This window comes from Enorma burkinafasonensis (assembly GCF_902150035.1).
In the GTDB taxonomy this organism is placed as follows: Bacteria; Actinomycetota; Coriobacteriia; order Coriobacteriales; family Coriobacteriaceae; genus Enorma; species Enorma burkinafasonensis.
On the sequence record NZ_LR597508.1, the window covers coordinates 1 to 57,671 of the forward strand.

The 57,671-nt window shown below is 64.5% G+C and carries 53 protein-coding genes and 1 other RNA gene (1 of these 54 running past the window's edge); 39 read left to right on the forward strand and 15 right to left on the reverse strand.

The annotated features are described in order from the left end of the window. Positions 1-11 precede the first annotated feature (11 nt). The 4 genes from FS885_RS05880 to FS885_RS05895 all read left to right on the forward strand — a co-directional run bounded on the left by FS885_RS05880 (position 12) and on the right by FS885_RS05895 (position 1,938). Complete coding sequence (locus FS885_RS05880) at positions 12-179, forward strand: ATP-binding protein (RefSeq protein WP_275080502.1); 168 nt, start codon at positions 12-14, stop codon at positions 177-179. A 79-nt stretch (positions 180-258) separates the two neighbouring features. Continuing rightward, complete coding sequence (locus FS885_RS05885) at positions 259-816, forward strand: site-specific integrase (protein ID WP_246060821.1); 558 nt, start codon at positions 259-261, stop codon at positions 814-816. Further along, the gene (locus tag FS885_RS05890; RefSeq protein WP_144744154.1) at positions 788-1,120 is read left to right on the forward strand and encodes a plasmid mobilization protein; all 333 of its coding nucleotides are present in this window, start codon (positions 788-790) and stop codon (positions 1,118-1,120) included. The genes FS885_RS05885 and FS885_RS05890 overlap by 29 nt, the downstream gene beginning before the upstream one ends. A 506-nt stretch (positions 1,121-1,626) precedes the next feature. Further along, positions 1,627-1,938: a hypothetical protein gene (locus tag FS885_RS05895; RefSeq protein WP_222419885.1), complete on the forward strand. Its 312-nt coding sequence runs from the start codon at positions 1,627-1,629 to the stop codon at positions 1,936-1,938. Between the two features lie 60 nt (positions 1,939-1,998). Here FS885_RS05895 and FS885_RS09915 read toward each other — a convergent pair whose 3' ends face one another. The 6 genes from FS885_RS09915 to FS885_RS05920 form a co-directional block, all read right to left on the reverse strand. After that, positions 1,999-2,145 (reverse strand): hypothetical protein, encoded by a 147-nt coding sequence (locus FS885_RS09915; protein WP_186365797.1) that lies wholly within the window; start codon positions 2,143-2,145, stop codon positions 1,999-2,001. Next, entirely contained in the window at positions 2,142-2,861 is a 720-nt protein-coding gene (locus FS885_RS05900; RefSeq protein ID WP_144744155.1) for a hypothetical protein, read from the reverse strand. The genes FS885_RS09915 and FS885_RS05900 overlap by 4 nt, the downstream gene beginning before the upstream one ends. Positions 2,862-2,984: 123 nt before the next feature. Continuing rightward, complete coding sequence (locus FS885_RS05905; protein ID WP_144744156.1) at positions 2,985-3,809, reverse strand: hypothetical protein; 825 nt, start codon at positions 3,807-3,809, stop codon at positions 2,985-2,987. Then, positions 3,802-5,289 (reverse strand): AbiH family protein, encoded by a 1,488-nt coding sequence (locus FS885_RS05910; RefSeq protein WP_144744157.1) that lies wholly within the window; start codon positions 5,287-5,289, stop codon positions 3,802-3,804. The genes FS885_RS05905 and FS885_RS05910 overlap by 8 nt, the downstream gene beginning before the upstream one ends. Before the next feature lies 1 nt (position 5,290). Next, positions 5,291-7,720 (reverse strand): hypothetical protein, encoded by a 2,430-nt coding sequence (locus FS885_RS05915; RefSeq protein ID WP_144744158.1) that lies wholly within the window; start codon positions 7,718-7,720, stop codon positions 5,291-5,293. A gap of 15 nt (positions 7,721-7,735) precedes the next feature. Next, positions 7,736-9,613 carry a DUF262 domain-containing protein gene (locus FS885_RS05920; RefSeq protein ID WP_186365798.1) on the reverse strand — a complete coding sequence of 626 codons (1,878 nt, stop codon included), beginning with the start codon at positions 9,611-9,613 and terminating at the stop codon, positions 7,736-7,738. Between the two features lie 84 nt (positions 9,614-9,697). Between FS885_RS05920 and FS885_RS09920 the strand changes: the two genes are divergently transcribed. The 4 genes from FS885_RS09920 to FS885_RS05935 all read left to right on the forward strand — a co-directional run bounded on the left by FS885_RS09920 (position 9,698) and on the right by FS885_RS05935 (position 14,073). Continuing rightward, on the forward strand, positions 9,698-9,877 hold the full coding sequence (locus tag FS885_RS09920) for a hypothetical protein (protein ID WP_186365799.1): 180 nt from the start codon (positions 9,698-9,700) through the stop codon (positions 9,875-9,877). Between the two features lie 337 nt (positions 9,878-10,214). Continuing rightward, positions 10,215-11,525, forward strand: coding sequence for a putative DNA binding domain-containing protein (locus FS885_RS05925; RefSeq protein ID WP_246060822.1), 1,311 nt, complete (start codon positions 10,215-10,217; stop codon positions 11,523-11,525). Between the two features lie 608 nt (positions 11,526-12,133). After that, positions 12,134-12,661: a MarR family winged helix-turn-helix transcriptional regulator gene (locus FS885_RS05930; protein WP_022349112.1), complete on the forward strand. Its 528-nt coding sequence runs from the start codon at positions 12,134-12,136 to the stop codon at positions 12,659-12,661. 2 nt (positions 12,662-12,663) lie between these two features. Then, entirely contained in the window at positions 12,664-14,073 is a 1,410-nt protein-coding gene (locus FS885_RS05935) for a DHA2 family efflux MFS transporter permease subunit (RefSeq protein ID WP_019129018.1), read from the forward strand. 97 nt (positions 14,074-14,170) lie between these two features. Here FS885_RS05935 and FS885_RS05940 read toward each other — a convergent pair whose 3' ends face one another. Beyond that, the gene (locus FS885_RS05940) at positions 14,171-14,557 is read right to left on the reverse strand and encodes a helix-turn-helix domain-containing protein (RefSeq protein ID WP_022349110.1); all 387 of its coding nucleotides are present in this window, start codon (positions 14,555-14,557) and stop codon (positions 14,171-14,173) included. A gap of 102 nt (positions 14,558-14,659) precedes the next feature. Continuing rightward, entirely contained in the window at positions 14,660-14,791 is a 132-nt protein-coding gene (locus FS885_RS10125) for a hypothetical protein (RefSeq protein ID WP_022349111.1), read from the reverse strand. A gap of 474 nt (positions 14,792-15,265) precedes the next feature. On the opposite strand from FS885_RS10125, the gene FS885_RS10090 reads away from it, so the two are divergent. The 7 genes from FS885_RS10090 (at position 15,266) to FS885_RS05970 (ending at position 21,652) form a co-directional block, all read left to right on the forward strand. Further along, on the forward strand, positions 15,266-15,553 hold the full coding sequence (locus FS885_RS10090; RefSeq protein ID WP_075575914.1) for a transposase: 288 nt from the start codon (positions 15,266-15,268) through the stop codon (positions 15,551-15,553). Positions 15,554-15,555: 2 nt separating this feature from the next. Next, positions 15,556-16,407, forward strand: coding sequence for an IS3 family transposase (locus FS885_RS05945; protein ID WP_246060823.1), 852 nt, complete (start codon positions 15,556-15,558; stop codon positions 16,405-16,407). A gap of 209 nt (positions 16,408-16,616) precedes the next feature. Next, positions 16,617-18,689: a hypothetical protein gene (locus FS885_RS05950; RefSeq protein ID WP_144744160.1), complete on the forward strand. Its 2,073-nt coding sequence runs from the start codon at positions 16,617-16,619 to the stop codon at positions 18,687-18,689. Further along, positions 18,676-18,972 (forward strand): hypothetical protein, encoded by a 297-nt coding sequence (locus FS885_RS05955; RefSeq protein ID WP_144744161.1) that lies wholly within the window; start codon positions 18,676-18,678, stop codon positions 18,970-18,972. The genes FS885_RS05950 and FS885_RS05955 overlap by 14 nt, the downstream gene beginning before the upstream one ends. Before the next feature lie 625 nt (positions 18,973-19,597). Continuing rightward, positions 19,598-19,816: a hypothetical protein gene (locus tag FS885_RS05960; protein WP_144744162.1), complete on the forward strand. Its 219-nt coding sequence runs from the start codon at positions 19,598-19,600 to the stop codon at positions 19,814-19,816. 136 nt (positions 19,817-19,952) lie between these two features. Continuing rightward, positions 19,953-20,702, forward strand: a complete 750-nt coding sequence (locus FS885_RS05965) for a DUF4241 domain-containing protein (RefSeq protein WP_222419886.1) — start codon at positions 19,953-19,955, stop codon at positions 20,700-20,702. Then, positions 20,699-21,652 carry a tRNA dihydrouridine synthase gene (locus FS885_RS05970; protein WP_144744163.1) on the forward strand — a complete coding sequence of 318 codons (954 nt, stop codon included), beginning with the start codon at positions 20,699-20,701 and terminating at the stop codon, positions 21,650-21,652. The genes FS885_RS05965 and FS885_RS05970 overlap by 4 nt, the downstream gene beginning before the upstream one ends. Positions 21,653-21,766: 114 nt before the next feature. Here FS885_RS05970 and FS885_RS05975 read toward each other — a convergent pair whose 3' ends face one another. Beyond that, positions 21,767-22,285: a ferritin gene (locus FS885_RS05975; protein WP_144744164.1), complete on the reverse strand. Its 519-nt coding sequence runs from the start codon at positions 22,283-22,285 to the stop codon at positions 21,767-21,769. Between the two features lie 156 nt (positions 22,286-22,441). Beyond that, entirely contained in the window at positions 22,442-23,077 is a 636-nt protein-coding gene (locus tag FS885_RS05980) for a GNAT family N-acetyltransferase (RefSeq protein ID WP_144744165.1), read from the reverse strand. 237 nt (positions 23,078-23,314) lie between these two features. Here FS885_RS05980 and purH point away from each other — a divergent pair, with 237 nt between their 5' ends. The 24 genes from purH to FS885_RS06100 all read left to right on the forward strand — a co-directional run bounded on the left by purH (position 23,315) and on the right by FS885_RS06100 (position 52,221). After that, positions 23,315-24,949, forward strand: a complete 1,635-nt coding sequence (gene purH / locus FS885_RS05985) for a bifunctional phosphoribosylaminoimidazolecarboxamide formyltransferase/IMP cyclohydrolase (protein ID WP_144744166.1) — start codon at positions 23,315-23,317, stop codon at positions 24,947-24,949. A 725-nt stretch (positions 24,950-25,674) separates the two neighbouring features. Continuing rightward, entirely contained in the window at positions 25,675-26,325 is a 651-nt protein-coding gene (locus FS885_RS05990; protein WP_144744167.1) for a hypothetical protein, read from the forward strand. A gap of 25 nt (positions 26,326-26,350) precedes the next feature. Continuing rightward, positions 26,351-27,016, forward strand: a complete 666-nt coding sequence (locus FS885_RS05995) for a response regulator transcription factor (RefSeq protein ID WP_144744168.1) — start codon at positions 26,351-26,353, stop codon at positions 27,014-27,016. Between the two features lie 8 nt (positions 27,017-27,024). Next, the gene (locus tag FS885_RS06000; RefSeq protein WP_144744169.1) at positions 27,025-28,077 is read left to right on the forward strand and encodes a sensor histidine kinase; all 1,053 of its coding nucleotides are present in this window, start codon (positions 27,025-27,027) and stop codon (positions 28,075-28,077) included. Between the two features lie 276 nt (positions 28,078-28,353). Further along, positions 28,354-30,108 (forward strand): aspartate--tRNA ligase, encoded by a 1,755-nt coding sequence (aspS, locus tag FS885_RS06005; RefSeq protein ID WP_144744240.1) that lies wholly within the window; start codon positions 28,354-28,356, stop codon positions 30,106-30,108. Positions 30,109-30,444: 336 nt separating this feature from the next. Beyond that, complete coding sequence (locus FS885_RS06010) at positions 30,445-30,684, forward strand: FeoA family protein (protein WP_144744170.1); 240 nt, start codon at positions 30,445-30,447, stop codon at positions 30,682-30,684. Positions 30,685-30,727: 43 nt separating this feature from the next. Then, the gene (locus FS885_RS06015; RefSeq protein ID WP_144744171.1) at positions 30,728-30,949 is read left to right on the forward strand and encodes a FeoA family protein; all 222 of its coding nucleotides are present in this window, start codon (positions 30,728-30,730) and stop codon (positions 30,947-30,949) included. 211 nt (positions 30,950-31,160) lie between these two features. Then, positions 31,161-33,395 (forward strand): ferrous iron transport protein B, encoded by a 2,235-nt coding sequence (gene feoB, locus FS885_RS06020; RefSeq protein ID WP_144744172.1) that lies wholly within the window; start codon positions 31,161-31,163, stop codon positions 33,393-33,395. Positions 33,396-33,523: 128 nt separating this feature from the next. Next, positions 33,524-33,730: a hypothetical protein gene (locus tag FS885_RS06025; protein WP_144744173.1), complete on the forward strand. Its 207-nt coding sequence runs from the start codon at positions 33,524-33,526 to the stop codon at positions 33,728-33,730. A gap of 132 nt (positions 33,731-33,862) precedes the next feature. Further along, positions 33,863-35,203, forward strand: coding sequence for a glutamine synthetase family protein (locus FS885_RS06030; protein WP_144744174.1), 1,341 nt, complete (start codon positions 33,863-33,865; stop codon positions 35,201-35,203). Positions 35,204-35,347: 144 nt separating this feature from the next. Beyond that, positions 35,348-36,010 carry a response regulator transcription factor gene (locus tag FS885_RS06035; protein WP_144744175.1) on the forward strand — a complete coding sequence of 221 codons (663 nt, stop codon included), beginning with the start codon at positions 35,348-35,350 and terminating at the stop codon, positions 36,008-36,010. A 195-nt stretch (positions 36,011-36,205) separates the two neighbouring features. Then, a complete protein-coding gene (locus tag FS885_RS06040; RefSeq protein ID WP_144744176.1) occupies positions 36,206-37,705 on the forward strand; it encodes a S1C family serine protease in 1,500 nt (499 codons plus the stop codon). A gap of 125 nt (positions 37,706-37,830) precedes the next feature. Continuing rightward, entirely contained in the window at positions 37,831-40,047 is a 2,217-nt protein-coding gene (ligA, locus tag FS885_RS06045) for an NAD-dependent DNA ligase LigA (RefSeq protein WP_246060824.1), read from the forward strand. 129 nt (positions 40,048-40,176) lie between these two features. Continuing rightward, positions 40,177-40,587 (forward strand): type II toxin-antitoxin system Phd/YefM family antitoxin, encoded by a 411-nt coding sequence (locus tag FS885_RS06050; protein ID WP_144744178.1) that lies wholly within the window; start codon positions 40,177-40,179, stop codon positions 40,585-40,587. Next, complete coding sequence (locus FS885_RS06055; RefSeq protein ID WP_246060825.1) at positions 40,580-41,008, forward strand: type II toxin-antitoxin system VapC family toxin; 429 nt, start codon at positions 40,580-40,582, stop codon at positions 41,006-41,008. The genes FS885_RS06050 and FS885_RS06055 overlap by 8 nt, the downstream gene beginning before the upstream one ends. A 169-nt stretch (positions 41,009-41,177) precedes the next feature. Further along, positions 41,178-41,657 (forward strand): MarR family winged helix-turn-helix transcriptional regulator, encoded by a 480-nt coding sequence (locus FS885_RS06060; RefSeq protein WP_144744179.1) that lies wholly within the window; start codon positions 41,178-41,180, stop codon positions 41,655-41,657. Then, positions 41,650-43,392, forward strand: a complete 1,743-nt coding sequence (locus tag FS885_RS06065; protein WP_144744180.1) for an ABC transporter ATP-binding protein — start codon at positions 41,650-41,652, stop codon at positions 43,390-43,392. The genes FS885_RS06060 and FS885_RS06065 overlap by 8 nt, the downstream gene beginning before the upstream one ends. Continuing rightward, positions 43,392-45,335, forward strand: coding sequence for an ABC transporter ATP-binding protein (locus tag FS885_RS06070; protein WP_144744181.1), 1,944 nt, complete (start codon positions 43,392-43,394; stop codon positions 45,333-45,335). The genes FS885_RS06065 and FS885_RS06070 overlap by 1 nt, the downstream gene beginning before the upstream one ends. Positions 45,336-45,405: 70 nt before the next feature. Next, positions 45,406-46,095: a Bax inhibitor-1 family protein gene (locus FS885_RS06075; RefSeq protein ID WP_144744182.1), complete on the forward strand. Its 690-nt coding sequence runs from the start codon at positions 45,406-45,408 to the stop codon at positions 46,093-46,095. A gap of 233 nt (positions 46,096-46,328) precedes the next feature. Continuing rightward, positions 46,329-47,942, forward strand: coding sequence for an ABC transporter substrate-binding protein (locus FS885_RS06080; protein ID WP_144744183.1), 1,614 nt, complete (start codon positions 46,329-46,331; stop codon positions 47,940-47,942). A 141-nt stretch (positions 47,943-48,083) separates the two neighbouring features. Next, complete coding sequence (locus FS885_RS06085; RefSeq protein ID WP_144744184.1) at positions 48,084-49,100, forward strand: ABC transporter permease; 1,017 nt, start codon at positions 48,084-48,086, stop codon at positions 49,098-49,100. A 5-nt stretch (positions 49,101-49,105) separates the two neighbouring features. Continuing rightward, the gene (gene nikC, locus FS885_RS06090) at positions 49,106-50,062 is read left to right on the forward strand and encodes a nickel transporter permease (protein WP_144744185.1); all 957 of its coding nucleotides are present in this window, start codon (positions 49,106-49,108) and stop codon (positions 50,060-50,062) included. A 5-nt stretch (positions 50,063-50,067) separates the two neighbouring features. Beyond that, the gene (locus FS885_RS06095) at positions 50,068-51,117 is read left to right on the forward strand and encodes an ABC transporter ATP-binding protein (protein WP_144744186.1); all 1,050 of its coding nucleotides are present in this window, start codon (positions 50,068-50,070) and stop codon (positions 51,115-51,117) included. Beyond that, positions 51,118-52,221: an ABC transporter ATP-binding protein gene (locus tag FS885_RS06100; RefSeq protein ID WP_144744187.1), complete on the forward strand. Its 1,104-nt coding sequence runs from the start codon at positions 51,118-51,120 to the stop codon at positions 52,219-52,221. A 737-nt stretch (positions 52,222-52,958) separates the two neighbouring features. Here FS885_RS06100 and ssrA read toward each other — a convergent pair. The 5 genes from ssrA to argC form a co-directional block, all read right to left on the reverse strand. Beyond that, positions 52,959-53,326, reverse strand: a transfer-messenger RNA (tmRNA) gene (gene ssrA, locus FS885_RS06105). Positions 53,327-53,445: 119 nt separating this feature from the next. Next, the gene (locus FS885_RS06110) at positions 53,446-54,738 is read right to left on the reverse strand and encodes an aminotransferase class III-fold pyridoxal phosphate-dependent enzyme (protein ID WP_144744188.1); all 1,293 of its coding nucleotides are present in this window, start codon (positions 54,736-54,738) and stop codon (positions 53,446-53,448) included. 99 nt (positions 54,739-54,837) lie between these two features. Beyond that, positions 54,838-55,818 (reverse strand): acetylglutamate kinase, encoded by a 981-nt coding sequence (argB, locus tag FS885_RS06115; protein WP_144744189.1) that lies wholly within the window; start codon positions 55,816-55,818, stop codon positions 54,838-54,840. 121 nt (positions 55,819-55,939) lie between these two features. After that, entirely contained in the window at positions 55,940-57,205 is a 1,266-nt protein-coding gene (gene argJ, locus FS885_RS06120; RefSeq protein ID WP_144744190.1) for a bifunctional glutamate N-acetyltransferase/amino-acid acetyltransferase ArgJ, read from the reverse strand. A 118-nt stretch (positions 57,206-57,323) separates the two neighbouring features. Further along, positions 57,324-57,671, reverse strand: partial view of an N-acetyl-gamma-glutamyl-phosphate reductase gene (gene argC / locus FS885_RS06125; protein WP_144744191.1) — the 3' end only. The gene runs 720 nt beyond the window's last position; the window shows 348 of its 1,068 coding nt (coding positions 721-1,068); the start codon falls outside the window, past its right edge; it ends in the stop codon at positions 57,324-57,326.

Genomic DNA, 57,671 nt, shown 5'->3' on the forward strand with positions numbered 1-57,671 from the left:
GGAGGAGCATCGTGTTCACCACGAACGTGGAGTTCAGCCGGTGGGGCACGGTCTTCGCGGACGACAAGCTCGCCGCCGCGATCGTGGACCGGGTGGTCCACCACGGCAGGCTCGTGGAGTTCGGCGGGCCCAGCCACCGTCTCGAGGAGTCGCTCATGCTGGGCAAGTCAGGAAGCTAGCGGCGCGCCCGCGCCGGAAGCCGAAAAACTTGCGTGACGAAACCCGAAAGAAAGGCTCGCTCTTTTCCGAAAGCAAGACTTGACTAAACACACCCGCGCCTACTACGCCTTCGAGATGCTGTACTGGTGCGGGCCGCGGGTCGGCGAGCTGCTGGCCCTCCAGCCGTCGGACATCGACCTCCAGTCCGCCGAGCTCTCGATAACCAAGTCTCTCCAGCGCCTGAAGGGCGAGGACGTCATCACGGACCCCAAGACGGCCAAGGGGGTCAGGGCGGTGTCCATGCCCGCCCGGCTCGTTGAGGAGATGGAGCAGTACATGGCGCTCTTCTACGAGATCGGGCCCCATGACCGGCTCTTCCCGGTGTCGAAGAGCTACCTGGGCGCCCGCCTGAAGCGCTACGCGGCCCGCGCCGGGTTGGAGCCGATCCGTGTGCACGACCTCAGGCACAGCCACGTGTCGCTGCTCATCGACCAGGGCTTCACAGCGGTCGCGATCGCCGACCGAGTCGGCCGCGAGAGCGCCGAGATCACCTATACGTACGCCCACCTGTTCCCAAACGCGCAGGCGGACATGGCCGAGCGCCTCGACGTCCTGATGGGAGGCGGGCATGGCGAAGGAGAGAGGCTCGTCGCATAGGCTGAGAAGGCACACCGTCGCCTTCAGGATGTCGGACGCGGAAAAGGGGGAGCTCGATCGCCGCATCGCCCTCTCCGGACTGCAGCGGCAGGAGTACCTCATCAAATGCTCGCTCGAACGTCCGGTCGTCGTCGTGGGGAACAGGTCCCTCTTCCGGAAGATGGACGCCGAGCTTGCCGGAATCCGCGGGGAGCTCGAGAGGATCTCGGGTTCCGAGGGGGCCAGCGAGGAGGCCCTGTCGAGGGTTCGCCTCGTCGCGGAGATGCTCTCGTCGTTCTCGGAGGCCTTCGCGCCCGCGCCGTGAGGCGGGCGCCGGCCGCCCCCTCCCGTCCATTGACGGGAGGGGCGGCGCCATGTGCAACGGTAAGGCCGGCCTATTCTGACCGGGGATTGGCGCTTCCAGCATCACCCTCGCTTGCCGGGAGCCTCGCCCTGCGCCATGGCGCGCAGCGTCCAGGCGGGGCGATGCTCCTTGCGGCCGGTGATGCCAAAACGATGACAAAAACTGCGGAGAATGTAGAGAACGGGCGCAGCGGGGACGTTGTGAGGACTGATGTCAACTCATCTACCTGCGTAAATACGAGGTGGATTTTTATGGGCATCGAGTGGGAATAAAACGAAGGGCAAATCACTCTTTCGCACTCCACCCCAAAACACAACAAATCCGCAGGTCAGAAGTGGTGTGTTCGAGAAATCGACGCACCACTTCACTTCACTAGAAAACGCTCCTTTCGGGATTATTTGTAGCGGAATTTGTAGCAGCCCAGAGACACCATTCCCGTCGCCGGGCAACGAGGGGAGATTAAAACCATGATGAACGAAGCGAAGATGACCGAACTCACCCAGGCCGAGGATATGGCGTACTTTCGAGCAGACCTCTGTTGTTACTCGCCCGAGAGCTACACGCTCGAGGAAAAGAAAGAGATCTGCAACGACATGATGAGCACGAGCAAGGCCGTGCTCGACGCCACGCGCGAGGACTTCGAGCAGCTGCCCCCAGATGCGAGGGCCAAGCTCCTGGACATGCTCTGCGCTTCCGGAGTCGAGTCGCCCCAGTGGTGGTGGGATGTGCTCGTGGGTGATGGAGACCCGCTCTACCGCGAACTCGAGCCCCTGAGCTAGACCGAGTCCGCATAGGCACACGGAGAGCCGCTCGTCACAGTGACGGGCGCTCTCCGCTTCTCATTCGTCCGCATAGCGGTCGCGGATGCCCTCGAACATCTTGAACACGGGGACCAGCGGCAGGAAGAGAATCAGCAGCAGGAAACACGCGACATCCCCCAAGAGCCAGCCCACCTGGTCCGCTATGAAGGCGAGCCTGCGCCTCATGACAGCATCTCGTTCACGCGTGCCTGCACGATCGAGTAGTAGGAGCCGAGGCGCCGCCTGCGCTCCTCGCCGCTGCCGTAGTCGCCGCGGATCACGGCACGAGCCATTGCATCGACGTCCATGGAGGTCGAGCTCGAGCCCGTACCGAGAAGGATCTCGTTCACGCGCCGTTGCACCGCGTCGTAGTTCGAGCCCAGGCGCCGCCTGCGCTCGTCGCCGTTGCCGAACTCGCCCGCGATCTCGCGCCAGTGCTTGAGCGTCTTGCCCTCGTCGCTGGCCGCGCCCGCGTTGGGGAGCCCGGTCGTGCCGGAGCCGCCGTTGCCGCCCTTGGCGTGCTTGCCTGTGGCCTCGAAGAGCCAGGGCTCGGCCTCCTTGAGCTTGTCCACATCGTTTCCGTGGTCCGCGAGAAGGGCACGCGCCGCCTTCACGTTGCGGACGCCCGCGAGCTGCAGCTTGAAGTCGATGCGGTCGCTCTCGCCCTGGGCCTTGAGCTCCGCGATCTCGCTGTGCAGCTGCTCTGCGGTCTCGGCGTTCTTCGCCGCCTCGGCAACCTGGGCCTCCAGGGATGCGATCTTCTCGTCGCGCTCGGCGATCTGCTTCTCGTAGTCGGAAGCCTCGCCGCCTACCTGCGATTGGCCCTGCTGCGTTTTCCTGCTGCTCTTGGACCTGCTGTTGCGCCTGGTTATCCGCACCCTGCGTGGCTTCCTGGCCGCCATTGGTCTCACCGTCCATGTTCCTGCCTGCCTTTCGTAATCAGGCGGGCAGAGACGAACAATGCCCGCACCTTTACCGGTACGGGCATTGTCTTGGGGTGTCACAAGGTCAAACGGGAAGGGCAATCATGGCCTAAAGACATCAACAAAGGCGCCGGCAAATGTTTCCCAGAACGGCACAGGCTCCTTTGCTCGTCGTGAGAGCTTCTTGATTAACGCATCTATCCGAGTTTTTAACGATGTTCGTTGCCTGTTGAGTTCGTCATACAGACCGCTCTCTCTAGATAACGATTCGATTTGCTGCGCAAAGGTGGGAAGGTCATCGTAGGACCCAGGATTTATGGTCAGCTCGTGCTCGTAGGGGTTTCGATCGTCATGGAATGTCAGGTAGCCTCCTGACCCCAATGCGTCCTCGATACGTTTACCAATTCCAGGCTGTAGGAAATAGAAAAGTCTTGAGCTTATACCGGTCGTGTAGTTTTGTCCGTCATTTGCTTTAAGCCTGCGGTACTTGCGTCCACGCCCGTCATTGCTGGTATCGATTGGTGCCTTGAACAGGCTTTCGTTAGATGCTATCGCATCAAATAGACTGTCGTAATAACGCTCGACGTCATATCCAAACTTCAAGACGTCTCGCTCAAGCTCCAGCGCTTCATTGAAGAGCCTAGCCTTTATATACACCGAGTTGCCTTCGTGCTCCATCTTCTTAACTGGAGGCAGGTAGTGTGTCTCCCAGCCAATATGATGCTCTTCGTATTGCTCCCACCGCCTTGGGTAGATATCCAGCCGCTCTTTCAAATCCTGAAAATGTACGAGCAATGACCTGTACATTTCCTGGAGTCTCTGTCTGTCGGTCTGGTTCTTGCCCGACTTTACGCCAAGGACAAAAGTCACGAGAGCCGCGATCAGGCTTGCCACAAGCCCAGCGAGGAATGTTGGCCAATCAATCAACCTGAACTCCCCTCAGAATCAGCCGCCCCTCGAGCAATAGCTTGTGCATGAGATTCTGGCCGTGGTCCTTGTTGTCCATAGTTGCACCATAGTCAACCAAGAGGTCGTTTATCGAGTTGGCGAGACCATTTCGCCAACTCTCATTATTTTCCTCGTCGGAGCCGTCGTATGGGTAGTAGAACACGAGCACGGTCTTGCTCTCATAGAGGTCGACACCGTCAAAGATAGACTGGAAGTATGAGTAGTCAGCCTTGCCAAGCGAATGACCGTAGAACTTGATGACGTCAGTGGCTCCTTGCAGGTTGGCACTGTTCGCAGTTCCGATCAGTTTGTCTGTACGAGATCCGCCGCGCCGCATGAGTCGGAACGTCTTAGTGAACGACACAGCATTTGGATTGTCCATGCAGTCCTTGCCATCGATGCCGATAATAATCTCTCCGCCTAGCTTTCCGTGTATGTTTACGAACGCGCCGTCCTCGCCACCGTCAAAGAAATGCCCGATGAGGTCAGTGTAGTTGAAGCTCAGGACAGAGGTTGAAGAGTAGTAGTCGTCGCCCGCTTTCTTACCGTCGCGCTCAATCGCCTGGTATAGCGTCTTGCTTTTTTCGGCGTATTCCTCGTTGGTCTCAACCTCTTTTGCAAGGTATTCGCTAAAAGCTTGCTCAAGCTTGAAGAGCTCCTGGCGTAGGAAGGCCATAAACTTCGCGTGGTTGTAGCCCTCGCTTGCAATTTCGGGGTGCAGTGTCCAAGCATACCGGGCCATGTTGCCATACATGTGGTCTTCGTCGTCTTGCTCACATTCCCTACGCCCATTGACAAGAACGAATGCGCCGTCAGTGAAAGGGCAGCTCTTGAAGACTTCGACCGCCTTGTTAAAGGGTGACGGGGTCTTGGAGCCGGGTTTGCCGGCGGATAGCACCCATCGCTCGATGGTTCCTTCGATGTCGCACCAGAGGGAATCGATATTCGCCTCAAGAACGAAGTCCCAGAGCGTGAGTCCGGTATCCTCAACGAGCGTTTGCCATGTTTCGCGCTTGCAGTCCGGGATATTGGCGATAATGTCAAAGCGAGGCTTGAAGAAGTCGCCGAATTTCGATTTGAGCCCGCATTGCAGGTCGAAGCCATTGCCGATGATGATGAGCTGCCGCCAGTCGGTGCGGTAACCTTCCGCGTATGAACTCAAGTCGGGAATGGTGTAGTTTGGTACTGCGTAGTCCAGGGCATCTAGACGCGGAGCTTCTGGCTTATCGAAGGTAAACGTCTCGGATGCGGCGTCGGTTAGAGATTTGAACGCTCCAGCACTCTCAAGCGCCTTTGACACCCTTGCTCCGACGTCACTCAGCTGCGAGTTGCTGGCGGCCTTGCGCACCGCCTCGCTTAAAGAGCCGCCGACTGCCCTTTGGGCCTCCTTGAATGCGTCAGAGTTGATTGCGGCACTTAGGCCGGAGATGTTTGGCACCTGCGCGTCATTAGTGCTCATGTCATCGCCTTCCCGCCTCAGGCAACGCCATTTTCTTCTTGCTTGCGGCCTTCAACGATTTCGTGAGCTCGTCGCTGCTACGCCGCATGAACTTTAGGCTCCGATTCAGGATCTTGATCATCTTCTTCGGGCTGATCTCTTCCTTTTCGTCGGTCCCGTCGTCATCGTCCTCGGGAACCTCGTCGTCTGGCACCCCGCGCTTTATCGCCTCAATCTCCACTTCGAGTTCGACTATCCGCTGGTTCAGCGCGGCATGGATCTCCGCAACGGATGCGCGGTCTCCAAATCGCCCGATGAGCACCTCCTCGCAGAAGGCAACGAGCTTGGCGCACTCGTCCAATACATAGCTTCCGTTCGTGGCGAGCGCCATCGACGTCGCCGCCGAGACTCCGGACCCGCCGACAGCGCCGATTAGCGCGCCTCCGCCGGCTATGAGCATTGTCCCTCCTGCCATGCCTGCGCCACCGGCTGCGATCGCCCCGCCGCCGAGGAACGCGAGGCTGGCACTTGTAAGCGCGGCGCCGTGTAGCGCAGCCGCTTCGAGCCCGAGCGCGGTCGCCAAAGTGGGGGCGATGGCTGGGGCGAAGTAGAAAGCGAGTCCGCCCGTCGCCACCACGACGATAACCGTGCCGGCAGCCCCCACGACGCGCTTGGTCACGGCGCCATCAAGCCTTCCGCGCGCACCGTTCACCGCCTTGTCGAGCTTCGCGAGCTCCTTCTCGCTCACAACACTCTGGCGATCGCAGTACACCTCTTCCAGATAGCCACTGCCAAGCTTGAGGCCCTTGTAGAGCTTGTCGTTGTCACCGTGCAACGGCACGTAGGGCCTAAATCGCTTCGCCTCCATCGCGACCAACCACAGCCATGAGTCGTTTGCGCTGTTTTCAAGCCGCGCCATGATGGAATCATAGATGGCGTCATCACCCAGGAAGTATCCTGCGTCTGCGACCCATACGAGGCCCACCGCCTCGACGACCCTCTCGCCCCACTCCTTGAGCCAGGCACGCTTCTTTTCGGCTCGCTTCGGATGTTTCTCGGCTGCAATGTCGTATGCAACCAGGGCGTACTCGATCGAGTGCAGGATGCGCGCCTGCATGAAGTCGAGCTTGAGGCAGCCCAGCTCAGAGATGCCACGTTCGTACGCCTCTTCTGGGCTTTCACCTTCATCGAGTTTCTTGTCATCCAGAGCCGCCCGGACATCAACAACGCAGGCGATAACAAAGGTGGCCACACCAACGTAGTTCACGCGCAGGAAGAAGGTGATCGGGTCCTTGCTTTTGATGGCGCGTACTGCTGCGTCTGCGATGTCCACGCCGGTGAAGACGCCGCTCGAGACGGTAACCATGCGGCGCATGGCGGGCGTACCCCAGGGGAGTACGTCTTCTGGCGCGATGCGCTCGAGTTCTGCAATGCCCGTGATCTTGAGGTCTCGGATCTCGCGAGCCAGCCTGCGGCAGAAGTAGAAGCCGCGCACGACGCACTGGTTGATGAGCACGGGTATCGTCTGCCGGCCTATCTCGCCAAGGATGCCGATCTCCGTGCGCAGGTCGAACTTCTTGACGCTGTCCTTGATGATCCTGCCGCTCTCGTCATGATCGGCGAGCAGGGTGCCATTGAAGAGTTTGGTCACCCACAGGCGGAAACCCATGTCTCCGTCGCCGGCATCCTTGAAGAACGGAAGCGCCGAGAGCTCTTTCATGAACGATACGAGAGGGCCTGGGATGCCGGTGCCGCCCATGAGGGATCCGCTCGACCCCGCCATGTCGCTCACCATGTGGAAGAACCAGCCGATAGCTCCAAAGGCGATCTTTTCCTGGAAGTTCTTGCCGATGCATGCCCTATGCGACTCGGGCACTGGCACGACATGCAACGCTCCCGCCTTGTCGGTCCCCACAACCAAGCCAGTGAACTGCGTGAATATCGAGAAGAACAGTCCGCCGATACTGAAATGGTGAGAGAAGTCGCGCAGGTGGTGCTGCAGCCCTCCGCCGAAGTCGTTCGTGTTACCGTCGGCAGCGAGTGGATGGTTCTTCTCCAGAGTCTTGATGGCGTCGTTGAGGTCGTCCCCGGTGTATCCCTCCACGCGGGCTACTTTCATCACGACCTTTTCTATCTTGTCTTTGCCCCACTCGCTTGCACGATCGAGGGAGAACTCGCCCACGTAGAAGACGTCGATGAGGCCTGCGAGTACGCCGCTGCTGACGGCGACGATGCAGTCGAGCTTGTCGGCTTCGTCTATATGTGGCTCCCACTTGATGTCGTCCTCAAGCGTTTCGGTCGGGCCAGCGAAGATTTTGCTGGCATACGAAGAGCCTCCAAAGGCACCGGCCCCGGCTACGAGGAGCTTCGGCTTCTTTTGGAAGGCAATCTCGTATTGGATGAGCGGGCTGTCGTCATCCGGGTAGAAAGCTGTTGCGACTGTGTTGTCCATACCAGCTGTGCCTCGCTAAAAATCAATGTCATCGAAAGTGAATGCCTGTAACGCGAGTTCAACAAGCTTCTCGGTTCTCGCTACAATCTGTTCCTTAGTCCAGCTGTCCGCGCCAACAAGGTCGTCGTTGAGGTTTAGCCCGTTGCGGTAGCCAACGTTCGCGCCGTTCGAGTCTTTGCGGTCGCGTTTCTCGATGAAGGGCATGTTGCTCAGCTTCGAGTTGTAGCCGGTGATGGTCAGGTTGCCGAGGGTGTGGACGTGCGCGGCCTGAATCTCCTGCGCCTTTGTCTTGTCTCCGCCGCCAATCATGTCCACCCAGCTGGCAGGTATGTTCTCACCCTGCGGGAACACGTGCTCGATGGTCCACACGTAGTTGCCCGACGGATAGCGCTCCCAGAGACCCTTCATCTCCTTGGTAACGCTCGGATCTGCGAGCACGGTGAGAATGTAGCGCGTCATGTCCGGGTTCACGTCGTATATCGGACCTTCAAGGCGCTCCTTGAAGGTCGCGTCGCTCGCCGACACATCGACAAGCCTCTGCTTGATGTACCGGGCAACTTCCACGCCCCTTATGCTCTCATCCTCGATGCCCTCGCATATGCTGATGAACAGTCGCTCCAGGTCGCGGGTGGGCGGCGTGTCGGTCACGTTGCGTCTCACGAAGAATCTCACGAGAAGCGCCACGATACCAGATATCAGGACGTCGTCCAAGCCAAGCTCCGGCTTCCTCTTCATGAGGTAGAGGAGCATCAGGTAGGAAGGGACGCCCTGTGCGCGCGCGATCTCCACGAGCTGCCGCTCGAGCCCGCTGTCCATGCCCTCGCGGTCTACCCCGATGATCTGCGAGTAGATAGCCGAGTTGCAGATGAGTTCGTCAAGCACGCCGAGCGCGCCAGGATCCTGCCCAATCCTCTTCTCGTAGATCTTGAGCAGGTTCGAGCGGGTGGCCACCGAGCCGAGCGGCAGCTGCGCGCCTCCCTCCTGTACGAACGGCCTGTTAACATCGCGTCTGAAAGCGTCGTAGTTCTGTCGGAAGAAGCGCTCCTGCGTGGCGTAGTCGTCGCCGAGGTTGCGCAGCACCTCCTGCCATTGCTCGAAGTAGTAGTCGAGCTCATCCCCGTCTGCGTCCGCCACCTTGGCGAGAAGCGTGTTCTTGATCAGATCCACGGCGGAAAGGGGGACGCCACGGTTGTTCAGCGACGCGAACAGCGTGTACGCGTCAGCATGGCTGTCGACGTTGATCTGCACGAGCACGGCGGAGCAGAGCAACCTGCTTTTGTCTAGCAAGGTGTGCACAGCATCGTCGTCGCCCATCCCAGCGATCTCACCGCCGAGCCTGTCATAGAAGTATTCGAATGCCTTTGACATCTTGCGCACGCCATGGTACTTAGGTCGTTGCATCACGACGGCGAGTCCGGCGCGCTCCTTGAGGATCCAGCGGTAGTCGTCCTGGTTGTGGTTCTGAACCTGAGGCACCACGCGCGTCATGCCCTTGTTCGACTTGAGGACGAGCCTGTTGCGCAGCGGTCTGATGTCGTCGAGCTGCATGTCCTCGTCTATGGCGTCTGGGTGCTCGTTGATGCGGGCGTACAGCGCTGCGAGTAGCAGGCTGATGGTAGTAAGCCTCTGCTGGCCGTCGATGACTTCGAACTCCACTATGTTGGTTTTCGGGTCGATCTCGCCCTGGATGACGATGATGGATCCGAGGAAGTAGTCTGGGTCATTGTCGAAGACGTCGTCGTAGAGGTTCGCCCAGTCTCGCTGGCCCCATGTGTACTCACGCTGGTAACGGGGTATGTTGTAGACCTTCAGCGCATCGGTTGATAGGATGCTTGCTACGGAGGGATCACTTACGTTTTTGATCATCTCATCCCGGCTCTCGTTATACGGCATATGGTTTCGGTTGGTTTGATATGGAGACGGGCTTTCCTTACCCTTCGAGTTGGATTCGGATTCGACGAGAAGGGGAGACCCAAGATGAATCTTATCGCACCGGGCACCGTCGCTGCGTTCCGATTCGCCTTCCTGGAGCTTCTGAGGGAGGAGCCATCCAACATCGCCGCGCTTGAAGGGGCGGCCGTGGTCCTGGTTCCTGGGTGCGGTCATCATGCCGAAATTGCTCGCATTTTGATACACGCGGTGCTCAAAAGCCGGTGAGGACTGCAGATAATAGTCGGACGCCTGAGGCGTCCGGACGGAAGGTTTGCATGTTCGACAGGGACGATGTGGAGCTGGCACTGGCGGAGGGATGCTAATCGGACACTATTCTGGACAACAATGAAACGATATCCAGAATAGTGTCCAGAATAGGGTGGGGGGTACCGATGAGCGATGCGCTTGATAGATACATCCAAGCTGGCGAGGGCATGAGTGTCGAGTTTAAGCGTTGTGGGACACAGGCGGGTCAAGACACGTTCGAGACTATCTGCTCATTCGCAAGCGGATAGGGTGGCAGCATCCTCCTCGGTGGCGAGACGACGGTACGGTCGAGGGCGTGCCCGAGCTTTCCGCGCTTTCCATCGAGCACAACATCTCCAACGTCACGAGTAACCCGAGCCTGTTCAACGTATCGCCGCTGGTCGAGTTCGAGCGGCTGCGCGACTCTGAGGGCAGGCTCGTCATACGGGTCTGGGTTCCCATGGGGCCGTCCCTCTACACGTTCAAGGGGGCGGTGTGCGACCGCGTGGCGGACGCCGACGTGCGCGTGAAAAGCGATGCCCAGATCGCCTCGATGATAGCGCGTAAGCAGAGTTATTACTCGAAGCGGACCGTGTACTCTTGGGTGACCGAGGACGATCTGGAGATGGGACTCCTCGACGCAGTACGAGATGCGCTGCGCGCGAACGATGCCGACCACCCGTGGCTCTCCCTCTCTGACGGTGAGCTCCTCCGTGCCGCCCGTCTATACGGACGCGACCAGCTGACGGGGGAGCGGGGCTTCAACCTCGCCGCCGTCGCGCTGCTGGGGAAGGAGGATACGATCCTCGACGTCATGCCGCTCTATCGGACTGATGCGGTCCTTAGACGTGTCGAGACCGACCGCTACGACGATCGGCCCGTCTGCAGGAGCAATCTTGTCAGGGCATACGACGAGCTCGTCGGCTTCTGCGAGAAGTGGCTGCCGGATTCCTTCGTGCTCGACGGGGGACAGCGCAAGAGCGCACGCGACGTCATCGTACGCGAGCTCGTGTGCAACTGCCTCATCCATCGCGAGTTCGTCAGTCCGTACATCGCCCGCATCACTATCGACGGGGAGGGCATCCGCACGAGAAACGCGAGCCGCGCGCTCTATGCCGGCCCCGTGACGCTCGAGAGCCTCGACCCTACTCCCAAGAACCCCGTCATCGCCAACTTTTTCACCCAGATGGGGCGTTCCGAGGAGCTGGGGAGCGGGACGAGGAGCCTCTACAAGTTCTCGAGGCTCTACACGGGGAAGGACCCCGTTCTGGAGGACGGTGATCAGTTCACCGCGTTCGTGCCGGCACCGCCTGTCATGGCGAGCATGGTGAGGAACGAGGGCAATCGCGAAGCCGCGAAGGAGACTGAGAGAAGCAGAGTTGTTGGTGGGTCCAGAAGGAGCCGTACGCGCGCGGAGGTCGAGAGCGCGGTCGATGACCTCATTGTCCGCTACGGGTCTTTCCCTGCATCGGCCGTTAGTGAGCGGGTCACGAGTGTGGGCGAGAGGACGGTAAGACGCTATCTTTCCGACATGGTGAAGGAGGGCAAGCTTGCTTCCGCCCCGCGTGGCAGGTCGACGACCTATCGGGGCGGCAACTCGGCCGACAGCCTCGGTGGCGATTGCTGAGCGCTATCTTGCTAGAGACGCCTGTTTTTCCGCGGCATGCGGGTTGCCGTCGGAAAACGCCGTCTGGCAGAGGGGCGTTGAGTTCATTTTGAGTTCAATTCGGACACGCGAAATGCGCTCGACATCGTTTAATGGTGAGACGACGGTACACCACGCAGACGAGAGAACATGAAAATGCGCGGTTTGATTACCGAGCAGAAGTAAGTGGGTTATAAACAATCCACTGCAAAAACCTCCCTCACCGATGGCTGTGGGGGCGCAAGGCTGCCGAAGTGAGGTGCATTTGGACTGACGGTAGCAGCGTGCGCTTCTGTGGTCGCGGGAACCGCCATGGAAAAGGTTAAGCCAATGACCGAAGGTGGCGCGATGAGCGCCAAGGGCGATCTGTGATGGATGCTTGCGCCGGCCTCGTTGGGAAATCCGGCTTCGCCATGCGACAGTTTGAACACATGAGGCGAGTGATTGTTCGTCGCAAGGCCGACCGATAGGAACCGATCGAACTGTCTGCCGTTCTAGACTTCTTCGTCGGCGCATCCTATGTGCGTCCGTATATAATTACTCAAGATAATTACTATAGATAATTATTTTTTGAGACGGAAGGAACAGAAATGAACGGGCGCTCATTCAAGATGCTGATGGATACGCTGCGGCGCGCGCGTCGCATCGACGGCATGATGCCGCAGCTGCCGCCTGACCTCACCAACGGGAGGACGCGCGTGCTCGACACGCTCTATGAGCTGGGCGGCTACGCCAAGGAAGATGCATCGAGGCGCCGCGCCGTGCGCGTGAGCGACATCGCGGACGATATGGGCGCCACGCGTCCCGGCGTGACGCGCATGGTGTGCGACCTCGAGCGGGATGGTTACCTGCACAAGTCTGCCAGCCCCACGGACGGCCGCGAGGTGTTGGTTGAGCTGACCGAACACGGTCTCGCTACGCATCGCGTTTGGTACGAGGAGGTCTACGAGTACACCGCCCTGCTTCTTGGCGAGGCGGGCGTGACCGAACATGACATCGAGGTGACGGTTCGGACTGTCAAGCGGCTGCTTGAGGTTGTAGGGGAGGCCGACCTCACACGCTGGCAGAACGAGCGCTTGGGCCGTAAGGCCGCGGCGTGCGGAAGTGCGGAGGAGTAGGAGTGGATGATAGCCGGAAGCTGCCGCGGCGCGTCGTCGCGTCCGTGATTGCGGCGGGCATCATGTCCTTTTCGGGCGTGGTGGTCGAGAGCTCTATGAACGTGACCTTTCCGTCTCTCATGCGGGAGTTCGGCATCGATACCGCGACGGTTCAGTGGATTACCACGGGCTATCTGCTCGTGCTGTCGGTCATCATCCCCATGTCTTCGTATCTGCGTCGGCGCTTTACCATGCGCGCGCTATTCGTGGCGGGAGCCTCCTGCTTTCTGGCGGGAACGCTGACGGCGGCGCTGGCTCCCGCCTTTCCGGTGCTGCTCGCCGGACGCTTGGTGCAGGGCGTGGGCACGGGCGTAGCGCTGCCCCTCATGTTCAACATCATCTTGGAGCAGGTGCCGCGCAAGAACATGGGGCTTATGATCGGTATCGCCAACTTCATCACCTCGACGGCGCCCGCCATCGGCCCGTCGCTCGGCGGCTTTCTCGTGAGCGTCCTAAGCTGGCGCGCGGTGTTCTGGGTGCTCGTGCCGCTGGTGGCTGCGTCGTTTGCCCTGGGCGCCGCCTGCATTCGGCAGTCGACGACGTCGGGGCGCCCGTCGCTCGACGTCTGCGGCCTCATCATGCTCGCTGTCGGGTTTGCCAGCTTCATCTTTGCCGCGAACAGCGCCTCGTCAGCCGGATGGGCGAGCCCGTCTGTGCTCGGCCTGTTCGTCGTGGCAGCTGCCGCGATCGCGCTGTTCTGCCGGCACTCCCTTGCCACGCCGGGTGCCCTGCTCAATGTGCGCGTGCTGCGCGACCCGGTGTTTGCCCTTTCGGTCGCGGGTATCCTCCTCGTGCAGTTCTGCACACTGGGGCTTGCGTTCCTCATCCCCAACTACGCGCAGCTGTCGCTTGGCATCGATGCGTTTACCGCGGGCTGCCTGCTGGTGCCCGGATGCATCGCGGGCGCCCTTCAGGCGCCGCTTTCGGGCATCGTTTACGATCGCTTTGGCGCAGGGCTTTCGATTATCGGCGGGTGCGTGGTCACGCTCGCGTCCACAATCCTGTTCTTCGCGTTCGCGCCCACGCTTACCGGGCCGCTCATCGTTCTCTTCTTCGTGCTCTACTCGTTGGGAAAGGGGGCGAACCTGCCGGGTAACATGACAAACGGCCTGGCGCACCTGCCCATCGAGCATAACCCGGATGGAAACGCGATCGTCAACACGGTGCAGCAGCTGGCGGGCGCGATCGGCACGGTGTTCGTCTCCACGATCGTCGCCAGCGCGCAGGCGATTGATCCTGCGCACATGGCCAACGCGACGGCCGCGGGCACCCAGCAGGCGTTTCTGCTGGTGGTCGTCTTTGCGGCGGCGGAAGCCGTCTGTGCGGCACTAATCTTCGGCGCTTTCAAGAATCGTACGCGTTCCGTGCGATAGGCCGGCTTGCCGCCGGACCCTGGGCCCTCCAAAGCGCCGAGAAGAGCGCGGCGGGCGGGAGCGCGCCCGCCGTCGTCATGCGCGCCCCTCGACCCGGCTACCCTGCGAAGAGGCTGCCCTGAGACACCCCATAGATCACAACCAGGGCGAAGAGCGCCAGGACGACACCCCCGACGACGAGGAAAGCCCGCCAGGCCCGAAGCACCGCCTCCTTGCCCCGCTTCACGTCCGCGTAGATTGAGGAGATCTGCTTGTCGGACTCGTTGAGGGCGCGCACATCGCCCACGTCGATTCCCCGCACGAGCTCGTCCAGGCCGATCCCGTAGTAGTCCGATAGCAGGACGAGCCGCTGGAAGTCGGGGTACGACTGCCCGAGCTCCCATTTCGACACTGTCTGCCTCGAGACGCCGAGTTCGTACCCTAGCTGCTCCTGCGAGAGGCCCCGTTTCCTCCTGAGGTCGATGAGTCGGTCGTTGAAGTTCATGGCCGTTCCTTTCGGTCGGTTTTCGCGGTCCGCGCCGCTTGGGCGCGAGACCATGGAACTGCGTGAGCGGCGCAGGAGCAACCAACAACGGTTGGCAATTCGTCAATCTAGCGCGGCATCGGGCCCGGTTACAGCTCTGTAGTCGCCGCGCTCGAACACGCCACGTTCGGCACCGAGCATTGCATCCTTCCGCTCGCGGCCTAAGGCGTCCTCATGCAGGTTGTCTCCCGCCATGCCGTTCCTTCCCATGGCTGCTGGCTGTAAGTTAACACTTGGCCAATCGACCGTTTTTTGAAGATGGTCAAAGAGTCTTTTCCGAGGGTTCCTTCAGCTGCTCGTCTGGGTGGGAGCCGAGGGGCGTTGGGTCTATGCTGCCATCGTTTTGCGGACACTGGCTCGAAGGATGATGACAACGTGAAGAGATAAGGGCTTTTTCTGCCTGGTTGCGTCGCGCCCGGCCCGTGTCCCTGCCTACCGCTTCCGATCGACCTTGCGCGGCAGGAGGATGGAGGCCGCTGCGCCGAGGGCGGAGACGGCGATCGCGGTCCCCATCGCCCCGGGTGCGCCCGGGCCGCTCGCGGCGCACATCGTCCCGACCACTGCCGAGGAGACGGTGCCGCCGAAGCCCCGGAAGAACATCGCGAGCGAGGTTGGATTGGCTACACTAGATTGGACAATCTGAAGAGGGGCGCGAGGGACGGGGGGGACATGAGGGACCCGAAGCACCCGAGGCACTTCACCGACGAGTTCAAGAGGCAGATCGTCGGGCTGCACGACGCCGGCAAGCCCAGGCGCGAGATCATGGAGGAGTACGATCTCGGCAAGAGCACGCTCGAGCGCTGGATCAAGTCGATAAACGCCACCGGCTCGCCGCGGGCCGCGGGCAACAGGACGCCCGAGCAGGACAGGGTCATCGAGCTGGAGCGCGAGGACAAGAGGCTCCGTATGGAGGTCGACGTCCTAAAACAAGCGGCGCTGATATTCGCACGAAAGTGACGGTGATAGCGGCTAACGCCGACCGCTACCCGGTATCAGCGCAGTGCGAGATCCTCGGCGTGCCGCGCTCCACCTACTACCACCTGCGCTCCCACCCGGAGACGCCGCCCGCGCCGGACCCCATCGAGCCCGACGTGCTCGCCGCCCACGCGGAAAGCAGGGGCAGGTACGGGTCGAGGAAGGTCAAGGCGTCGCTCGAGCGACGCGGCATATCGGCGAGCCGAAGGCGGATCGCGCGGATCATGAGGGAGAACGGCCTCTCGAGCGCGTACGGGAGGAAGCGGTTCAAGGTCCACCCCGGCAAGCCGAACGAGGCGGAGCTGCCGAACCTGGTGGCCCGCGAGTTCGACGGCCGCGCGCCGCGCACGCACGTCTGCAGCGACCTCACCTACGTGCGCGCGGGCGGATCGTGGTGCTACGTCCGCCTGCTCGTCGACCTCTACAACAGGGAGATCGTCGGCCGCGCCGCGGGCAGCAGGAGGGACGCGCTGCTCGTCAAGGCGGCCTTCGCCACCCTGGAGTTCCCGATATCCGACATCGCGGTGTTCCACACCGACCGCGGCAGCGAGTTCGACAACGCCGAGATCGACCTCATGCTAGAGGCCTTCGGCGTAGAGCGGTCGCTCTCCGCCAGGGGCTGCCCCTACGACAACGTCGTCGACGAGTCGACGAACAAGATACTCAAGGCCGGGCTCGTCTACAGGGAGAGCTTCCGGGACCTGCGCGACCTGCAGGCAGGGCTGTCCGACTACGTGCACTGGTACAACAACCTCAGGATCCACTCGACGCTCGGCTACATGAGCCCCGTCGAGTTCAGGAAGGCGGGAATGCCCCTCTCAAAACCGTCCAAATAAATGTTGCCAATCCATTTGCCGGAAGGTAGGTTTCGGCGGTTAGGGGGGCGTCTTTTGTCAGAACGCGAATAGATGCCCCGTTAACGGGGGGGGGGGTTTCAACGACTGGACGCTATCGCGAGGTGGAGAACTACGGTAGTTTGCTGGCGCTAGCGAATGGCAGGATGGGATAATGGTGCATATGGGAATGGACGGAATGCGAGGGCCACTTGAACAGAATCGATTTTCATATCCATACCGTTGAGACCGCCTCTGACTCTAGTGGTTTCAATTTCGATATTGAAGTTCTCAAGGACTATGTCGAGGGGGCTCATCTTGCCGCCATTGCAATCACCAACCACAATGGGTTTTACCGTGACAACTACGACCAGGTTTCAAAGGCGCTAGACATTGCTGTTTTTCCTGGTGCTGAAATTAATGTCACGAAGTTGAGTGGTTTTGGGCACGTCATTATCGTCGCCGACCCCGCCGACATAGACGTTTTTGCAAGCGGTATGGCCACTCTTGCGGGCGAATGCCCGGGCAGTAGCGACCACATGAGTTGGGAACGCGTTGTTGAGTTGTTTCCTAAGATCAGCAATTGGCTCATCATACCCCACTACAAAAAGAGCAAGAAACTCGACTCGGCCACACTTTCTCATATACAAAGCACAACTGGCTACGACGCCCTGGAAGTAGCCAATGCCAAAAAATGGCTCGTTGAGCGCGATGGGGCCGATGCACCGCTTGTGGTTTTCAGCGACTGTCGTCCCGGCTTACGCATGCCCGATGAAGATCCCGACGATAACATACGGCGTTATGCATACGGCTACACCTACCTACAGTGCAACGAAATGAGCTTTAGTTCGATCAAGGCGGCATTTGCAAACGCAAACAACGCTGAGATTTTCCCAGCAGACAGAGACTTTGAGATACTTCCAGAAGCACTGCCCGCATCGAGGCGCATGAACGTCATCCTTGGAGAGCGTTCCTCTGGCAAGACATTTACGCTTAAGCGGATTCTTGACGCCTATGAGCCCGAGGACAGGCTTTACATTGAGCAGTTCGAAATCACCAACAAAGCGAAGAAAGACATTTTCGACAAAAACGTTGCTGAAGAAGACAGCGTCTTTTTTGATAACTACTTCAACGCTCTACAAGATGCAATCAACCACTACACGCAGTTTGACCAGGGAGCCTGCGAAGATGCAGTAAGGGCGTATTGCACAGCTTTGGTTCAATTTGCTGCTGCACCGACCGACCGCTATTCCGAGCGGCCTATCTATAATGCTGATGAATATACATATGAAAAGAGCGACGCTGTCGAAGCGTCTGACGTGAAGCTCCGAAAGGCCGCGCGAGAATTGGCCGATGGTGGCAAACGACCCGATGTTGTCAAAGAATATGTCGACCCGAATACTCTTAGGGCACTTGATAGCAGACTACGCGAGCTTATGAAGCAAGCTCGTACTGCTCGGTGGCAGAAAAAGCAGTGCGATGCTGCAGTCGCAGAAATAAAGAAAGAGTTGAGCAAGAAGTCGGCACGCAAGCCGCTTCCACAGGCCGATCAACTACGAGAGTACTTCAAGTATTGCTACCGAGAAAAGAGACTTGTGGAAGTCCTAGATGCACTCGCAGCGCCTCTTGATCTCAAATCTGATGAAGAATACAAATACCTCAAGAAGAGGACGCGGCAGATGCATTCGAACGCCACTGAGGCGCGAAAAGGATGCGGGCTGACGTTGCCGAGCGGAACTGATGTGGCGGGTCTTTTCGGAGCCAAGGTTACGTCAGCTAAGAGACTCGCAGTCATTCGAAGCTTCGATGCTACTGTTCAAGCTGCGGCATGCCGTCTCCTGTTCAACATTAAAAGCAGAATTGTGCTCAACGACGAATCTAGTGCCGCGTTGTCTGGCGGACAACGCGCGGAGTATCTCCTTCTGCACCGAATAGCCGCCGCAGCGGGCAAAGATGTTGTGCTGATTGATGAGCCTGAGTCATCATTCGATAACCCGTTCCTTAACCACGATGTCATTACCCTACTCAACGACGTAGCCGAGCATGCAACGGTGTTTCTCGTGACACATAACAATACTCTTGGCGTCTCGCTTCTTCCTGATTGCATCATCTACACGGAGAAGACCAAGTCGGGAGAGTATCGCGTTTACTCCGGTGAGCTCTCTGCCACTAAGCTTATAGATGCATACGGAAACACCTGTGATCGCAAAGAGGTGATGCTCGATACAATGGAAGCTGGACGCATCGCCTATCTTGAAAGGAGGACCCACTATGGACTTGCTTAGAATCAACGAGCAAGAAGGCCAGTTCCTCAAGAATGGCGTATGGATTCCGATATGTGATATTGAGCGAGATGACTTGCTTGAACTTATCAGGGCTGCAGCAAGTAACGACCATGTCGGACTTGTCGAATGCAATGGGGACACCCCGATCAGGGATCCTATCTCTATGACTATTTACGAGCAAGTTTATAAGGCGCTGAATGACTTAGATGCCAATCGCGCAACCTACCTCGCTTCGATTGATGAAGAGTTCGACAGGCTCGAACGCGAATACGGTTTGACATAGCTAGAATCTTTGCAATCAGTGAGTTATAAGCATTGAAATGACGCTCGTGCAGAAACGAGGGGCTCGAGATTGGTGCGCTTTACAGGTCGGATTAGGAGAGTATTGGAGTTAACGAGGCGAGTCTATATTAAGACGTAGAGCAACGTGCAAAATCAATAGTGCTGTTAGTTCGCAGAATGGGAAGAGCTGGCGGGCACAGGGGCTGATGTTTCGCACCCCCATTAATGGATGAGCTAGATTGGCGTTGAGTTCATTTTTGAGTTCAACTCGAGATACAAAATGCGGCTGATTTCGGTTAATGGGGAGACGGCGGTACACCACGTAGACGAGAGGCCATGGAAGTGCACGATTAGACTACTGAGTGGGAGTAGCCAAGTTAACGCGCTGATCGAACAACGCGAAAAGCGGTGCGTTACAAGCCGAAATCGTCTCCTTGCTCTGCGATGGAGCTGGGAGACGATTTTCATGAAGGTACACCGTGCTACGGCCTGTCGTACATGGTGACCGAGAGCGCCTTGCCGCGCTCGAGAAGCTCGCCAGAAATATGCTATAAAAGCTATGACAATTCATGGACGGGTGTTGCATGCGAGTCAGCTACCCGCATGACGATAAAGGAGCAAACACGATGGGTGCCTGCCTCAAGGTTTGCAAGAAATGCTCGGGCGTCTCAGCCAAGGACTTCAAGGGCGTGGTCGCCAAGGGCGACATCCGGACAGGTTGCTTTGGCTACTGCGCAAAGAAGCACAAGGAGCTTGCGGACCAGGTCTACGTCAAATACGCCGGCGAAATCGTGGCGCGCAAATCCAAGAAGAAGCTCGTCAAGGCGGTGGAGGCGCTCGGCTAGGAACGAGCTCGCTCTGGGGCGGTGCCACCGGATGGGCCTCGCGGCGCAGGAATCGACAAGCTCAGCGCGTTTGCCGTAAGCTAAGCAAGAAGACGCGTGACGGCAGGGAAGCGCGTGACGGCTGAAAGGAGAGGCTGTGCCGACGGAGGAGTGGATGGAACGGTATGGCACCGTGAAGGAGCGGCTCGCCTGCAAGGTCGACCTGGATGCCTATTTCACGGAGGACGCTATCGCCGGTACGAAGGTGGTCGTGCTCGACATGGGCGCCGTCCGCTTCCCGACGGGTTCGATCATCGCCTGTGACCCCTTGGTGTCGCTAGAAGATGCCCGGCCCTATCTCCAGACGGTCCCAGCCGGCACCTATCCGCTCAAGATCTGCGTGGTGCCGAGCGACGAGTACGGGGACCGCTACGCCTGCGCCAAGGTGGAGCTGAGCGACCGCAAGCCGATCCGCTACGAGCTGGCGATGGTGGGCGACGAGGATCTCAACGACCTCGAAGACGGCGCGTTCTTCGGCTTCTTCGTGGATGCCGGCATGGCGTGCGTCGCGGACGCCGCGACCCAGGAGGCGTTTAGGGCGTATTGGGCGGCACGCCTCGAGGAAGACGATAGCATCGACCCCTATAACGACCTGTTCTGCGACCTGCTGGAAGAGAGCGCGCGAGAGCACCCCGACTACCAGGGTGAGTACGGTGATCGGCTTACCTGGACGGTACCCGGGACGGAGTGCGACCTCCCCATCTTCGCCGCCGGCTGGGGCGATGGCGTCTATCCGGTCTACTTCGGCTACGATGCCTCCGGTGAGGTCTCGGGCGTGTACGTCCACCTCATCGATATCGCCGAGAGCTATCGCGATCCGGGCGATGGGGACGGGTCTCCGCGATGATCCTCTCGCTGGCTCCCATGGAGGGGCTCACGGGGCATCTGTTCCGCCGCGTCCATGCGGCGTGCTTCGGTGCGCTCGATCGCTACTACACGCCGTTCCTTGCGCCGCCGCGCGTCGGCAGCGCGTTCGGCAAGAAGGCGTGGCGCGAGATCGACCCCGAGAGCAACCGGGGGCTCGACGTCGTCCCGCAGCTGCTCACCAAGGATGCCGGGGAGTTCGTCTGGGCGGCAGGGCTTCTCGCGGAGCTGGGCTATACCGAGGTCAATCTCAATCTGGGCTGTCCCTCGGGCACGGTCGTGGCCAAGGGCAAGGGCGCGGGGTTCCTCCGCGACCCGGGTGCCCTCGACGCCTTCCTAGGCGAGATTTGCGAGCGGTCGCCCATCCCGGTCACGGTCAAGACGCGGATCGGCGTCGCGGACGACGGTGAATACGAGCGGATTCTCGACGTCTACCGCCGCCATCCCCTCGCGGAGCTCATCGTCCATCCGCGCGTCCAGAAGGACCGCTACCAGGGCACGCCGCGCTGTGAGCCCTATGGCGAGACGCTGCGGGCGGTACCGTTTTCCGTCGCCTACAACGGCGACATCTTCTCCTGCGACGATATGGCGGCGCTCGCCCGGGCCTACCCGGCGACGCGCCATGTGATGCTCGGTCGCGGGATCCTTGCGAACCCGGCGCTCGCGCGCATGCTCGGCGGCGGTGCCGCCGTGCCGCGCGGCGAGCTCGAGCGCTTCCACGACCGGCTCTTCGATGCGTATGAGGAGGAGATCGGCGGCAACGCGGTGTTCCGCATGAAGGAGTGGTGGTTCTACGCCAAGTTCGCCTTCTCCGACCCGCTCGCGGCGCATCGCGCCATCAGGAAGGCGCGCACCGTCGCCGAGTACCGCACGGCGGCGCGCGGCATCTTGCGCGACGCGGACCTCGCGGGCCTCGCGCGGTTCGACGGCTGAGGCGGTCACGCATTCCCGAACGCACGGAGCCCCGGGTCCTCGCGGATCCGGGGCTCCTTGGAAAAGGGGGGACGTGCCTTGGCGCCGGCGAGTCGCTTCCGGCGCCGGGCGGCGCTACAGCGGCAGCGCCGTCATCTGGGTGTAGACGCGGGTCTGGTACTCGCGGTCGAGGTCATAGAGGCCCTTGGGGTCGCTGCCGAAGAGCTTCATGTTGGTGATCATGTCGCGGGCGTTGGTCTCCTCCTCGCCCTGCTCGGTCACGAACCAGTCGAGGAACTTCATCGAGCGCACGTCGTGGTGCTCGTGCGCGACCTCATAGCAATGGTGGATGAGGCTCGTGACGTACTCCTCGTGCGCGAGGCCCGCCTCGAGCGGCTCGAGGTCGTTTTCGAAGGTCTTGTCGGGCTTGGCGATGGCCTCCATCGTGGGCTTGTAGTCGTTGTCGAGCAGGTAGCGGCGGATGGCCATGGCGTGGTCCATCTCCTCCTTCGCCTGGATCTCGTACCAGTTGGCGAAGCCCTTGAGGCCGCGGTCGTCATAGTAGTCCGCGAAGGTGAGGTACAGGTATGCCGAGTAGAGCTCCTTGTTGATCTGCTCGTTGAGCACGCTCGTTACGTCTTCGTGAAGTGCCATGGTTCCTCTTTCCCGTCGATTGCCGCGCGCCCGCGCGGACTGTTTCACAGGTGGATATACCCATTCCCTCCTGCGGGAACGCGGCGGACGCATCGTCGCAACACCATCACATCGCGAGCCGTCCCTACGCCGGCGGGGCTGCGTGACGCAGGCGTCCTATGCGGAGAGATCGAGCCGGTAGAGGTACATCTCGCGCGGGAGCACGCGGCGCTCCTCGCGGTTGCAGCGGTGGGAGGCGACGCGCGTGAGGCCGCGCTTCTCGTAGAACTGCCAGGTGCAGGAGGTGTCGGTGTAGAGGTAGAGGCTCTGGGCCTCCGCGTCCGCGCAGTGCGCGGCCGCCGCGTCGATGAGAACGCTGCCGATGCCGAGGTTTCGCGCCTCGCGGTCGACGGCGAGCAGCGTGATCTCGGCGCCGTGATCGATCTTGCCCTGCTCGAGAAGCTTGTTGTTCACGCGCAGCTCGGCGCGGGCGTAGGCGCGCATTTCCTCGGCGGCCTCCTCGTCGATGGAGCGAATGCGCTCGAGGAGCCGGGCCTCGAGATCGAACCAGCGGCCGGCGTCGGGGGAGGGCTCGCTGCCCGCGCGGGCCAAGACGATGCCGCGCGGCGTCCCGTCGATGAGGGACACCTGCGAGAACGTCGAGTTCGCGAGGCAATAGGCCAAGTCGCGCTCGGCCTCGAGCCGGTTGTACTCCCCGTTTTCGGAGCGGGCGTGCCATTCATCGCGCAGGATGCGCGCGACGGCATCGAAGTCGTCGTCCTCGAACGGGCGGTAGCGTACGCGTGAGACCACGGTCACCTTCTCTCTTGGGGGCACATTCGTTCTAACACGTCTGCTCCAGCGAGGTGTGGCGGGCGCGTGACGGCGGAGAAACATCGCGGTTTGCACGCAGGGTGCGCACAGCCTCTCGGCATTTTCTCCAGATGGCGACCACATCCTCACGCTAAGCGCCGGCCAATGCGCTACATTAGAGGGTATCCATTGTCGCCGGGCGCCTGACGCCCGGCTTCGTCGCATGAGGAGGGCGGCATGGGAGCTGAACGCAAGATCAAGCGCGCGCTGATCTCGGTCACCGACAAGACCGGGGTGGTCGAGTTCGCGCAGGCGCTGGTCAAGGACTTCGGCGTCGAGATCATCTCGACCGGAGGTACGGCCAAGGTGCTCGAGGAGGCGGGTGTCCCCGTCAAGCCCATCGAGCAGTTCACGGGGTACCCCGAGATGATGGACGGGCGCGTGAAGACGCTCCACCCGAAGGTCCATGGCGCTCTGCTCGCGCGCCGCGACTCCGAGCGGCACATGGCCGAGGCCGCCGAGCACGGCATCGAGCTCATCGACCTCGTGTGCGTGAACCTCTACGAGTTCGAGAAGACCGTCGCCGACCCGGACGTGACGTTCGAGAACGCCATCGAGCACATCGACATCGGCGGTCCCAGCATGCTGCGCTCCGCCGCGAAGAACAACGACTCCGTGACGGTCGTCTGCGACCCTGCCGACTACGACGCGATCCTCGACGAGATGCGCGTGCATAGTGGCGCCACCACCAAGAACACGCGCCGCCGCCTCGCCGCCAAGGTCTACACCCGCACCGCGGCCTATGACACGGCGATCTCGCTGTGGCTCAACACCTATCTCGAGCTGCAGGACCAGGCCATCGACCCCGAGGAGCCCTTCGACCCGCCCTCGATCATCGATGTCCACCTGAGCAAGGTGCAGGACCTGCGCTACGGCGAGAACCCGCACCAGGCCGCCGCCGTCTACCGCTTCGACGGCGAGTTCGCGCAGCTGGTGAGCTCCGCCAACCCGCTCGTGGGCGCCGAGCTGATCCAGGGCAAGCCGCTCTCGTACAACAACCTGCTCGATGCCGACGCCGCCTGGAACGCCGTCCGCGAGTTCGACGAGCCCGCCTGCGTCATCCTGAAGCATCAGAACCCCTGCGGTTCCGCGGTGGGCGCCAACGCCACCGACGCCTACGACCGCGCGTTCGCGTGCGACCCCAAGAGCGCGTTCGGCGGCATCATCGCCGTCAACCGCGAGGTCCCGCTCGACCTCGTCGAGCACTTCGCCGACCAGAACAAGCAGTTCGTCGAGGTGCTCATCGCCCCGAGCTACACCCCGGCGGCGCTCGAGCGTCTCGCCAAGCGCCAGAACCTGCGCGTGCTCGCCACGGGCGGCGCCGAGGGCCACGCCAAGCTCGAGCTCCGCTCGGTCGATGGCGGCATGCTCATGCAGTGCGTCGACACGGTCGACGAGGACCCGACCGAGTTCACCTGCCCCACCACCCGCAAGCCCACCGACAGAGAGATGCGCGACCTGCTCTTCGCCTGGAACGTCGTGAAGACGGTCAAGTCGAACGCCATCCTGGTTGCCAAGGACCGCGCCGGTATCGGCATGGGCCCCGGCCAGCCCAACCGCGTCGATTCAGCGCTGTTGGCATGCGAGCGCGCGGAGGAGGCCTGCGAGCGCATGGGCATGCCCGCGGGCGGGTTCGTCGCGGCGAGCGACGCCTTCTTCCCGTTCCGCGACAACGTCGACGTGCTCGCCGAGCACGGCGTCACCGCGATCATCCAGCCGGGCGGCTCGGTGCGCGACGACGAGTCGATCAAGGCGTGCGACGACCATGACATCGCGATGATCTTTACAGGCACGCGCCACTTCCGCCACTAGGAAGCGGTTTTCGGCCATCTGGCGAGGCAATATGCGCATGAGGGGCGCGGGGTTTCTTCTCGCGTCCCTTTTTTCGCCGAGTGGTCCTAGTCCGTGCGCGCGGAGCTTGGCGTCCACTGGAAAGCTCAGCGAACCCGAGAAGCTGCGCCTTTCTGTGCGCGCGGGTGAGGCGGCGCCTCCAACGATGCGCGTCCGCCTGCCGCTTCGGCCACCGGTGACGGCCGTTCGTTGCTCTTGGCGGTGGTCGCATCGGGCATCGCCGGAGAAAGGCGCCCTTAGTTTTTCTATAACAGCAGGTAATTGATTTACTGGGTTTTCGTCTACTCCGCCGGCCGGGCTTCACCCACCGCCAAGACGCTCGAGTGCCAGCAAGGGCCAGGGCGAGGTGCCGTTTGGGTGCGCGCGTCGTGAATGGGCCCGCTCCTAGAGCCATTTTGAAGGTCAAATCGTCATCCGGAGGGCTTACCGCCGTGCGCTCGAAGAAGAATACTGTGCGAGATGAGCGCCATGTCGGCTAGACAACGAACGGGACGCATCGTTTCCGCAGGTCGCGATGACTCCGCGTGGACCTTGTGGCGACGTACCGGATAACAGGCACAGTATTCTTGCTCGAACTTCGTGAACGCGGCAGGCCCGGGCTACAATGGGCTTCGATGCGGGTGCGTTGCCCGCGCGACGCCCGGCGCAATCGTGCGCCACGTCACCTACCGCATGGGGAGGAGCATATGGCAGAAGAAGGGTTCAAGCTCGGCGAGCCGGCGCTCGTGTGCCGTTGGCGTCTCGCCGGCCGGCATGTGCCCATGCTCAATCGGCACATGCGCGCGCTCTCCCAGCGCACGGTCGCCGGCGAGCCGCTTTCCGTGAACATGCTCTCCTGGGTGAAACAGCACATCGAATGGTCGCTTGCCGAGGACGCCTCCGCCGAGGCGGACGGCGTGCTCATGCTCGTGATCGACGAGGCAGGACAGGCGGTCATGAGCACCGGGGCCTACGAGCCGCTCGCCGATGCGACGTTCGACGCGCTCATGGCCCGCGCGTCCGCCGCGCGCACCGAGGCGGACCGCACGGGCGTCGCGCCCGAGGTGCTCTGCTCGGTCGCGGAGGGAAGCCTGGTCGTGGGCGTCTCGCCCGATGAGCGCGTCTGCGCCGCGGTGAGCCTCATCGAGCAACTTGCCGAGACCCGCGGCTGCCGCGTGGAGCGCGACCCGGCGCTTCAGTACCGCATCGTGGCCGGCCTCGATGACGCGGCGGCCGTGCTCGTGTCTGACGAGCACGGCGTGGTGCCGGCCACGGACCGCACCGGCACGCCGAAAGACGTCGCCGAGGTGTCCTTCATGGTTTCCGCGTTCGAGAAGCTCAGGGATTCCGCGCGCTGACGCGCGCTCGACGGGAGGGTTCACGATGCCTGTGATCTTCGTGGTGGAAGACGACGCGGCCATCCGCGACGAGCTCGTGCGGCTCCTCGAGCGCAACGGCTACGAGACGCGCGTAGCCTGCCGGTTCGACTGCGTGGTCGACGAGATCCGGGAGTCGGCGCCCGACCTCGTCCTGCTCGACCTCACCCTACCCGACACGGACGGGCAGTTCGTCTGCCGCGAGCTCAGGGCGCTCTCCGAGGTCCCCATCATCGTCTTGACCTCGCGTGTCACCGAGATCGACGAGGTCATGAGCATGACCATGGGCGCCGACGACTTCGTGCCCAAGCCCTATAGCTCCCGCGTGCTTCTGGCCCGTATCCAGGCTCTGCTGCGCCGCGCCGCCGGCACCGAGGGCAGAAGCGTCCTCGAGCACGGGGGCGTCTCGCTCGACCTCTCGCGTTCCGTCGCGTCCGCCGCGGGCGGCCAGGTGGAGCTCACCAAGAACGAGCTGCGCATCCTCTCGCTGCTCATGCGGCATGCGGGTCGGATCGTCTCGCGCGAGGAGATCATGCGCGACCTGTGGGATTCTGACGCGTTCGTGGACGACAACACGCTCACGGTCAACATCAACCGGCTCCGTGCGACGCTGGGGAGAATCGGCGTGACCGATTACCTGGTCACGCACCGCGGCCAGGGCTATTCAGTGTAGGGGCGCGCATGAGGTTCGCATCCTACCTCCGCGCGGCCCTGCCGCCGCTCGCCTTCCCGGCTGCTGCTCTGGCGCTCGCCGCGTTCGTCCTCAGCATCGCGGGGGTCTCGCCGTCCATCGTCATCGTCGTGTGCGCGCTCGTCGTTGCGGGTGCCGTCCTCGCGCTCGGGGTGGATTGGGCCCGCAAGCGGCGCTTCTACGACGACCTCGAGACCGCCGCCACGGGGACCGAGCACCCGCTGTGGCTGACCGAGATGATCGATAGGCCTGAGCACCTGGAGGGAGCCATCGCCCACGATGCGCTGCGCGCCATCGCCAAGGCGGCCAACGACGACGTCGCCGAGAGCCGCCGGCAGCTCGAGGACTACCGCGAGTTCGTCGAGACCTGGGTCCACGAGGCGAAAAGCCCGCTGGCCGCGGCGCACCTCATGCTCGACAACATGCGCGACGACGCCGCCCCAGGCGATGGCGAGGGGAGGCTCGCGCGGCTCGACGGCGAGCTCAGGCGCGTCGAGGGCTATATCGACCAGGCGCTGTTCTATGCGCGCTCCGAGACGCTCGACCGCGACTACCTCATCCGCCGCTACACGGTGCGGGCGCTCGTGAACGACGCCCTGCGGGCGAACGCCCCGACGCTCATCGAGGCCCACGCGACGCCGGTGCTCGGGGAGCTCGACTTCGAGGTCTTCACCGACGAGAAGTGGATCGCGTTCATCTTGGGTCAGGTGATCCAGAACAGCGTGAAGTACGCCCCGGCAGACGGGCTGCGCATCTCGTTCGATGCCCGCCTGATAGGCGAGGGCACGGCGGACGAGCGGGTCGAGCTCGCGGTGGCGGACAACGGCTGCGGCGTCACCGAGGCCGACCTGCCGCGCGTGTTCGACAAGGGGTTCACCGGCGAGAACGGCAGGACCGGCAAGCGCGCGACCGGGATCGGACTCTACCTGGTCAAGCGCCTCTGCGACAAGATGGGGGTCGGCGTCGCGGCCGACTCGGTGCCGGGCGCGGGCTTCACGGTGACGTTCTCGTTCAGCACGAACAGGTTCCGCTTCGTGGACTGACGCGCCGGGGTGTCGGTGCGCGCGGGGGCGGCGCGGACCGGGGCCCACGGTGGGCGCGCCCGCGACGGCATGCTCGCGGCGGCGAAGCGCCCCGATTATTGCGAAGTTGGGAAAACAGGCGCCCCGCGTCCCGGTTCGGCGCGGAGATGGTACCATTTTGCAGCACGTGCCGGGCTGCGCGGTTTACACAGCTCGGCGATCTGTACGCACGCCGCCCGTTCCGGCACGGGGCGGCACAGATTGAAGGGGGTATCCGTGGCTCAAGACCACCGATCCATGCACACGCACACCGCCGGAGAGCTCCGCGCCGAGAACATCGGGCAGGAGGTGACCCTCACCGGTTGGGTCTGGCGTCGCCGCGACCATGGCGGCCTCATCTTCTGCGACCTGCGCGACCGCACGGGCATGACGCAGTGCACGTTCGATCCCGAGCACGCCGCGGGCGACGCGTTCCACACCGCCGAGACGATGCGCCCCGAGTGGCCCATCCTCGTGCACGGCACCGTGATCGCCCGTGACGAGGACACCGTAAACCCCAAGCTACCCACCGGCGAGATCGAGGTCCTCGTGGACCGCGTCGAGGTGCTCGGCCGCTCCAAGACCCCGCCGTTCCAGATCGAGGACGGGATCGAGACGGCGGAGGACACGCGCCTGCGCTACCGCTACCTCGACCTGCGCCGTCCCGAGATGGCCGCCAAGCTCAAGCTGCGCAGCGACTTCACCTTCGCGATCCGCTCGGCGCTCCACGACCGCGCCTTCACCGAGGTCGAGACGCCCGCCCTTTTCAAGTCCACGCCCGAGGGCGCGCGCGACTTCATCGTGCCGAGCCGTCTGCAGCCGGGCAGCTTCTACGCGCTTCCGCAGTCGCCGCAGCTCCTGAAGCAGCTCCTCATGGTCGGCGGCGTCGAGCGCTACTACCAGGTCGCCAAGTGCTTCCGCGACGAGGATCTGCGCGCCGACCGCCAGCCCGAGTTCACGCAGGTGGACATCGAGATGAGCTTCGTCACGCAGGACGACGTCATGGGCGCCCTCGAGGACGTGCTCGCCGATGCGTTCGCCAAGGTGGGCGTCGAGATGCCCACGCCGCTCCGCCGCCTCTCGTACTGGGACGCCATGGACACCTACGGCACCGACAAACCCGACACGCGCTACGGCATGGAGCTCGTCGACCTCACCGACGTCTTCAAGAACTCGGCCTTCAAGGTCTTCTCCGGCGCGGCCAACACCGAGGGCCAGGTGGTCAAGGCCATCAACGCCAAGGGCGCCGGCACCTGGCCGCGCGCGCAGATCGACAAGCTCGCCAAGGTTGCCGAGGGCTTCGGCGCCAAGGGCCTCGCGTGGATCGCCTTCCGCGAGGACGGCTCCATGAACAGCCCGATCGTCAAGTTCTTCTCTGACGAGGAGATGGCGGAGCTCAAGATGCGCTGCGCCGTCGAGCCCGGCGACCTCGTGATGTTCGCCGCGGGCCCGCGCCTCGCGTCCGACGAGATTCTCGGCGGCATGCGCTCGCACATGGCCGATGCGCTCGACGTGCCGCGCGAGGGCCACGACTTCCTGTGGGTCGTCGATTTCCCGCTCTTCCACTGGGACGACGAGGCCAAGCGCTACGAGGCCGAGCACCAGCCCTTCACGCAGCCCCATCTCGACGAGCTCGACCTGCTCGAGTCCGACCCGCTCGCGATGGGCAGCTGCACGTACGACTTCGTCATGGACGGCTTCGAGGCCGGCGGTGGCGGCATGCGCATCCACGATGCCGACCTGCAGCTCAAGATGCTCGAGTTCATGGGCTTTTCCGAGGAGCGTGCCAAGAGCCAGTTCGGCTTCCTCATGGAGGCCCTCACCTACGGCGCGCCGCCCATGGGCGGCTTCGCGCTCGGACTCGACCGCGTGTGCATGCTGCTCGCCGGGTGCGACTCCATCCGCGACGTCATGGCGTTCCCCAAGACCGCGAGCGGTTCCGACCTCATGAGCGCCGCGCCGAGCGAGGTCTCGATGGCCCAGCTCAAGGAGGTCGGCCTGCGGCTCATGTAGCGCCGGTCCCCCGGGGCGGGCAAAATCCTGCCGCTTGATATTCGCAAGCAGAAATCCGATTGAAAGGGGCTCCCCGTGGGCCCCTTTCGTCGTTTTTCTGCTTGCGATTGGGCATCGCATAAGAAAGCATCGCATGACCGTCAAAAGCGCCGCTTGAGCGGGCGATTTTGACGCGCATGCGATGCCATTTGTTACATGCGGCTAATTTCTGCTTCACAGCAAGCACATTCCGTGATAGTTTACTTAGGTGAACAAACGGGCGCGCGACGGCATGAGTCCACGGAACGGGTCCGTACGTTCGGAAGTTCGGTTGCGGATGAGAGGGAGGTTGGCCGCATGCTTCAGGGACCAGGGCTGCCCGCCATGCCGCTTTCGCTGGTCGCCGGCGGGGACACCGTGACGGTCACGCGCGTGCGGGGCGGCGAGGACCTCAAGCGGCGCCTCGCGGACCTCGGCTTCGTCGAGGGTTCCGAGGTGCATGTGGTGAGCACGAGCGGCAGCAACGTCATCGTGACCGTCAAGGGGGCGCGCTTCGGGCTCGATGCCAAGGTGGCGAGCCACGTCATGACCGCATGACGGCGTCCTGTCCGATACGCGATTGCTTGGGAAGGAGGAAGCGATGAAGACGTTGGGAGACGTGCAGGTGGGGGATAGCTCCACGGTCGTCAAGCTGCACGGTACGGGCGCCCTGCGCCGGCACCTCATGGATCTGGGCCTCATCAAGGGCACGACGTTCACGGTCGTGAAGGTGGCGCCGCTGGGCGATCCCGTCGAGATCACCGTGCGCGGCTACGAGCTCTCGATCCGCAAGGAGGAAGCGGCGATCGTCGAGGTGCAGTAGCTGCAAGGCGACGCACCGCAGGCGGCGGTGCGGCATGTGCGCGCGAGCGCATATTATTTTGATGGCAGAGTTAGCGATGGATAACAAATGTGAGCGCATGCGCAGCATTTGTAAGAGAAGGTGAACAACCATCGGCGAGCTCGGCAACTTGCGATAAGTTTCAAAGCCAGGGAGGCACGCCCGGCGCGCCTCCCCCAGAAAGAAGGACTGCATGGCAGCTTCACAACTTCACATCGCGTTGGCGGGTAACCCCAACTGCGGAAAAACCACCCTGTTCAATCTCATCACCGGGCAGAACGGCTACGTGGGCAACTGGCCCGGCGTGACGGTCGAGAAGAAGGAGGCCCGGCTCGCGCGCGACAAGAGCGTCATCGTGACGGACCTTCCCGGCATCTACTCGCTGTCGCCCTACAGCCCCGAGGAGCGCGTGAGCCGCGATTACCTCATGGGCGGCGAGCCCGACGTGGTCATCCAGCTTTTGGACGCCACGAACCTCGAGCGCAACCTCTACCTGGCACTCCAGGTCATCGAGTGCGGCCTTCCCGTGGTGGTGGCCCTCAATATGGCCGACCTCGTCGAGAAGAGTGGCGATAGGATCGACGCCGGCGCCCTCTCGAAGCGCCTCGGCGTTCCGGTGGTCATGGTGTCGGCCCTGCGCAACACCGGTATCGACGAGCTGATCGCGGAGGCCAAGCGGGCTGCCGCGAACAGGGGCGCCGTCAAGAGCCCCTCGTTCGATTCGGCCATCGAGGGCGTGCTCGCGGCCATCGAGGCCGAGCTCCCCGGCACCGTGCCGGCGCCGAAGCGCCGCTACTTCGCGGTGAAGCTCTTCGAGCGCGACGAGGCGGCGGCTCGCGAGCTCGGGCTCGCGCCGGAGCGCGCCGCCAAGGTCGAGGAGCTCGTCGCCGCCTGCGAGCGCGACTGCGACGACGATGCCGAGTCGATCATCGCCGGCGAGCGCTACGCGGTGATCGCGCACCTCATGGACGAGTGCGTCAAGAAGGCGCCTGCGCGCATGAGCGTCTCGGAGAAGATCGACCGCGTGGTCACGAACCGCATCCTGGGGCTTCCGCTCTTCGTGCTCATCATGTGGGCGGTGTACTCCATCGCCACCGGCGCGAACGCGTTCGGTACCGCGGGTACCGACTGGGTGAACGACAACCTCTTCGGCGAGGGCTTCGAGCTCTTCGGCATGGCGTTCCCGTCGATTCCCGGCGCCATCGAGGGCTGGCTTGGCGCCGTGGGCGCGAGCCCGCTCGTCCAGAGCCTCGTGCTCGACGGCATCGTCGCCGGCGTGGGCGCCGTGCTCGGCTTCATCCCGCAGATGTTCGTCCTCTTCGTGCTCCTCTCCTTCCTCGAGGACTGCGGCTACATGGCGCGCGTCGCCTTCGTGATGGACCGCGTGTTCCGCCGCTTCGGCCTGTCCGGCAAGAGCTTCATCCCCATGCTCGTCTCGACGGGATGCGGCGTCCCCGGCGTGCTCGCCACCAAGACCATCGAGAACGAGAAGGACCGCCGTATGACGGTCATGACCACGACCTTCATCCCCTGCGGCGCGAAGCTCCCCATCATCGCGCTGCTCATGGGCGCCATGGTGGGCACGGCGGAGGCTGCGTGGATCAGCCCGCTGTTCTACTTCCTGGGCGTCGTCGCGGTGATCGCGTCGGGCATCATGCTCAAGAAGACGAAGCTCTTCGCCGGGCGCCCCACACCGTTCGTGATGGAGCTGCCGAGCTACCATTTCCCCTCGATCCGCTCGTGGGCGCTGCACGTGTGGGAGCGCGTCGCCGCCTACATCAAAAAGGCCTTCACGATCATCTTCGCCTCGACCATCGTGGTGTGGTTCCTCTCGAATTTCGGTGTCTACGAGGGCGCCTTCGGCTTCTTGCCGGACATCACCGGCGGGCTCGACGAGTTCACCGACTACTCGGTGCTCGCCATGGTGGGCGGCGCCATCGCCTTCGTCTTCTCGCCGCTCGGCTTCGATTCCTGGCAGGCCACGGCCATGTCCATCACCGGGCTCGTGGCCAAGGAGAACGTCGTCGCCACAGCGAGCTCGCTTCTGCACATCGCCGACGGCACCGAGACCGACCCGAACCTGTGGGCGGCCTTCGCCGGCATGTTCCCGAGCATAGGCGCCATCGCGGCGTTCGGCGCGTTCAACCTCCTCTGCGCGCCCTGCTTCGCGGCGATGGGAACCATCCGCGCCCAGATGAACTCAGCCAAGTGGACGGCGATCGCCATCGGCTACGAGTGCGCGTTCGCGTGGGTCGTCGGCCTCATCATCAACCAGCTGTACAACCTCATCGCGCTCGGTCAGTTCGGGATCTGGACGGTCGTGGCGTTCGCGTTCATCGCAGCCATCCTCTTCCAGCTCTTCCGCCCCATGCCCAAGTGGGCATGGGATGACGACGTCGCGCCGGTGCCCGCCTCGGTGACGGCGTAGCGAGACCCGATTCCCTCTCAGGACCGGGGTGGCGCCGCGCGTGCCGCCCCGGTCGAATCCCGTATCGATCGGCTGCTTGCGTGCCCCGTCCCTCGGGACGGGGTATGCTGGTGGCAAAGGAGGCTCCCATGGGCATCACCGATATCGTCATCTTGGCCGCGGTGGCCGTCGCGTTCGTGGCCGTCTGCGTGCGCATCAAGCGCAAGGGCACCTGCGCCGACTGCTCCGAGGCGGGGTCGTGCAGCGGGCACTGCAGCCCGCGCAAGCAGCGGAGCTGCCCTGCCTGCAAGGGCGTCGACGCCGTGGCGCGCGATCTGGGCAAGGACGTGAAGTAGACGGCGCGCCGCCCCGCGGTTGCCCCGCGCGTGGGAAACCGGGCCGAAACAATCCTATGCGACAGTGGATGAGCGTATGGTCGCGCTCAGGGGGCGCGGCCAGGGAAGGATTGAACCATAGGGAGGCTTCCGATGGACCACCAGCAGAACATCGACTTCGTGCTACGTACCGTCGAGGAGCGCGACATCAGGTTCGTCCACCTGTGGTTCACCGACGTGCTCGGCAGGCTCAAGAGCTTCGCCATCAGCCCCGAGGACCTCGAGGTCGCCTTCGACGAGGGCATCGGTTTCGACGGCTCGGCCATCGAGGGCTTCACCACCCTCGAGGAGGCCGACATGCTCGCCTTCCCGGACCCCTCCACCTTCCAGGTCCTTCCGTGGCGCCCCTCGCACAACGGGGTCGCGCGCATCTTCTGCAACATCTGCACGCCCGACCGCAAGCCCTTCGCCGGCGATTCGCGCGAGTGCCTGCGCCGCATGTTCCGCCGCGCCGAGGCCGCCGGCTACCTCATGAACGTCGGCGCCGAGCTGGAGTTCTACTATTTCTCTGACGACCAGCGTCCCGTTCCCATGGACGAGGTCGGCTACTTCGACCTCATGCCGTCCGATTTCGCGCGCGACCTGCGCCGCGACACCGTGCTCATGCTCGAGAAGATGAGCATCCCGGTGGAGTACACCTTCCATTCGTCGGGCCATTCCCAGCACGGCATCTCGCTGCGCCACGCCGAGGCGCTGACCTCGTCGGACGCCATCATGACGGCGAAGTACATCATCAAGCTCGAGGCCTTCGCCAACAGCACCCACGCCTCGTTCATGCCCAAGCCGCTCACCGGCGAGTCCTCGAACGCGATGTTTCTGCACCAGTCGCTGTTCGACTACGAGGGCAACAACGTCTTCTGGAGCGAGGACGAGTCCTCGTACCACCTCTCCGACATCGCGCGCCACTACATGGCGGGCATCCTCGCCCACGCGCGCGAGATCTCGGCCATCACCAACCCCACGGTGAACTCCTACAAGCGCCTCGCCCCCGGCCAGGGCAACGGGCCCACGCACGCCATGTGGGGCCTGCGCAACCGCGCCGCGATGATCCGCGTGCCCATCTACAAGCCCGGCAAGGACCTCTCCGCGCGCATCGAGCTACGCTCGCCCGACCCCATGGCGAACCCGTACCTGGTGAACGCCGTCACGCTCGCCGCGGGCCTCGACGGCATCGAGCGCGGGCTCGAGCTGCCCGCCGAGGTGTCACCCGAGCTGCTCTCCCAGGACCCCGGTGTGCTCGATGCGGCCGGCTTCGATCCTCTGCCCAGCAACCTCGACGAGGCGCTCGACTACTTCGAGGACTCTGAGTTCATGAAGGCCGCCCTCGGCGAGCACATCCACTCGTTCTTCCTCAAGAAGAAGCGCGCCGAGTGGGCGAAGTTCGCCTCGGTCGTCACCGAGTGGGAGATCGAGCACTACTACAAGAACTCCTAGGGCATCCCGAGAACCGAGACCGGGGCGCCGCGCCGCGTGCGGGCGCCTGGCGGGGATGTTGCCGGCGCATGTGGTCCCACATGCTATGTTCTTCATGTAGACGCAGCGTATAAGGTATGATGTATCGCGAAAAGGAGGTGTCGCATGGCCGAGAAATGCGTTCTGTTCATGGCGCGCACGACGCGCTTCCATGAGTTCGTGCGTTCGCTGACCCAGACGATGGGCATCGAGGTGAGCCTTGCGACCCCTGATTCGCCCACCGCGGCACATGAGTTCGACCTGCTGGTACTCGACGCGGACGGCATCCGCAACGACCGCATCGACCAGATCGCCTCGTGGCTCGAGGAGCGCGGCGGCATCCCCATGCTCGTGATCGCAGACGACGAGGCGCTGCCGGGTTTGCGCCTGCCGGGCCATGCCCGCTCCGACTTCATCTGCCCCACGGCGCAGCCCGCCGAGCTCGAGGCGCGCGTGCGCCGGCTTCTGGGCGACGACGAGACGTTTTCCTCCGACGATATCCTGCACATCGACAACCTCGTCATCAACCTGGCCACCTACCAGGTCTACCTTGATGACGAGCCGGTCGACCTCACCCTCATGGAGTACTCGCTGCTCTCGTTTCTGGCGACGCATCCCAACCGCGCCTACTCGCGCGAGGTGCTGCTGCGCCGCGTGTGGGGCTTCGAGTACTGCGGCGGCACGCGCACCGTCGACGTGCACATCCGCCGCATCCGCTCCAAGGTGGGCCCGCAGATCGCCTCGCATATCACCACGGTGCGCGGCGTGGGCTACCTGTTCAAGGACTGACGGCATCGCCGGCAGGGCGGGCGGAAGGTCGCGCGAGCGGCGCGCCCCCATCGATAGGGCGACTGTGAAGCCGTTGTGCGACGGGTGCCCTTCTGGTTTCATTAAGATTGCCTGAACCATTTCATAATGGAAGGCGCCCCGCTGGATATGGGGTAGAAATCCCCCAGTTCCGCGTATGACGAAAGGAATCGCGTTATGGACGAGAAGACCCCCCAGCGCCCTGAGGGCGCACAGCAACCGGGTGCCCCCGACCTCTCGGGAGGCTCCTCGGCGCCCCGCATCTCGGTTGAGCCCCAGACGACGCAGCTGCCGCCCGCGCAGCCGACGGCTCCCGCAGGCAGCGCACCGGGTGCCACCCAGGGACGCCCCGCGGCCGGGCCCGGACAGGCTCCCGCCGGCGGCCCCGTGGCGAACGGCCAGGCCGCCCAGGCGAACGGTCAGCCCGCGGGCACCATCATGCGCACCGTCGTCAAGACCAAGACCAAGAAGCTCCCGGTCTTCCTCGCCTCGCTGGGCGGTCTCGTGGTGGGTGCCGTGCTCATCATCGCGCTCGTCATGACCGGCGCGTTCCGCATCGACGAGACCAACGTCGAGGCGCCGGTGGTGACCGGTGAGTCGCAGGGCTCCGGCGGCTCCACGACACAGCATATCGAGATCGACCCCGAGGACACCACGCTCGCCGAGGCGGTCGCCGCCAAGGCGCTGCCGTCGGTCGTGTCCATCGGCATCGAGTCCGCAGACGGCGGCGGCATCGGCTCCGGCGTCATCCTCGACACGGACGGCAACATCCTCACCAACTACCACGTGATCCAGGGCGCCCAGGCGATCATGGTCACCGTGAACGACGAGACGAGCTACGAGGCCGAGCTCGTGGGCGTCGACGAGTCGAGCGACCTCGCGGTCATCCGTCTCGTCGATGCCGAGGGCGCGAACCTCACGCCCATCGAGATCGGCGACTCGGACAGCCTCGCGGTGGGCGAGTGGGTCATGGCGATCGGCAGCCCCTTCGGCAACGAGCAGTCCGTCTCGACGGGTATCGTGAGCGCGCTCTACCGCTCGACGGCCATGCGCGACACCTCGGGCACGTCCATCTACGCGAACATGATCCAGACCGACGCCGCCATCAACCCGGGCAACTCGGGCGGCGCGCTCGTGAACGACCAGGGCCAGCTCATCGGCATCAACTCCATCATCGAGTCCTACTCGGGCTCCAGCTCGGGCGTGGGCTTCGCGATCCCGGTGAACTACGCCGTGAACATCGCCAACCAGATCATCGCCGGCGAGACCCCGGCCCATCCCTACATCGGCGTGACGGTCACCTCGGTGAACCCCTACACCGCCCGCTCCGAGGGTCTCGAGGTCACCTCGGGTGCCTATGTGACCGAGGTCAGCGCGGACGGCCCCGCCGCCGAGGCCGGCCTCGAGACGGGCGACATCGTGACCGCGGTCGACGGCGAGGCGGTCACCTCCGCCGACGGTCTCATCATCGCGGCGCGCGAGCACGAGATCGGCGAGGCGGTCACCCTCACGGTCGTGCGCGGCGACGAGGAGCTCCAGGTCGACGTGACCCTCGGCTCGGATGCCGACGTCCAGACGGAGAACCAGGACGGCACGACGGGCGACAGCTCGGGCGGCTTCATGGACGAGGACGAGTTCCAGCGCTACCTCGAGGACCTCATGGCCAACCGTCCGTAGACGGCGACCCGATAGCACATGCGCGGCCCGCGGCGGGACTTCCCCCCGCGGGCCGCTTGCTCTCGAGGCGGCCGCGCGAGATGGTACCCTATAGCCGACACGGACGAGACGACGGAGGAGCCACGGTGGAACAAGCCAGCCTGTTCGGTGACGGAACGCTCGAGAACCCGGCGGAGGGGGCAGCCGGCAGCGCCGGTACCGACGCGCGCGCCGCGGCGGCGGAGGGCGCCGCCGAGCTCAACCACCTGCTCGAGTACCATGCGTACCGCTACTACGCGCTCGATGCGCCCGAGATCACCGATGCCGCCTTCGACAAGCTCCTCGTGGAGCTCCAGGGCATCGAGACCGCCTATCCCGAGCTCGTGACCCCGCGCTCCTACACCCAGCGCGTGGGCGGCTATGTCTCCGAGCAGTTCCAGCCGGTCGCGCACATGGCGCGCATGTACTCCATGGACGACGCCATGGACCTGGATGAGCTCGACGAGTGGCTCGACCGCACGGAGGCGGCGCTCGGCGCCGGCACGGTGAGCTATACCTGTGAGCTCAAGATCGACGGCCTGGGCGTGGCCCTCACCTACGAGAACGGCGCCTTCGTCCGCGCGGCGACGCGCGGCGACGGCGTGACCGGCGAGGACGTGAGCCTGAACGTGCGCACCATCCGCGACGTCCCCATGCACCTCGCCGCCGGGGCCCTCGTGCGCATGGGTGCCGACGCGAGCGTGCCCATCGAGGTGCGCGGCGAGGTCTACATGCCCAAGGGCAGCTTCCTCAGGCTGAACGACGAGGCAGATGCCGAGGGCCGCGAGCCGTTCGCCAACCCGCGCAACGCCGCGGCGGGGTCGCTGCGCCAGAAGGACCCCAAGGTCACGGCCCGCCGCGACCTGGCGACCTTCCTCTATGCCGTGGCCGACACCGCGCCGCTGCACGTGGACTCCCAGCACGCCTTCCTGGGCTGGCTCAAGGAGGCGGGCTTCTCCGTGAACCCCAACGTCGCGCGCTGCACGACGCCCGCCGAGGTGCACGCCTTCTGCGCCGACGCGCTCGCGCACCGCGGCGACCTCGATTACGACATCGACGGCGTCGTGGTGAAGGTCGACAGCTTCGACCAGCAGGAGGAGCTCGGCTTCACCGCCCGCGCCCCGCGCTGGGCCATCGCGTTCAAGTTCCCGCCCGAGGAGAAGACGACCGTCCTGCGCGAGATCCGCATCCAGGTGGGCCGCACCGGCGTGCTCACGCCCGTGGCCGAGTTCGACCCGGTGACCGTCTCCGGCTCGACCATCGCCCGCGCGACCCTGCACAACATCGACGAGATCCGCCGCAAGGACGTGCGCGTGGGCGACACCATCGTCGTGCACAAGGCGGGCGACGTCATCCCCGAGGTCGTGGGGCCCGTGCTCGAGAAGCGCCCGGCCGATGCCGCCGCGTTCGAGATGTCCGCCGCATGCCCCGCCTGCGGGAGCCCCGTCGTCCACGAGGAGGGCGAGGTCGCCTACCGCTGCGTCTCCATCGACTGCCCGGCGCAGACCAAGGAGCGCCTGGTGCACTGGGTGAGCCGCGGCTGCATGGACATCGACGGGGTGGGCGAGGAGCTCATCGACAAGCTCATGGAGGCCGGCCTGGTAGGCGACGTCGCGGACTTCTATAGCCTGACCGCAGACGCGCTCGCCGCGCTCGACACCGGCCGCGTCTACCAGACCGACAACGCCCGCCGCGGCATCCATGCGGGCGACCCCATCCCGGTGGGGCCGACCATCGCCGCGAAGGTCATGGACGAGCTCGCGCGCTCCAAGGCGCAGCCGCTCTCGCGCGTGCTCTTCGCGCTGGGCATCCGCCATGTGGGCAAGAGCGTGGCCGAGCTCATCGCGCGGCGCTTCCTCACCCTCGAGGCGCTTGTCGCGGCGAGCGAGGAGGACATCGCCGGTATCGATGGCGTGGGGCCCAAGATCGCCCAGAGCGTGCGCCAGTTCTTCTCGGTCCCCGAGAACCTCGCCGTGCTCGAGCGCCTGCGCGTGGCCGGCCTCTCGCTCGAGGAGGACCTGGGCGGCGAGGCCGCGCGCGCCGCGGAGCGGACGGGCGTCGACGCGGAGCTGGCCCAGGCCCAGCCGCTTGCGGGGCTGACCTTCGTGCTCACGGGCACACTCGAGCGTCGCACGCGCGACGAGGCGGGCGCCGCCCTGAAGGCGCTCGGCGCCAAGGTGACGGGCTCGGTCTCCAAGAAGACGAGCTACGTGGTCGCCGGCCCGGGTGCGGGGTCGAAGCTCGCGAAGGCCGAGAGCCTGGGGATCCCGGTGCTCGACGAGGGGGCGCTCGAGCAGGTGCTCGCCACCGGCGCGCTCCCGTAACAGGGGGGGGCATCGCTCGACACCATGTAAGAGAGGGGCGGCTTTCCGTGGGGCGCCATGGGATCTGCGGATTCCGACTCCTAACATCTATGTTAAGATGAACGTTAACATGGATGTTAGGAGCTGCTCATGCCGACTGCCACCTTCTCCGAAGCACGCAGGAACCTGACCGAGATCGCCGACCGTGTGGCGAGCGAGGGCGTGGAGTACACCGTCTTCAAGCGCAGCAAGCCGCTCTTCAAGATCGTTCCCGTGTCAGATGACAAGATGCCGGCACGACGGTGGACTCGCCGTGAGGTGGCGCTTCGTGCCGAGGGGCGCTCTGGTGATGCAAGCCGTACGGCGCGCTCGGCGATCGACGGCCCGGTGGGACCGCGTGAGGCATCCGATCCCCATGGCGGCCTCGGGCCCATCCCGGATGGCGGTACGGAGCTCTTCGAGTACGCGATGCGCCTGCGGGAGCGCATGCCGAAAGGCACGCCGCTTTCGATCATGACCTGCGAGGATATCAAACGGGAGCTGGCTGATCGCGATGTCTAGCATCGTACTCGACACGAATGTGCTCATCGACTACGTCATGCCGGACCGGTCGGAGTCCGATAGCGCTCTCCGACTTGTTTTGGCCTGCCATCGGCATGAGCACACCGCCTATGTCTCTGCATCCTCGCTGAACGATTTCTACTACGTCTCTCGCAAGTTCATCGGGGAGCAGGCCGCCCGCGACTGGGTGAATCTTTTCATCCGCATGTTCGAGATCGAACCGCTCGATGTCGAAGCGTGCGTCATCGCCGTATCATCTGATGAGCCCGATTTCGAGGATGCCTGCATTCGCGCGATCGCCGAGCGCGAGCAGGCTGATTTCATCATCACGCGCGACCGAACCGCCTTCGCCAGGTCGTGGGTGAAGACCTACTCTCCACGCCGGTTCCTGGAACTGTTCCCACCGCGCGACCCTGCGTGATCGCCCGACACCAGATGACAGATGGGTGCAGGGTGCTGAAGCCTGCGAACGCGGGCACGATCGATGTGGCTTTGCGTGGACCTGTCGTTCAACCTTGACGGGCGTGTCGCGACGCGCTATCACTTGATATATCAACTGTTGACATATCAAGTAATGGGGGTCGTGAGGGATGGAAGAGGCGAATCAGCCGGACCTGTTCGAGCTGCGCACCCTGCTGCACCGCACCAGCCACGTCCAATGCCAGGTCATGCGGCCGTACATGGCGACCGTGGGGCTGGGCACCGGCCAGCCCAAGCTGCTCGCGTACCTCGCGCGGCACGGGTCGTGCACCCAGCGCGAGCTCGCGGACTTCTACGACCTCGACCCAGCGGGGGTGTCGCGCATGATCGACGCGCTCGCGCGCCGCGGGTTCGTGGAGATCGCGCCCGCCGAGGGCGACCGCCGCAGCAAGATCGTCTCGCTGACCGCCGAGGGGGCGCGGGTCGCCTGCGCCTGGGAGGCGGCGTGCCGCGAGGAGGCGCGGGCGATGGTCTCAGGCTTCGCGTCCGAGGAGGTCGCGGCCTTCTACGACTACCTGGGCCGTGCCCGCGCGAACCTCAAGGCGTACATGAGGGAGCTTTCCGGAGGGGAGGGCGAGCGACATGCGTGAGCTGCTGCGCATCGTGGGCTATCTGGGACCGTACCGCAAAGACGCGATCATGGGCGTCATCCTGATCGTCATCGAGGGCTCGTTCGAGATGGTCATCCCCATCCTCATGGCGGACATCATCGACGTGGGCGTGGCGACGCGCGACGTGTCGTTCATCATGCGCCAGGGCGTCTACATGGCGACCTGCGCGCTCCTCGCGCTGGTGACGGGCCTGCTCTACGCGCGCTTCGCGGCGCGCGCGGCCTATGGCCTGGGTGCCCGCCTGCGCGCCGCGGAGTACGAGCGCGTGCAGGACTACTCGTTCGCGAACCTCGACCGCTTCGACACCTCGTCGCTCGTGACGCGCATGACGACCGACGTCACGGTAATCCAGAACGCGCTCAACGCCGGCTTCAGGCCCATGGTCCGCGGCCCGGTGATGCTCGCGATGGGCCTCTCGCTCGCGATCTACCTGAACGCCGAGCTCGCGCTCGTGTTCCTGGGCGTCGTGCCCGTCATGGCGCTCGGCATGGCGGCGATCGTGCGGCACGTGGGGCCGCTCTACGGCGTGCTCCAGAAGACGGTCGACCGCTTGAACAACGTCGTCCAGGAGATGCTCACGGCGGTCCGCGCCGTCAAGGCGTACGTCCGCGGCGACTACGAGTGCGAGCAGTTCCGCCGCGTGAACGAGGGCCTCGCCGCGACGAGCGAGCGCACCTTCAGGCTCGCCGTCCTCAACATGCCCGTGCTCTACACCTCGATGTACACGGCGACGACCCTCATCATGTGGTTCGGCGGCCAGATGATCCTCACCGGCGGTCTCGAGGTGGGCGAGCTCACGGGCTTCCTCTCCTACGTGCTCCAGATCCTCAACTCGCTGATCATGATCTCGAACGTGTTTCTGCTGCTCACGCGTTCGCTCGCGAGCGTGCACCGCATCTCGGAGGTGCTCGACGAGCAAGTCGACCTCACCTCGCCCGCGGGAGCGCTCACCGAGGTGGCGGACGGCTCGATCGCCTTCGAGGACGTGTCGTTCAAGTACCGCGCCGACGCGCGCGAGTACGTGCTCGAGCACGTGGACCTTGCGATCCCCGCGGGCGCGACCGTGGGCATCCTGGGCGGCACGGGCTCCGGCAAGACCACGCTCGTGCAGCTCATCCCGCGCCTCTACGACGCGACCGAGGGAAGGGTGCTCGTGGGCGGCGAGGACGTGCGCCGCTACGACCTCGCCGCGCTGCGCGACGCGGTGTCGATCGTGCTCCAGCAGAACGTGCTCTTCACGGGGACGGTCCGCGACAACCTGAAGTGGGGCGCGCCCAAGGCGACCACCGAGGAGCTCCTCGCGGCATGCCGCGCCGCGCGGGTGGACGAGTTTCTGGACCGGCTGCCCGGCGGGCTCGACTACGACCTGGGACAGGGCGGCGTGAACGTCTCCGGCGGCCAGAAGCAGCGCCTGTGCATCGCCCGCGCGCTGCTCAAGGACCCCAAGATCATCATCTTCGACGACTCGACGAGCGCGGTCGACATGGCGACCGAGGCCGATATCCGCCGCTCGCTCGCCGAGCTCGAGGGCGTCACGAAGCTCATCATCGCGCAGCGCGTCAACTCGGTCATGGACGCCGACATGATCGTCGTCCTCGACGAGGGGCGCGTGCACGCGGTGGGCACCCATGACGAGCTGCTCGCGGGCGACGAGATCTACCGCGAGATCTTCGAGTCGCAAGTGCACGCCGCCGAGGAAGGGGGTGCCATCTGATGCCGGCACCGGGAAACAAGCCCCATGACCTCAGGGGCACGCTCAAAAGGCTCCTCTCCTACATGGGCAGGCACCGCCTGCTGTTCCTCGCGGTCGCGGTGCTCGTGACCGTCTCGGCCTCCGCCAACCTGCTCGGCACGTACATGATCCAGCCGACGGTCGACGCGCTCACCGCGGGCGATGTGCCGGCGTTCGTGCGCATGATCGCGCTCACGGCATCGATCTACGTCGTCGGCGTGCTCGCCGCGCTGGGGTACACCCAGGTTATGGTCCATGCGGCGCAGAAGGTGCTCGTCGACATCCGCCGCGACCTGTTCGCGCACATCCAGACGCTGCCGCTCTCGTACTTCGATGCGCGCAACCGCGGCGACGTGATGAGCTACTTCACCAACGACGTGGACACCGTCGCCGAGGCCATGAACAACAGCTTCGCCATGCTCATCCAGAGCTTCATCCAGATCGTGGGCACGCTCACGCTCATCTTCGTGCTCAACTGGCGGCTCTCGCTCATCGTCGTGGTGGGCTACGCCGCGATGTTTTGCTACATCGCCTTCTCGACCAAGAAGAGCCGTGGGTACTACCGACGCCAGCAGGCGGTCCTCGGCGAGCTCGACGGCTACATCGAGGAGATGGTGGGCGGCCAGAAGGTCGTGAAGGTCTTCAACCACGAGGAACCCAACGTCATGGCGTTCCGTGACAAGAACGAGCGCCTGCGCGTCGCGGGCACGGGCGCCCAGGCGTACGCGGCGTCGATGATCCCCGCCGTGGTGTCCATCAGCTACGTGAACTACGCGATCGTGGCGGTCGTGGGCAGCCTCATGGCCATCTCGGGGCTGACCGGGGTGGGCGCGCTCGCGAGCTACCTCGTGTTCGTGCGTCAGACGGCCATGCCCATCAACCAGTTCACGCAGCAGTCGAACTTCCTGCTCTCAGCGCTCGCGGGTGCCGAGCGCGTGTTCGCGGCCATGGACGAGCCGGCCGAGGTCGACGAGGGCACCGTCGAGCTCGTGCGGACCGGCGAGGACAGCTGGGCCTGGCGCATCCCCGAGGGCTTCGGCGTGGGCGCGTGGGGCTCGCTCGTGCCGGTGGCCGAGGACGCTGACGCGCCGGAGTGCGGGCCCGCGGCGCCCGCGGCGGCCATGGGCGCCGTCGTCGGCAGCACGGCGCGCGGCGCGGACGGCACCGTGCTCGCGGTGGGCCTCGTGCCGCTTCGCGGCGACGTGCGCTTCCACGATGTGAGCTTCGGCTACACCGCGGACCACGAGGTGCTGCACGGGCTCAACCTCTTCGCCGAGCCCGGCCAGAAGATCGCCTTCGTGGGCTCCACGGGCGCCGGCAAGACCACGATCACGAACCTCATCAACCGGTTCTACGACGTGCAGCAAGGCGAGATCACCTACGACGGCATCAACGTCAAGAACATCGCCAAGGACTCGCTCAGGCGCTCGCTCGGCATCGTGCTCCAGGACACGCACCTCTTCACGGGGACCATCGCGGACAACATCCGCTTCGGCAAGCTCGACGCGACCGACGAGGAGGTGCGCGCGGCGGCGCGCATCGCCAACGCCGACGGCTTCATCCGCCGCCTGCCGCACGGCTACGACACCATGGTCACCGCCGACGGCGCGAACCTCTCCCAGGGGCAGCGCCAGCTGCTCGCCATCGCGCGCGCCGCGGTGGCGGACCCCCCGGTGCTCATCCTGGACGAGGCGACGAGCTCGATCGACACGCGTACCGAGATGCTCATCGGGCGCGGCATGGACCAACTCATGCGGGGGAGGACGACCTTCATGATCGCGCATCGCCTCTCGACCGTGCGCGACGCCGACGCCATCATGGTGCTCGAGCGCGGCCGCATCATCGAGCGCGGCACCCACGAGGAGCTCTACGCGCTGCACGGGGAGTACTGGGCCCTGTGCCAGGGTCTTAAGGAACTCGACTGATGGGCGCGGAAACGGGTACACTGTGCAGAACCGGGACGCGACGCGCGTCCACGTCGATCGGAGGATCTCTATGAACGAAGTCGAGCGCTACGGCAGCCCGATCTACCGGGAGCAGCCGGCACCCCAGCTCATCTCTAGGCGGCTCTACAACCTCGTGCTCACGGGCTTCGTGGTGCTGTCGTTCGTCATCATGGCGGCCTGCTCCTACATCACGGGCACCCGTGAGTTCCTGCTGTTCATGGTGCGCAACCCCATGCTCGTCACCGTGGGCAGCCTCGTAGGCTCCATCGGCGGCATCATCGCCATGAGCATCGGCCGCAGCCGCGAGAACCTCACCCTCGGGCTCATCGGGTACGCGTTCTTCAGCCTGACCTTCGGGTTCACCACGTCGATCGCGCTTTCGGCCTACGACATGGAGAGCATCTCGATGGCCTTCACCGCCACGGCGGGCATCATGATCGTCTTCGGCGCCGCGGGCTTCATGTTCCCCGACTTCTTCGCGCGCCTGCAGGGCGTGCTCGCGGTGGGTCTGCTCGCGATCATCGCGGTCGAGCTCGTGCTCATGTTCATGGGCGTGCAGCAGTCCGTGACCGACATCGTGGTCATCCTGCTGTTCTGCGGCTTCATCGGCTACGACGTCTACCGCGCCTCGACCGCGCTGCCGACGTTCACCAACGCGCTGTGGTACGCCGTCGACCTCTACCTCGACATCATCAACGTATTCCTGCGCCTGCTGGCGCTGTTCGGTCGCAGGGACTAGACCCGCGCGACCGACCGGATTCGCTCTGCACGTCAGGCCCCGTCGCGGTGTCACCGCGGCGGGGCCTGTCAAGTTTGTTTCGAGATGCGAAACACTTTAGCAAAATAAAGCAATTCTTCGGGTTCGGCTCCCCAACTGCGACGGGGACGGCTACACTTATTGACACTGTGACAGCTACGGCATCCGCCCGTGGCGTCGCGGGGGAATGTCGTCCCAAGGATAAGGGGGCTAATATGTCCATCATGGAGATGTCGCGCCGTCGCTTCGTCGAGGCCATGGGCGCGGTCAGTGTTCTCGGCGCCACCGGTCTGGCCGGCTGCGGCAGCCAGCGCGCCAGCGAGGCGGGCTCCGGTTCCGGTTCCGCCAGCGGTATCGCCGATACCATCACCTTCGCCCAGGGTGCCGACCCGCGCGGTCTCGACCCCGCCTACGTCGACGACGGCGAGTCCGCGAAGGTCATGTCCAACATCTACGACACCGTGCTGCGCTACGACGTAGAGACCTGCGACGTGCTCCCGAGCCTCGGCGAGATGCCCGAGATCTCCGAGGACGGCCTCACCTACACCTTCAAGATCCGCGAGGGCGTGAAGTTCCACGACGGCACGGACTGCGACGCCGCCGCCATCGTGACCTCGATCACCCGCCAGCTCGAGCCGCAGCGCACCGAGGACATGCCGTACGCGTCCTTCGTGTTCGGCTCCGAGGACACCAACACCGGCATCGCCTCCATCGAGGCCCCCGATGCCACCACGCTCGTCATCACCCTGCGCGCCCCGTCGACGCCGTTCATCAAGAACATGGCGATGACCCTCGCCGCGCCCATCGTGGCCCCGTCCTCCATCGAGGCCGGCGACTCCAACGAGAACCCCATCGGTTCCGGTCCCTACAAGTTCGTCTCCTGGACCAAGGGCGACAGCATCGTGCTCGAGGCCAACGAGGACTACTGGGACGAGGAGCGCATGCCGCAGACCAAGAACGCGGTGTTCCGCATCATCGCCGAGAACTCCTCGCGCGTGACGGCCCTGAACAACGGCGAGGTCGACATGATCGACGGCATCGACGCCTCCGTGGTCGACACGATCACCGACGCCGGCAACGAGCTGTTCGACGAGGACGGCATGAACATCAACTACATGGCGTTCCGCAACGACTCCGGTGTCTTCACCGACATCGAGGCCCGTCGCGCCTTCTGCCAGGCGGTGAACGTCGAGGAGATGGTCCAGAGCCTGTACGGCGACTACGCGGGCGTCGCGAACTCCGTCATGCCGCTGTGGATGGCCCCCTATGACGAGGACATCCAGCAGACCGCCTACGACCCCGAGGCCGCCAAGGCCAAGTTCGCCGAGCTGGGCATCACGAGCTGCACCATGCTCACCTACACCAACGTGCGCCCCTACAACTCCATCGGCGGCCAGCCGCTCGCCGAGGCCATCCAGGGCTACCTGCGCGACGCCGGCGTCGAGATGGAGATCGTCTCCTACGACTGGACGACCTACAAGACCAAGGTCGAGACCGACGCCTTCGACTGCTGCCTGTACGGCTGGGTCGGCGACAACGGCGACCCCGACAACTTCATGAACCTGCTTTCCGACGAGAGCGTGTCCATGAACGTCGGCCGCTTCCGCAACGAGGAGTACAACGCGCTCATCCAGCAGGGCCTCGAGACGCCCGACGGCGATGACCGCGACGCGATCTACAAGCAGTGCGAGCAGATGGTCGCCGACCAGATGCCGTGGATGCTCATCAGCCACTCCAAGAACCTCGCCGCGTACGCGCCGACTATCAACAACTTCTACTATCACCCGACGGGAGTAGTGCACCTGGAGCTCATCACTAAGACCGCCTAGGTTTTGGCATCGCGGGGCGAACGCGTATAATTGTTAGTGTTTAACTGCTAAAACGGGGCCGGGCGCCTTGCCCGGCCCGTTTTGGTGAAGGATGGAGCCGGTACCCGGTGCTGGCCCGGATAAGGAAAGGAGGTAGACGACGTGCTGAAATACATCTTCAAGCGCATCTTGCTGGCGATCCCCGTCCTTCTGGGCGTGTCGATCCTGGTGTTCCTCATCATGCGCGTGTTCTCGGCCGACCCGGCGCCTGTCGTGCTCGGCCAGCATGCGACGGCCGAGGCCATGGAGGCATGGCGCGAGGCGAACGGGCTCAACGACCCGATCGTCGTGCAGTACTTCGACTTCCTCACGGGAGCGCTCACCGGAAACCTCGGTGAGAGCTACTACACCCACACCCCGGTGGTACAGGAGCTCATGAGCCGCTTCCCGGCGACTGTCGAGCTCGCGCTCGTCGCGATCGTCATCGCGACGGTGGTCGGCATCGTCTTGGGCGTCGTCTCCGCGGTGCACAAGAACACGTTCATCGACGGCGTGTCGATGGTCTTCGCGCTCATCGGCGTGTCGATGCCCATCTTCTGGTCGGGCATCCTGATGATCATCCTGTTCGCCGGCGTCCTGCACGTGCTGCCCTCGTCGGGCCGCATCGACCCGTTGCTGGCGCCCGTGGGCGGCACGGGGCTCTACCTCATCGACACCCTGCTCTCGGGTGACTTCGAGGCCTTCGGCGACGCGCTGAGCCACATCATCCTGCCCGCGCTCGCGCTATCGCTGTACTCCATGGCGGTCATCACCCGCATGACCCGCTCGAGCATGCTCGATACCCTTAACGAGGACTATGTGCGCACCGCGCGCGCCAAGGGCCTGCGCCGCGGCCGCGTCAACCGGCACCACGCCCTGCGCAACGCGATGCTGCCCGTCACGACGGTCATCGGCCTGCAGCTGGGCAGCCTGCTCGGTGGCGCCATGCTCACCGAGACGGTCTTCGCCTGGCCGGGCATCGGCAAGTACGTGGTCGACTGCATCCTGAAGTCCGACTTCCCGGTGGTCCAGGGCGCGGTCCTGCTCATCGGTGTGATCTTCATCGTCATCAACCTGGTGGTCGACGTGATCTACGCCTATCTCGACCCGCGCATCAAGTACTCGCAGGAAGAGGGGTGATCCACATGGCAGAGCTCATAAACGACGCGGCCGTGCTTCGCGAGGAGGAGCCCGCGCCCTCCCAGGTGCCGCCCGAGGCGCCCGAGGGCGGGCGCGCCGCCCAGAAGCCAGAGTCACTCTGGAAGGATATGTGGTACTCGCTCACGCAGAACAAGCCCGCCATGGTGAGCCTCGTGATCATCGCGCTTCTGGTGGTCATCGCCATCGTGACGGCGATCGCCCCCCAGGTGCTGCCCTGCGACCCGTACCAGCAGGACCTCTCGCAGTCGTTCCAGGGGCCCAGCGCCGAGCACTGGTTCGGCACCGACCAGCAGGGTCGCGACATCTTCAGCCGCATCCTCATCGGCAGCCAGATCTCGCTCACGGTCGGCCTGCTCTCGGTCGCGATCTCGCTCACGGTGGGCGTGGCGCTCGGCGCCATCGCCGGCTACAAGGGCGGCATCGTCGACACGATCATCATGCGCTTCATGGACATGATGCTCGCCATCCCGTCGATCTTGCTGGCCATCGCCTTCATGGCGGCGCTCGGCCGCGGCATCGACAAGGCGATCATCGCCATCGGCTTCGTCTCGATCCCCGAGTACGCGCGCATCGTGCGCAGCCAGATCCTCGCGGTCAAGCAGACCGACTACGTGGCGGCCGCGCGCGTGATCGGCGACTCCGACTTCACGATCATCTTCCGCCATGTGCTGCCCAACGTGCTGCCCTCGATCATCGTCCGCGCGACGCTCGGCATCTCGGGCGCCATCCTCGACGCGGCGGCGCTCGGCTTTCTGGGCCTGGGCGTGCAGCCGCCGGCGGCGGAGTGGGGCGACATGCTGGGCCGCGGCCGTAACTACATCTTCCGCGCGCCGCACGCGATGATCTTCCCCGGTCTCGCCATCACCATCACCGTGCTCGCGTTCAACCTGCTGGGTGACGGTATCCGCGACGCCTTCGACCCCAAAGCAAGGAAGCGGTGATACGCATGGCATTGCTTGAAGTCAAGGACCTCGTCACCGAGTTCCCCACGCGCAAGGGCATCGTCCGCGCCGTGAACGGCGTGACCTTCTCCATCGACCGCGGCGAGATCCTCGCCGTGGTGGGCGAGTCGGGCTCGGGCAAGAGCGTGACCTCGCTGTCGATCATGGGGCTGCTCCAGGATCCCGGCCACGTGGCGTCCGGCTCCATCACCTTCGACGGGAAGGACCTGCTCGCTGTGAGCGAGCGCGAGATGGAGGCCATCCGCGGCGACCAGATCTCGATGATCTTCCAGGAGCCCATGACGAGCCTGAACCCCGTGTACCGCGTGGGCGACCAGATCGTCGAGGCCATCCAGACGCACACGGACATGAACAAGAAGGACGCCTGGGCGCGCGCGGTCGAGATGCTGCGCGTGGTGGGCATCCCCAGCCCCGAGGAGCGCGCCCGCGACTACCCGCACCAGATGTCGGGCGGCATGCGCCAGCGCGTCATGATCGCCATGGCGCTCTCGTGCGACCCCAAGCTTCTCATCGCCGACGAGCCCACGACGGCGCTCGACGTGACGATCCAGGCGCAGATCCTGGACCTCATCTACAAGCTGCGCGACGAGTTCAACATGGCCGTCATGCTCATCACGCACGACCTGGGCGTCGTCTCCGAGGTCGCCGACCGCGTCGTGGTCATGTACTGCGGCCAGGTGGTCGAGGAGGGCGAGAAGGTCGAGCTGTTCGACTACCCGCTGCACCCCTACACGCTCGGCCTCCTGCGGTCGATCCCGCGTCTCGAGGACGAGCAGTCCGAGCGTCTCTACATGATCAAGGGCTCGGTGCCCAACGTCCTCGACATGCCCTCGGGGTGCCCGTTTTCCGACCGCTGCGACCGCTGCTTCGATCGCTGCCGCAAGGAGTGCCCCGAGCTGCGCGCGGTGCCCGGTACCGACCGGCGCGTCCGCTGCTTCCTGTACGACGATCCCGCCGAGGTCGAGCGTGCGCTGGCGACCCAGCAGGAGCGCGCCATGCGCTCGGTGGGAGCTACCGAGGAGGAGGTGCGATAGATGGAAAACGAGACCCTGCTCGAGGTACAGCACCTCACCAAGAGCTTCGTCGCCGACAGCAACTTCTTCGGCAAGCCGACCTCGTTCGTGCAGGCCGTCGATGACGTGAGCTTCTCCATCAAGAAGGGCGAGGCCTTCGGCCTGGTCGGCGAGTCCGGCTGCGGCAAGAGCACCATCGGCAAGATGCTCGTCGGCCTGCTCAAGCCCACGAGCGGCAAGATCATCTTCGAGGGGCGCGACATCACCGCGCTGCCGCACAAGGAGCGCCGCAAGCTCTGCAGCGATATCCAGCTCATCTTCCAGGACCCGTACGCGAGCCTGAACCCGCGCATGACGATCGGGCAGATCGTGGCGGAGCCCATCAAGACCAACAGGCTCCTGCCCGCAGACAAGATCGACGCGCGCGTGGACGAGCTGCTCGAGCGCGTGGGCTTGGCGAGCTACATGAAGAACCGCTACCCGCACGAGTTCTCCGGCGGCCAGCGCCAGCGCGTGGGCATCGCCCGCGCCCTCGCGGTGAACCCCAAGCTCATCGTCTGCGACGAGCCGGTCTCCGCACTCGACGTGTCCATCCAGGCGCAGGTGCTGAACCTGCTTGACGACCTCAAGGACCAGTTCGGCCTCACGTACCTGTTCATCGCCCACGGCCTGAACGTCGTGAAGCACATCTCGGACCGCGTGGGCGTCATGTACCTCGGTCGTCTGATGGAGATCGCGCCCAAGAACTCGCTCTACCACGAGCCGCTCTGCCCGTACACGCAGGCGCTGCTCTCGGCGATCCCGAGCCCCAACCCGCACCTGCAGCGCAAGCGCATCATCCTGGAGGGCGACGTGCCGAGCCCCATCGACCCGCCGGCGGGCTGCCGCTTCGCGGGCCGCTGCTTCGCGAAGGTCGGCGCCTGCGAGGTGGGCGCCCCCGACCTCACCGAGGTCCTGCCCAACCACATGTGCGCGTGCCATCGCTACGCGAACGTGGCCGAGGAGGACGTCCTGCGTGTCGCCCGCGGGCTGCAGTACGACGCGGCGCGCCCGACCTACGGCCGCGGCAAGGTCGACGTGAACGCCGACCCCGTGGTGGCCGCGAAGAAGAAGGCCGCCGAGTAGCGCAGGGGCGCGACGCCCCGCCGGCGTCCTGCCGTCCGATTCGAGCAAGCGGGCCTCTGCCTCCGATGGGGTAGGGGCCCGCTTCGTCGTGCGGGGGCGCAGGGTGGCGGCATGCGACGGCATCCGACACTATGGGCGCATCCGCAAATCAATCGACCTCGCGCATCCACAAGCGTGCGCCTGCGATCCGACCGATTTGCGCGCGTTCACGAGGGCGTGCCTGCAATCCGATTGATTTATGCATGTCCATGAAACCTATCTGCAATTCGATGAAAAAGTGCATGGATTATGCCGTTCATTGGTTGATCGAATTGCGCAGTAGATGCCTAAGTTCTATAAAACACCAGCTAGGCGCTTTGCTCAATTTCCTCCCCTCGGAGTGCTTTTGTTCATTTTTCAATCGAATGGTATCAGGTGCAACTCGCTGTTCAAATGAACTGCGAATGGCGCTATTTCTGCAACTCGCTCTTCAAATGAATGGTGAATTGCAGGCGTCCGTTGCGCTCGCATGGTGCGGGGGGCATGGCTGCCGAAAGGAGGGGCGCGCGACCTCGCCGGCGCTCGTCGGTCGCTCCGCGCAGGCCACGCGCATGCCGGTTGCCCCAAGGCGGCAGCGAGCCGACCCAAAGCAAAACGGGCCTCCCGCCTGCGTTGAGGCGAAAAGCCCGTGTCACGGTTGGTGGAGCTGGATAGCAAAAGGGCGAACCCTCCAGCGAGAAGTTCGCCCAATTCTCTTGTGGTGGAGCCGCGGAGAATCGAACTCCGGTCCACGAAAGCCCCCTGATCGGCATCTCCAGGCTCAGTCGCTGGTTTAGTCTCGGACGCCTTGCGCGCAGCGACACGCTCGCGGCGTCCCAACCGGTTCGGTCTTAGCCCATACCATACCGATCACGTGCATGGGAGCATTCCCCTGAAATGACACCGCGCCCGGGGCGGGGAACTCCCGGGTTTGGCGTGCCGCTAATTAATTAAGCAGCAAGAGCCAGCTGGGGCTCGTAAGAAGAATTCTTGTCAATTCTTTTTGACAGCACCCCTGTTTAACGTGGCGAGGAGACCACGGCCTGCTTCCTCTCTCAGAGCTATCGCGTCGAAACCAGTCGGCCCCGAAGGCGGTCTGGCGGACCCGCGGCGCATGCCGCCGGTCCTGCTCGACCTGTCAAGGTACCCACCGCCCGCGCGGTGTGGACATGCAGCATACCACTGCCGCCCGGCGCGCTCAAGCTCTTACCCGTTTTGCCGCAGCCTATGCGCGAGGGCGCCGGCGAGCAGGTCGACGTCCTCGGTGGCGCAGATGAGCGGGGGCAGGAACCGGAGCGTGCGCGCGCCGGTTGCATTGACCACGAAGCCGTCGTCGAGGAGCGCCGCCACGACATCGTGCGCATCGCCCGCCTCGGGCGCGAGGTCGCACCCGATCATGAGGCCGCGCCCGCGCACCTCGGTGACGCCGGGGACGGCGCGCAGGCGCTGCATGAGGTAGCCGCCCACCTCGGCGGCGCGCTCGCCGTAGGCGTCGAGCACGAGCTCGCAGAGCACGGCCTCGGCAGCGGCCATGGCGAGGTCGCTCCCGCCGAAGGTCGAGCCGTGGTCGCCCGGCCGGAACGCCTCGGCAACCTCGCGGCGCGCCACGCAGGCGCCGACGGGCACGCCGCCGGCGAGCCCCTTGGCGAGGCTCATGATGTCGGCCTCGATGCCGAGCGTCTGGATCGCGAACGGCGCGCCGCAGCGGAAGATGCCCGCTTGGACCTCGTCGGAGATGAGCACGCCGCCCACACCGTGCACGAGCTCGTCTGCCTTGCGGACGAACTCCCCGGTGAGGGGATGCACGCCGCTCTCGCCCTGGATGGGCTCGATGAGGACGGCGCAGATCTTGGAGCCGTTCGCGTCGAAGATGGCGCCGAGCTCGTCGAGGTCGTTGGGCGTGCAGGCGATGAAGCCGCCCGGCAGGGGCCGGAAGGGATCCTGCAGGCGGTCCTGCATGGTCGCGGCCAGCGTCTCGAGCGTGCGCCCGTGAAAGCCGCCGCGCAGGCACACGACCGTGTCGCCGCCGTTGCCCGTGCGGCGCGCGTAGAGCCGGGCGAGTTTGAGGGAGCATTCGTTCGCCTCGGCCCCGGAGTTCGCGAAGAAGGTCTGCCAGACCTGCTCGCCCTCTTCCGCCCGCGCGGCCTCCTCGATCGCGTGGGCATCGCCCGAGCGCAGGGCCCGCGCGAGGGCGCCCGCGCCCGCCATGTCGCCCATCGCGAGCTTGGAGAGCAGGGCGGCGACCTCGGCTCGGTGCGCGATGTGGTAGTAGTTCGAGACGTGCAGGAGCCGCTCGGCCTGGCGTTCGATCGCCTCGACGAGGACGGGGTGGCCGTGCCCGAGGCAGCAGACGCCGATGCCGGCGAGGAAATCGAGGTACTCCCTGCCGGTGTCGTCGTAGAGCCTCATGCCCGCGCCGCGGGTGAACATGACGGGCAGGCGGCCGAAGGTGTGCATGATGTAGGTGTCGTCGAGGTGCTGCTGCTGTGCGAGGTCCATGGAGGGTTCCTGTCTCTTTGCGGTGGGGGAGGGTGCGGGCGAGGGCTGGTTGCGGGCCGCGGCGGAGGTGCGGGGCACGGCGGATGTGGCCGCCGCGCGTCACGCGACGGGTACCGGCCCGTCCTCTGCGACGTCCTGCGAGAGGCGCGCCGCGAAGGGCCCCACGGGATGCGGGTGCCGGTCGAACTCGTAAGCCTCGGGCGTGGCGTGCATCACGGTCCCGATGCCGGCGTCGGTGAGGAGCTCGAGCAGCAGCGCGTGCGGGGTCGTGCCGTTGATGATATGGGCGCGGAAAACCCCATGGCGCAGCGCGTGCGCGCAGGAGCGGAGCTTGGGGATCATGCCCTTCGCGGCCGTGCCCCCCGCGAGCAGTGCCTCGGTCTCCTCAAGCGTGAGGTTCGAGATGAGCGAGCCCTTGTCCTCGAAGTCGGCGTAGAGCCCGTCGACGTCGGTGAGGAAGATGACCTTGTGCGCACGGAGCGCGGCGGCGACATGGCCGGCGGCGACGTCGGCGTTGACGTTGAAGAAGCCCCCGTCATCGCCTTGGGCGACCGTCGCGACCACGGGGATGTACTCGTTGTCGAGCAGGCATTCGAGGTAGTCGGCGTTCACCTGCACGATGTCCCCCACGCGCCCGAGCTCGGGGTCGAGCTGCGTGGCGACGAGCGTCCCCGCGTCCGCGCCGGACACACCCACGGCCACGGTGCCGTGCCGGTTGAGGGCGGCGACGAGGTCGGAGTTGACCTTGCCCACGAGGACCTCGCGCGCTACCTCCATGACCTCGGGGGTGGTCACGCGCTGGCCGTGCGCGAACGTCACGGGAAGGTCGAGCTTGCGCGAGGCCTCGCTCACCGCGGAGCCGCCCCCGTGGACGATCACCACGCGCGCGCCGATGATCTTGAGCAGGAGGATGTCGCTCATCACGTCGTCGCGCAGGCGCTCGTCGACCATGGCGGCGCCGCCGTACTTGATGACGACCGTCTTGCCGGTGAGGTTCTTCACCCAGGGGAGGGTCTCGAAGAGCAGCTCGCCGACCTTCTCGTTGGCATGGGGGTCGGTGGTGTCGCGTGCGAATTTCATGGCGGTCCTTCCGGGATGGGGCGTTCGGGTTGAGCGGATCTGGCCGGGTGCGCGCGGCACCCGGCTCCGGGATGCGGGCCCCTTGTGGGCGGGACCGCGCTCCTATGGCTTGTACAGGGGGTTACGAGCGGTAGTCGGCGTTGATGGAGACGTAGTCGTGGGTGAGGTCGCAGGACCATACCGTGGTTTTGGCCGACCCCGCGCCGAGGTCGCAGGAGATGACGATCTCGGGCGCCTCGAATCGTCGCAGGGCCTCGTCCTCATCGAAGGGCACGGCGAGCCCGTCGCGGCAGACCGGGATGCCCATGATGTCGATGGAGACGCGATCCTGGTCGAAGGCAGCGCCCGACTTGCCGAGCGCGCAGGCGATGCGGCCCCAGTTGCAGTCGTGTCCCGCGATGGCGCACTTGACCAAGGGCGAGTTGGCGACGGCGCGCGCGGCAACGTCCGCGTCGGCGCCGTCGGCGGCGCCGTCGACGGTGACCGTGACGAGCTTGGACGCGCCCTCGCCGTCGGCCGCGATGGCGCGCGCGAGCGTCTCGCACACCACGTACAGGGCCCGCTCGAGCTCGTGGTAGGCGTCGCTTTCCGGCTCGATGGGCGCCGCGGCCCGCGCGGCCGCGCCCGAGGCCATGAGCACGCAGGTATCGTTGGTCGAGGTGTCCGAATCGACGGTCACCTTGTTGAAGGTCTCCCCGATGACCGAGCTGAGCAGGCCATGGAGCGTCTCGGGGGCGACGGGGGCATCGGTGGTGACGATCGCGATCATGGTCGCCATGTTGGGCATGATCATGCCCGAGCCCTTGACGCACCCGCCGACGGTGAACGTGCAGCCCAGGTACTCGAGCGCCTGCGTCTCGTAGGAGACGGCATATTCCTTGGGGTGCGTGTCGGTGGTCATGATCGCGCGCGCGGCGTCGGCGCCGCCCTTGCGCGAGAGCGCGTCCACGGCGAGCGGGACGCCGGCCTCGAACGGGTCGATCGTGAGCGGCTGGCCGATGACACCGGTCGAGGCGATGATGACCTCGTCGTTCTCGCAGCCGAGCACCTGGGCCGCGATCTCCGCCGAGGCGCGGGCGACCGCGCGGCCTGCCTCGCCGGTGGCGGCGTTGGCGTTGCCGGAGTTCACCATGACGGCGCGTGCGGTCCCGCACCCCGTCCCGCCGAGGCTCTCGCGGCTCACCGCGACCGGCGCGGCGCAGAAGCGGTTCGTGGTGAAGACGGCGGCTGCGGGGCAGGGCTCGTCGGCGACGACGAGCGCCAGGTCGGGCCGCTCGGGGTTTTTCCTGAATCCGGCGTGGACGCCTGCGGCCGTGAAGCCGAGGGCGCTCGCGACCCCTCCCTGCGGGACGGCGCGGATGGTCGCATCGAACTGTTCCATATCCATAAGATCTCTCCTGGGTTCAAGAGTCGGAAAAGCGGCTGCCCGCACGGCACCTTCCAGTGTACCCGGGGTGCCGTGCGGGTAACGTCCCCGCGCGTGTCGGAGGCGCGGCGGGGGCGCATCAGACGGGTAGCGCGCAGAGGGGCAACCCTCGTCGCTCGTCGAGCCCGAACACGATGTTGGCGCACTGGACCGCCTGGCCGGCGGCTCCCTTGCAGAGGTTGTCGATGGCGCCGATGGCGATGAGGGCGCCCACCCTCCGGTCGATTGCGAGCCCCACCTCGCAGATGCAGGTGCCGGTGACGGAGTCGGTGCGCGGGGTGCGTCCGGGGTCGAGGACCCGCACGCAGGGGCAGCCCTCGTAGACCTTGCGGTAAGTGGTAACCGCCTGCCCGTCATCGAGGTCTCCTGCTGCTTCCCCCAGCGGGATGGTCACCGTCGAGAGCAGCCCGCGCTTGAGCGGCGCGAG

Coding starts and splice junctions, on each gene's coding strand:
- FS885_RS05890 (WP_144744154.1), top strand. CDS start 788: ATGGCGAAGGAGAGAGGCTCGTCGCATAGGCTGAGAAGGCACACCGTC.
- FS885_RS05895 (WP_222419885.1), top strand. CDS start 1,627: ATGATGAACGAAGCGAAGATGACCGAACTCACCCAGGCCGAGGATATG.
- FS885_RS09915 (WP_186365797.1), bottom strand. CDS start 2,145: ATGAGGCGCAGGCTCGCCTTCATAGCGGACCAGGTGGGCTGGCTCTTG.
- FS885_RS05900 (WP_144744155.1), bottom strand. CDS start 2,861: ATGGCGGCCAGGAAGCCACGCAGGGTGCGGATAACCAGGCGCAACAGC.
- FS885_RS05910 (WP_144744157.1), bottom strand. CDS start 5,289: ATGAGCACTAATGACGCGCAGGTGCCAAACATCTCCGGCCTAAGTGCC.
- FS885_RS05915 (WP_144744158.1), bottom strand. CDS start 7,720: ATGGACAACACAGTCGCAACAGCTTTCTACCCGGATGACGACAGCCCG.
- FS885_RS05920 (WP_186365798.1), bottom strand. CDS start 9,613: ATGCCGTATAACGAGAGCCGGGATGAGATGATCAAAAACGTAAGTGAT.
- FS885_RS09920 (WP_186365799.1), top strand. CDS start 9,698: ATGAATCTTATCGCACCGGGCACCGTCGCTGCGTTCCGATTCGCCTTC.
- FS885_RS05930 (WP_022349112.1), top strand. CDS start 12,134: ATGAACGGGCGCTCATTCAAGATGCTGATGGATACGCTGCGGCGCGCG.
- FS885_RS05940 (WP_022349110.1), bottom strand. CDS start 14,557: ATGAACTTCAACGACCGACTCATCGACCTCAGGAGGAAACGGGGCCTC.
- FS885_RS10125 (WP_022349111.1), bottom strand. CDS start 14,791: ATGGCGGGAGACAACCTGCATGAGGACGCCTTAGGCCGCGAGCGGAAG.
- FS885_RS10090 (WP_075575914.1), top strand. CDS start 15,266: ATGAGGGACCCGAAGCACCCGAGGCACTTCACCGACGAGTTCAAGAGG.
- FS885_RS05955 (WP_144744161.1), top strand. CDS start 18,676: ATGGACTTGCTTAGAATCAACGAGCAAGAAGGCCAGTTCCTCAAGAAT.
- FS885_RS05960 (WP_144744162.1), top strand. CDS start 19,598: ATGGGTGCCTGCCTCAAGGTTTGCAAGAAATGCTCGGGCGTCTCAGCC.
- FS885_RS05970 (WP_144744163.1), top strand. CDS start 20,699: ATGATCCTCTCGCTGGCTCCCATGGAGGGGCTCACGGGGCATCTGTTC.
- FS885_RS05975 (WP_144744164.1), bottom strand. CDS start 22,285: ATGGCACTTCACGAAGACGTAACGAGCGTGCTCAACGAGCAGATCAAC.
- purH (WP_144744166.1), top strand. CDS start 23,315: ATGGGAGCTGAACGCAAGATCAAGCGCGCGCTGATCTCGGTCACCGAC.
- FS885_RS05990 (WP_144744167.1), top strand. CDS start 25,675: ATGGCAGAAGAAGGGTTCAAGCTCGGCGAGCCGGCGCTCGTGTGCCGT.
- FS885_RS05995 (WP_144744168.1), top strand. CDS start 26,351: ATGCCTGTGATCTTCGTGGTGGAAGACGACGCGGCCATCCGCGACGAG.
- FS885_RS06000 (WP_144744169.1), top strand. CDS start 27,025: ATGAGGTTCGCATCCTACCTCCGCGCGGCCCTGCCGCCGCTCGCCTTC.
- aspS (WP_144744240.1), top strand. CDS start 28,354: ATGCACACGCACACCGCCGGAGAGCTCCGCGCCGAGAACATCGGGCAG.
- FS885_RS06010 (WP_144744170.1), top strand. CDS start 30,445: ATGCTTCAGGGACCAGGGCTGCCCGCCATGCCGCTTTCGCTGGTCGCC.
- FS885_RS06015 (WP_144744171.1), top strand. CDS start 30,728: ATGAAGACGTTGGGAGACGTGCAGGTGGGGGATAGCTCCACGGTCGTC.
- feoB (WP_144744172.1), top strand. CDS start 31,161: ATGGCAGCTTCACAACTTCACATCGCGTTGGCGGGTAACCCCAACTGC.
- FS885_RS06025 (WP_144744173.1), top strand. CDS start 33,524: ATGGGCATCACCGATATCGTCATCTTGGCCGCGGTGGCCGTCGCGTTC.
- FS885_RS06030 (WP_144744174.1), top strand. CDS start 33,863: ATGGACCACCAGCAGAACATCGACTTCGTGCTACGTACCGTCGAGGAG.
- FS885_RS06035 (WP_144744175.1), top strand. CDS start 35,348: ATGGCCGAGAAATGCGTTCTGTTCATGGCGCGCACGACGCGCTTCCAT.
- FS885_RS06040 (WP_144744176.1), top strand. CDS start 36,206: ATGGACGAGAAGACCCCCCAGCGCCCTGAGGGCGCACAGCAACCGGGT.
- FS885_RS06050 (WP_144744178.1), top strand. CDS start 40,177: ATGCCGACTGCCACCTTCTCCGAAGCACGCAGGAACCTGACCGAGATC.
- FS885_RS06055 (WP_246060825.1), top strand. CDS start 40,580: ATGTCTAGCATCGTACTCGACACGAATGTGCTCATCGACTACGTCATG.
- FS885_RS06060 (WP_144744179.1), top strand. CDS start 41,178: ATGGAAGAGGCGAATCAGCCGGACCTGTTCGAGCTGCGCACCCTGCTG.
- FS885_RS06065 (WP_144744180.1), top strand. CDS start 41,650: ATGCGTGAGCTGCTGCGCATCGTGGGCTATCTGGGACCGTACCGCAAA.
- FS885_RS06070 (WP_144744181.1), top strand. CDS start 43,392: ATGCCGGCACCGGGAAACAAGCCCCATGACCTCAGGGGCACGCTCAAA.
- FS885_RS06075 (WP_144744182.1), top strand. CDS start 45,406: ATGAACGAAGTCGAGCGCTACGGCAGCCCGATCTACCGGGAGCAGCCG.
- FS885_RS06080 (WP_144744183.1), top strand. CDS start 46,329: ATGTCCATCATGGAGATGTCGCGCCGTCGCTTCGTCGAGGCCATGGGC.
- nikC (WP_144744185.1), top strand. CDS start 49,106: ATGGCAGAGCTCATAAACGACGCGGCCGTGCTTCGCGAGGAGGAGCCC.
- FS885_RS06095 (WP_144744186.1), top strand. CDS start 50,068: ATGGCATTGCTTGAAGTCAAGGACCTCGTCACCGAGTTCCCCACGCGC.
- FS885_RS06100 (WP_144744187.1), top strand. CDS start 51,118: ATGGAAAACGAGACCCTGCTCGAGGTACAGCACCTCACCAAGAGCTTC.
- FS885_RS06110 (WP_144744188.1), bottom strand. CDS start 54,738: ATGGACCTCGCACAGCAGCAGCACCTCGACGACACCTACATCATGCAC.
- argB (WP_144744189.1), bottom strand. CDS start 55,818: ATGAAATTCGCACGCGACACCACCGACCCCCATGCCAACGAGAAGGTC.
- argJ (WP_144744190.1), bottom strand. CDS start 57,205: ATGGATATGGAACAGTTCGATGCGACCATCCGCGCCGTCCCGCAGGGA.